At 59.6% G+C, this 42869-nt stretch carries 29 protein-coding genes and 3 rRNA genes (1 of these 32 running past the window's edge); 28 read left to right on the top strand and 4 right to left on the bottom strand.

Features of this window, described 5'->3' with window-relative positions; all coding sequences use genetic code 11:
• Positions 1-281 precede the first annotated feature (281 nt).
• The 6 genes from DW171_RS00710 (at position 282) to uvrB (ending at position 9119) form a co-directional block, all read left to right on the top strand.
• A 16S ribosomal RNA gene (locus DW171_RS00710) occupies positions 282-1788 on the top strand.
• Between the two features lie 395 nt (positions 1789-2183).
• Positions 2184-5156, top strand: a 23S ribosomal RNA gene (locus DW171_RS00705).
• A 145-nt stretch (positions 5157-5301) separates the two neighbouring features.
• Positions 5302-5417 (top strand): 5S ribosomal RNA (gene rrf, locus DW171_RS00700).
• The 16S, 23S and 5S rRNA genes sit together here, the layout of an rRNA operon.
• A gap of 194 nt (positions 5418-5611) precedes the next feature.
• Positions 5612-6253, top strand: coding sequence for a dephospho-CoA kinase (coaE, locus tag DW171_RS00695; RefSeq protein ID WP_117635947.1), 642 nt, complete (start codon positions 5612-5614; stop codon positions 6251-6253).
• Positions 6246-6827, top strand: a complete 582-nt coding sequence (locus tag DW171_RS00690; protein WP_117759573.1) for a lytic transglycosylase domain-containing protein — start codon at positions 6246-6248, stop codon at positions 6825-6827. Before coaE ends, DW171_RS00690 begins: the two co-directional genes overlap by 8 nt.
• A gap of 51 nt (positions 6828-6878) precedes the next feature.
• Positions 6879-9119 carry an excinuclease ABC subunit UvrB gene (gene uvrB / locus DW171_RS00685; protein WP_118270166.1) on the top strand — a complete coding sequence of 747 codons (2241 nt, stop codon included), beginning with the start codon at positions 6879-6881 and terminating at the stop codon, positions 9117-9119.
• A gap of 65 nt (positions 9120-9184) precedes the next feature.
• Here the strand turns inward: uvrB and DW171_RS00680 are convergent, their stop codons facing one another.
• From DW171_RS00680 to DW171_RS00665, 4 genes are all read right to left on the bottom strand, one after another.
• A complete protein-coding gene (locus DW171_RS00680) occupies positions 9185-10825 on the bottom strand; it encodes an NAD(P)/FAD-dependent oxidoreductase (protein ID WP_118270165.1) in 1641 nt (546 codons plus the stop codon).
• Between the two features lie 80 nt (positions 10826-10905).
• Positions 10906-12177, bottom strand: coding sequence for an NAD(P)/FAD-dependent oxidoreductase (locus DW171_RS00675; protein WP_118270164.1), 1272 nt, complete (start codon positions 12175-12177; stop codon positions 10906-10908).
• Positions 12178-13008, bottom strand: coding sequence for an Mrp/NBP35 family ATP-binding protein (locus DW171_RS00670; protein WP_118270163.1), 831 nt, complete (start codon positions 13006-13008; stop codon positions 12178-12180).
• A gap of 145 nt (positions 13009-13153) precedes the next feature.
• Positions 13154-15307 (bottom strand): LTA synthase family protein, encoded by a 2154-nt coding sequence (locus DW171_RS00665; protein ID WP_158570985.1) that lies wholly within the window; start codon positions 15305-15307, stop codon positions 13154-13156.
• A gap of 193 nt (positions 15308-15500) precedes the next feature.
• On the opposite strand from DW171_RS00665, the gene uvrA reads away from it, so the two are divergent.
• From uvrA to DW171_RS00555, 22 genes are all read left to right on the top strand, one after another.
• On the top strand, positions 15501-18380 hold the full coding sequence (gene uvrA, locus DW171_RS00660) for an excinuclease ABC subunit UvrA (RefSeq protein ID WP_118270161.1): 2880 nt from the start codon (positions 15501-15503) through the stop codon (positions 18378-18380).
• A gap of 132 nt (positions 18381-18512) precedes the next feature.
• Complete coding sequence (ybaK, locus tag DW171_RS00655) at positions 18513-19013, top strand: Cys-tRNA(Pro) deacylase (RefSeq protein ID WP_118256781.1); 501 nt, start codon at positions 18513-18515, stop codon at positions 19011-19013.
• Between the two features lie 105 nt (positions 19014-19118).
• A complete protein-coding gene (gene murJ / locus DW171_RS00650; protein WP_117564878.1) occupies positions 19119-20699 on the top strand; it encodes a murein biosynthesis integral membrane protein MurJ in 1581 nt (526 codons plus the stop codon).
• A 6-nt stretch (positions 20700-20705) separates the two neighbouring features.
• The gene (gene uvrC, locus DW171_RS00645; protein ID WP_324249369.1) at positions 20706-22646 is read left to right on the top strand and encodes an excinuclease ABC subunit UvrC; all 1941 of its coding nucleotides are present in this window, start codon (positions 20706-20708) and stop codon (positions 22644-22646) included.
• Between the two features lie 365 nt (positions 22647-23011).
• Complete coding sequence (locus tag DW171_RS00640) at positions 23012-24625, top strand: ABC transporter substrate-binding protein (protein ID WP_117638004.1); 1614 nt, start codon at positions 23012-23014, stop codon at positions 24623-24625.
• 157 nt (positions 24626-24782) lie between these two features.
• The gene (locus tag DW171_RS00635) at positions 24783-25739 is read left to right on the top strand and encodes an ABC transporter permease (RefSeq protein ID WP_055251823.1); all 957 of its coding nucleotides are present in this window, start codon (positions 24783-24785) and stop codon (positions 25737-25739) included.
• A gap of 3 nt (positions 25740-25742) precedes the next feature.
• Positions 25743-27758, top strand: coding sequence for a dipeptide/oligopeptide/nickel ABC transporter permease/ATP-binding protein (locus DW171_RS00630; RefSeq protein ID WP_118270160.1), 2016 nt, complete (start codon positions 25743-25745; stop codon positions 27756-27758).
• Positions 27759-28586, top strand: coding sequence for an ABC transporter ATP-binding protein (locus DW171_RS00625; RefSeq protein ID WP_089573612.1), 828 nt, complete (start codon positions 27759-27761; stop codon positions 28584-28586).
• Between the two features lie 80 nt (positions 28587-28666).
• Positions 28667-29644, top strand: a complete 978-nt coding sequence (locus DW171_RS00620) for an acetylxylan esterase (protein WP_118270159.1) — start codon at positions 28667-28669, stop codon at positions 29642-29644.
• Entirely contained in the window at positions 29637-30488 is an 852-nt protein-coding gene (locus DW171_RS00615; RefSeq protein ID WP_117786311.1) for an acetylxylan esterase, read from the top strand. The genes DW171_RS00620 and DW171_RS00615 overlap by 8 nt, the downstream gene beginning before the upstream one ends.
• Positions 30489-30556: 68 nt before the next feature.
• Positions 30557-31477 carry a dihydrodipicolinate synthase family protein gene (locus DW171_RS00610; protein ID WP_089573615.1) on the top strand — a complete coding sequence of 307 codons (921 nt, stop codon included), beginning with the start codon at positions 30557-30559 and terminating at the stop codon, positions 31475-31477.
• 171 nt (positions 31478-31648) lie between these two features.
• Complete coding sequence (locus tag DW171_RS00605; RefSeq protein WP_117757878.1) at positions 31649-32614, top strand: ROK family protein; 966 nt, start codon at positions 31649-31651, stop codon at positions 32612-32614.
• 70 nt (positions 32615-32684) lie between these two features.
• Complete coding sequence (locus tag DW171_RS00600) at positions 32685-33371, top strand: N-acetylmannosamine-6-phosphate 2-epimerase (protein ID WP_022094877.1); 687 nt, start codon at positions 32685-32687, stop codon at positions 33369-33371.
• A gap of 101 nt (positions 33372-33472) precedes the next feature.
• The gene (rapZ, locus tag DW171_RS00595) at positions 33473-34393 is read left to right on the top strand and encodes an RNase adapter RapZ (protein ID WP_022094878.1); all 921 of its coding nucleotides are present in this window, start codon (positions 33473-33475) and stop codon (positions 34391-34393) included.
• 6 nt (positions 34394-34399) lie between these two features.
• The gene (gene whiA, locus DW171_RS00590) at positions 34400-35329 is read left to right on the top strand and encodes a DNA-binding protein WhiA (RefSeq protein WP_099431435.1); all 930 of its coding nucleotides are present in this window, start codon (positions 34400-34402) and stop codon (positions 35327-35329) included.
• 193 nt (positions 35330-35522) lie between these two features.
• On the top strand, positions 35523-36548 hold the full coding sequence (gene gap, locus DW171_RS00585) for a type I glyceraldehyde-3-phosphate dehydrogenase (protein ID WP_118270158.1): 1026 nt from the start codon (positions 35523-35525) through the stop codon (positions 36546-36548).
• 140 nt (positions 36549-36688) lie between these two features.
• Entirely contained in the window at positions 36689-37879 is a 1191-nt protein-coding gene (gene pgk / locus DW171_RS00580) for a phosphoglycerate kinase (protein WP_022094881.1), read from the top strand.
• Positions 37872-38639, top strand: a complete 768-nt coding sequence (gene tpiA / locus DW171_RS00575) for a triose-phosphate isomerase (protein ID WP_022094882.1) — start codon at positions 37872-37874, stop codon at positions 38637-38639. Before pgk ends, tpiA begins: the two co-directional genes overlap by 8 nt.
• Positions 38640-38644: 5 nt before the next feature.
• Positions 38645-40198: a 2,3-bisphosphoglycerate-independent phosphoglycerate mutase gene (gene gpmI, locus DW171_RS00570; protein WP_118270157.1), complete on the top strand. Its 1554-nt coding sequence runs from the start codon at positions 38645-38647 to the stop codon at positions 40196-40198.
• A 164-nt stretch (positions 40199-40362) separates the two neighbouring features.
• Positions 40363-40617, top strand: coding sequence for a preprotein translocase subunit SecG (gene secG / locus DW171_RS00565; protein ID WP_117776111.1), 255 nt, complete (start codon positions 40363-40365; stop codon positions 40615-40617).
• Positions 40618-40907: 290 nt separating this feature from the next.
• Positions 40908-42584, top strand: coding sequence for an ABC transporter substrate-binding protein (locus DW171_RS00560; protein WP_118270156.1), 1677 nt, complete (start codon positions 40908-40910; stop codon positions 42582-42584).
• 157 nt (positions 42585-42741) lie between these two features.
• Positions 42742-42869, top strand: the start of a protein-coding gene (locus DW171_RS00555; protein WP_118270155.1) for an ABC transporter permease. 910 nt of this gene lie beyond the right edge of the window; the window shows 128 of its 1038 coding nt (coding positions 1-128); it begins with the start codon at positions 42742-42744; the stop codon falls past the right edge of the window.

Below are 42869 nucleotides of genomic sequence, written 5' to 3'. Positions count from 1 at the left end.
CGGTCTGGCAATATATCTCCTTGCCGCGCGGCCCGGTCGGACCGGACCAGCCGCCGAGCGTGCACCTTGAGAACCGGATACTGCGAGGATGGACACACTCAGTGTCGCATCCGGGCAGACATCGAACCATTTGAAATGGTCTAACTTGGATTTGTTTTTCGCAAGGCCGCCGAGAGGCGGCCCCGAGAAATTCCTTTTCCTATACTAAAACCATATGAATCGAACGGAACCGATCAGCGTAACAGTTGTGAGGACCGGACGGGCTCGAAGCCCAACATATTTGGACGGAGAGTTCGATCCTGGCTCAGGATGAACGCTGGCGGCGCGCCTAACACATGCAAGTCGAACGGCACCCCTCTCCGGAGGGAAGCGAGTGGCGAACGGCTGAGTAACACGTGGAGAACCTGCCCCCTCCCCCGGGATAGCCGCCCGAAAGGACGGGTAATACCGGATACCCCGGGGTGCCGCATGGCACCCCGGCTAAAGCCCCGACGGGAGGGGATGGCTCCGCGGCCCATCAGGTAGACGGCGGGGTGACGGCCCACCGTGCCGACAACGGGTAGCCGGGTTGAGAGACCGACCGGCCAGATTGGGACTGAGACACGGCCCAGACTCCTACGGGAGGCAGCAGTGGGGAATCTTGCGCAATGGGGGGAACCCTGACGCAGCGACGCCGCGTGCGGGACGGAGGCCTTCGGGTCGTAAACCGCTTTCAGCAGGGAAGAGTCAAGACTGTACCTGCAGAAGAAGCCCCGGCTAACTACGTGCCAGCAGCCGCGGTAATACGTAGGGGGCGAGCGTTATCCGGATTCATTGGGCGTAAAGCGCGCGTAGGCGGCCCGGCAGGCCGGGGGTCGAAGCGGGGGGCTCAACCCCCCGAAGCCCCCGGAACCTCCGCGGCTTGGGTCCGGTAGGGGAGGGTGGAACACCCGGTGTAGCGGTGGAATGCGCAGATATCGGGTGGAACACCGGTGGCGAAGGCGGCCCTCTGGGCCGAGACCGACGCTGAGGCGCGAAAGCTGGGGGAGCGAACAGGATTAGATACCCTGGTAGTCCCAGCCGTAAACGATGGACGCTAGGTGTGGGGGGACGATCCCCCCGTGCCGCAGCCAACGCATTAAGCGTCCCGCCTGGGGAGTACGGCCGCAAGGCTAAAACTCAAAGGAATTGACGGGGGCCCGCACAAGCAGCGGAGCATGTGGCTTAATTCGAAGCAACGCGAAGAACCTTACCAGGGCTTGACATATGGGTGAAGCGGGGGAGACCCCGTGGCCGAGAGGAGCCCATACAGGTGGTGCATGGCTGTCGTCAGCTCGTGTCGTGAGATGTTGGGTTAAGTCCCGCAACGAGCGCAACCCCCGCCGCGTGTTGCCATCGGGTGATGCCGGGAACCCACGCGGGACCGCCGCCGTCAAGGCGGAGGAGGGCGGGGACGACGTCAAGTCATCATGCCCCTTATGCCCTGGGCTGCACACGTGCTACAATGGCCGGTACAGAGGGATGCCACCCCGCGAGGGGGAGCGGATCCCGGAAAGCCGGCCCCAGTTCGGATTGGGGGCTGCAACCCGCCCCCATGAAGTCGGAGTTGCTAGTAATCGCGGATCAGCATGCCGCGGTGAATGCGTTCCCGGGCCTTGTACACACCGCCCGTCACACCACCCGAGTCGTCTGCACCCGAAGTCGCCGGCCCAACCGTCAAGGGGGGAGGCGCCGAAGGTGTGGAGGGTGAGGGGGGTGAAGTCGTAACAAGGTAGCCGTACCGGAAGGTGCGGCTGGATCACCTCCTTTCTAGGGAGATACATTCTTAGAGAGAAAACACTTTAACTCGAATAGAGGGCAGGAGCCCGTCCGGTGGATGTCGCCAGGATGATTCCCCGCAGCACCCGGTCCCCGGGGTCGCACCCGCGTACCTTGAGAGCCGCATAGCGATAGGAGAGAGATGGAAGATCATTCTTCCAGACTCGATTCTTTTCTGCGATTTAAAGACAGAATGATAGCAATCATTCATCCGATCCAAACAAGAAGAATTCACTTATTAATGAGTGAGGAGCATCTGATCGCGAGCACAGTCAACTACTGTGCCGCGGTATGAGATACCCGAATTGCGACATACGAGCGCTATTCATGATATCGATTAATTAACTTTAGCGACACGTGGATATCCCGCGGGCCCGAGAGCGGTCCCGCAAGATACCACGGGCGCACGGCGGATGCCTTGGCACAGGGAGCCGATGAAGGACGCGGCAAGCTGCGATAATCCCCGGCGAGGAGCACACATCCTTCGACCCGGGGGTCTCCGAATGGGCGAACCCATCCACAGAGGTGTGGATATCCCGGCCCCGAACACATAGGGGCCGGGAGGACAACCCGGGGAACTGAAACATCTAAGTACCCGGAGGAGAGGAAATCAATCTCGAGACTCCCCGAGTAGCGGCGAGCGAAAGGGGACCGATGGCCAAACCGTCGAGCGGGCATACCCGGCAGGGGTTCCGCCGACGGGGTTGCAGGGCCGCGCATCCGGGGGCTGCCGCCCCCGGGCGCAGGTCCGGCTGGGGAGCGGAACGGCATGGGAGGGCCGGCCGCAGCGGGTGACAGCCCCGTACGCGAACCCAGACCGGACGGCGCGACGCGGTCCCTGAGTAGGGCCGGGCACGTGAAACCCGGTCCGAACCTGGGTGGACCACCATCCAAGCCTGAGTACTACCCTGTGACCGATAGCGCACCAGTACCGTGAGGGAAAGGTGAAAAGCACCCCGGGAGGGGAGTGAAACAGTACCTGAAACCGTGCGCCCACGAGCAGTCGGAGCACCCTTGTGGTGTGACGGCGTGCCTTTTGTAGAATGAGCCAGCGAGTCGCTGGCGCGGGGCGAGGTTAACCGAAAGGGAGCCGGAGCGAAAGCGAGCCTTAACAGGGCGACTTGAGTCCCGCGCCGCGGACGCGAAGCCGGGTGAGCTATCCGTGGGCAGGCTGAAGCGGGGGTAAGACCCCGTGGAGGGCCGAACGCACGTCGGTTGAAAACGGCGGCGATGACCTGCGGATAGGGGTGAAAGGCCAATCAAACCCGGAGATATCTCGTTCTCCCCGAAATAGCTTTAGGGCTAGCGTCGCGCGTTCACCGCCGGAGGTAGAGCACCGGATGGACGAGGGGGCTTCGCCGCCTACCGAATCCAACCGAACTCCGAATGCCGGCGGCCCAGAGCGCGGCAGTCAGAGCATGTGGGCTAAGCTGTGTGCTCGAGAGGGAAACAGCCCGGACCGCCCGCTAAGGTCCCCAAGTTCCAGCCGAGTGGCAAAGGATGTGCGTCCGCCCAGACAACCAGGATGTTGGCTTAGAAGCAGCCATCCATTCAAAGAGTGCGTAACAGCTCACTGGTCGAGTGGACATGCGCCGACAATACACGGGGCTAAGCTGGACACCGAAGCGGCGGGATTTTGATTTTCAGAATCGGTAGGGGAGCTTCCCATGGGCGGCGAAGCCGCCGGGCGACCGGCGGTGGAGCGCATGGGAGTGAGAATGCTGGCATGAGTAGCGAGAGACGAGAGAGTAACTCGTCCGCCGTGAACCCGAGGTTTCCTGGGCAAGGCTAATCCTCCCAGGGTCAGTCGGGGGCTAAGGCGAGGCCGGGAGGCGTAGCCGACGCGCAGCAGGCAGACATTCCTGCACCGCGCACGCGGCGCTACGACCGACGGGGCGACGGATGGGGGTGGCTCGGCGGGGTTCTGGACGTCCCCGTGATGGAGCGCGGCCCGCGGACCAGGGAAATCCGGTCCGCACGAGGGCGAGGCTCCGGACGAAGCGATCAAGCGAAGCGAGTGAGCCCGAGGTCCCTAGAAAAACCCCTAGGCAGGCGCGTGCGCGCCCGTACCGCAAACCGACACAGGTGGGTGGGTAGAACATACCGAGGCGATCGGGTCAACCATGGTCAAGGAACTCGGCACAATGGCCCCGTAACTTCGGGAGAAGGGGTGCCCGCGCGTACGTGAACCGGCTTGCCCGGGGAGCGGAGGCGGGCCGCAGTGGAGAGGCCCAAGCGACTGTTTACCAAAAACACAGGACTCTGCAGAAGCCGCAAGGCGACGTATAGGGTCTGACGCCTGCCCGGTGCCGGAAGGTCACGCGGAGGAGTTAGCCGCAAGGCGAAGCCCCGAAGCCAAGCCCCGGTAAACGGCGGCCGTAACTATAACGGTCCTAAGGTAGCGAAATTCCTTGTCGGGTAAGTTCCGACCTGCACGAAAGGCGCAACGACTTGGGCGCTGTCTCGACCATGGACCCGGTGAAATTGCACTGGTCGTGAAGATGCGACTTACCCGCGGAAGGACGGAAAGACCCCGTGAACCTTCACTGCAGCTTGGCATTGGCCGCTGGTCCCGCGTGTAGAGGATAGGCAGGAGGCACAGATCCGGAGGCGCCAGCCCCCGGGGAGCCGCCCTTGGAATACTGCCCTCGCGCGACCGGCGTCCTAACCCGAGGCCGTCAACCGGCTCGGGGACCGTGCCAGGCGGGCAGTTTGACTGGGGCGGTCGCCTCCTAAAGGGTAACGGAGGCGCGCGAAGGTCCGCTCGGGACGGTCGGCAACCGTCCTTTTGAATGCAAGAGTACAAGCGGGCTTGACTGCGAGGCCCACAAGCCGAGCAGGTGCGAAAGCAGGCTCTAGTGATCCGGCGGCCCCGAGTGGGTGGGCCGTCGCTCAACGGATAAAAGGTACTCCGGGGATAACAGGCTGATCTTGCCCAAGAGTCCACATCGACGGCAAGGTTTGGCACCTCGATGTCGGCTCATCGCATCCTGGGGCTGGAGCAGGTCCCAAGGGTACGGCTGTTCGCCGTTTAAAGCGGTACGCGAGCTGGGTTCAGAACGTCGTGAGACAGTTCGGTCCCTATCCTCCGTGGGCGCAGGAGAATCGATGGAGGCTGCCCCCAGTACGAGAGGACCGGGGTGGACGCACCTCCGGTGAACCGGTTGTCGACCAACGGCACGGCCGGGTAGCCGCGTGCGGCGCGGATAACCGCTGAAGGCATCTAAGCGGGAAGCCGTTCCAGGGATTAGTTCTCCTTCCGGTAAGGGCCCAGGTAGACTACCTGGTCGATAGACGGCAGGTGCAAGGACGGCGACGTCCTCAGCCGAGCCGCACTAATCGCCCGAGCTCTTCCGGAACCGCACCTCGCGGCCCGCGGGACATGCGCTCGAAAGCGCGGTCCGGGCACGAGGATGCCCCCGAGTCACCTCCCCTATGCGCCATGCGGCCCCCAGGGCACGTAGATGAGACCCAGGACACCGTAACGGTGGGCGCCGCCCACCGGTCAGCGGCCAGAGCATGGGGGGCACGCCCGGTCCCGTTCCGAACCCGGAAGCTAAGCCCCATCGCGCCGAGAGTACTGCGGGGCCAGCCCGTGGGAGGCCAGGGCGCCGCTGACCGGTGGACGGCACCGAGCCGTACGCTTGAACTGCAGAAGGGGGAGGCCTCGCGGCCTCCCCCTTTTTTGCGTTTTATAGAGAGCTGTAATACAAGAACTCGCCTTCTTTTAGCTTGTCTTACTGTTTGGCTGTATTTTGAGTCCTTCTTTTGTATTTGCGCGATAATAACTCCCATTGGCGTTAGGGAGGACTTGATGTTTACCGTTTTTGTCTTGGGCAATATTGCTTCGGGTAAGTCGACTGCCTGCCGCTATCTCGAATCTCATGGCGCCATGCTCATCGATCTGGACGAACTTGCCAAATCGCTGTATGTGCCAGGCTCCGATATCGTCAATGCCCTCGCGGAAGAATTTGGCTGGGATATTTTGGACGAGGAGGGCGGCGTTCGCCGTAACATACTCGCTTCTCGAGCTTTTGTTTCTCCTGATGCGGTCGCGAGGCTCAATAGCATTGTGCACCCCGTTCTCATTGAGCAGCTGTCACTGAGGATTCTTGATCCGGTTTGCTGCACGGTTTCTTCCCCCCGTTATCCCTTTGCGGTGGTCGAGGTTTCTGCTCCGACTGGTTTTGAGGATGCATTTGGCTTGGCTGATGAAATTCTGGTCATCAGCGCCCCTTTGTCAGTTCGTCGCGAGCGTGCTATTCAGCGTGGCATGGAGCCATCTGATTTCGATGCCCGTTCTGCTTGCCAGCCCGATGAGTCTGCGCTGTGCAATCTCGCTACAACGGTGATTGATAATGCCGCAGGCGATAATTCGCTCTTTGAGCAGCTTGACTCATGGCTTGCATGCCATGGGTTTATAGACACTGCGAATAAGGAGGATGCCGATGCCTAAGACACGTTTCTTTGCGTGGTATCGCCTTATACCGCTGGCTGCCGTTTTTGCCTTCGGCCTTATTTCGCTCGTCTACTCGTATGCTCCTGCCGCCTTCTTTAAGCCTTTGTATCCAATTGACTACGAGGCGTATGTAAAGCAATCGAGTATTTCGCATAATCTGGATCCGTATCTGGTGTGCGCTGTCATTAAGTCGGAATCGAATTGGGATCCCGAGGCTGAGTCGAATCAGGGTGCTCAGGGATTGATGCAGCTGATGCCCGAGACTGCCCAGGATATGATCGCCAAGGGTCTTGTCGACGGTGGGGAGTATTCGGCCGACAACCTTAACGATCCGGCTACGAATATCGAGTTTGGCTGTGCGTACCTCTCGTATCTCTTAACGTATTTCAACGGGTCGACGGATAGCGCTATTGCCGCCTATAACGCCGGCATGGGCAATGTCGACGGATGGGCGCAGCAAAGTACGTCGCTGCACAATGCAATCACCTTTCCCGAGACGCAGGCGTATCTGATTCGCGTCAATAATGCCTGGGTTCGCTACAAGACCCTCTATCCCGATCGGTTCGTATAGGACTATGCCTGCCGCCTGCGTATACTGCAGATATATGAGTTAGGAGTATCCATGGCGGAATTTGAAGTTGAGCGTGTTGGAGGAGAACTCAAACGTTTTGGCGTTGAGGGCTCTGAGGTGCCGTTTAAGGTTGTATCTCCTTATGAGCCTGCAGGTTCTCAGCCTAAGGCCATTGAGTCGCTTGTGCAGGGCGTGAGGGATGGAGATCGCTATCAGGTTTTGCTGGGCGTGACTGGTTCGGGCAAGACCTTTACGATGGCTAAAACCATCGAGGCCCTGGGGAAGCCGACGCTTGTCATGGCTCCCAATAAAACGCTCGCCGCTCAGCTTGCGAGCGAGCTCAAAGAGTTCTTTCCCAATAACGCTGTGGTCTACTTTGTCTCGTACTACGACTACTATCAGCCCGAGGCGTATGTGCCGCAAAGCGATACATATATCGAGAAAGACTCCTCGATTAACGAAGAGGTCGAGATGCTGCGACATCAGGCGACCGCATCGCTGCTCTCTCGACGCGATGTGATCGTCGTCGCATCGGTCTCGTGTATCTATGGCATTGGCTCTCCTGAGGACTATGCGGGTCTGGCTCCAAACGTCGACAAGAAGGTGCCGCTCGAGCGCGATGACTTTATCCATGCACTTATCGACATTCAATATGATCGCAATGACTATGACCTGGCGCGCGGCACGTTCCGCGTGCGCGGCGATGTTGTCGACGTGTATCCGCCTTATGCCGAGCATCCGTTGCGGTTTGAGTTCTTTGGCGACGAGGTCGAGCTGATTGCCGAGATCGATGAGGTCACCGGAGAGATGGTTCGTGAGTACGAGGCCATCCCCGTATGGCCGGCATCGCACTACGTGACCGAGAAGCCGAAGGTCAAGGCAGCTCTGAAATCGATCAGCGAAGAGTGCGAGAAGCGCGTGGCGGAGCTCAAGGCGACCGACAAGTTGCTCGAGGCACAGCGCCTGCAGCAACGTACCGATTATGATCTCGAAATGCTCGAGACGATGGGCTTTTGCAACGGCATCGAGAACTACTCGCGTCATCTGGATGGACGTAAGCCGGGCGAGCCGCCGTTTACCCTGATCGACTACTTTCCCAAGGACATGCTCTGCATCATCGACGAGAGCCATGTGACGGTGCCGCAGATTCGCGGCATGCACGAAGGTGACCGTTCGCGCAAAGTTACGCTTGTTGAGCATGGTTTTCGTCTTCCGTCGGCACTCGATAATCGCCCGCTTCGTTTCGATGAGTTTGAGGCAAGGATACCCCAGTTTATCTATGTTTCGGCCACACCGGGCGACTACGAGCTGCGGGTGAGCCAAAACGACGTGGAGCAGATCATTCGTCCGACCGGTCTGCTCGACCCCAAGATCGATGTGCGTCCGGTTCGTGGGCAGATTGACGATCTTGAGGACGAGATTCGCGAGCGCGTTGCCCGCAAGGAGCGCGTGCTGGTGACCACGCTCACCAAGCGCATGGCCGAGGACCTGACCGACCATCTGCTTGATGCCGGCATTAAGGTCAATTACATGCACTCCGATACAGCGACGATGGACCGTGTCGAGATCCTGCGAACGCTGCGCGAGGGCAAGATCGATGTTCTCGTTGGCATCAACCTGCTTCGCGAGGGCCTAGACCTTCCCGAGGTCTCACTGGTGGCAATTCTCGATGCCGATAAGGAAGGCTTCTTGCGCAACCGCCGCTCGCTGATTCAGACGATTGGCCGCGCGGCCCGTAACGCCGATGGCGAAGTCATCATGTATGCAGACGTTGTGACCGATTCGATGAAAGAGGCCATCGAGGAGACGCAGCGCCGTCGCGAGATTCAGATGGCATATAACGAAGAGCATGGCATTGTGCCCAAGACGGTGCGCAAGGCCATCAACGACATCTCAAGTTTTATTGCCGAGGCCGAAAAAACCGTGGGTTCCAAGGGGCGCTCGAAGGGCGACTCTCTTGGACATGGCGCATTCTATACGCCCGATGAGTCGGGCGAGGGTGGCGTGCCGGAAACGGTGGCGCCCGAGCAGACACTTGCGGAGCAGTTGGAAGAACTGCCGCATGACGAGCTTGTGCGGATCGTCGAAACCATGGAAGAGGATATGCGTAACGCTTCTGCCGCCATGGACTTTGAGGAGGCGGCGCGCCTGCGCGATGCCGTCGTTCAGATTCGGGCGATGCTCGAGGGTGCGTCTGAGGACGAGACGATTGAGCGCTTACGTTCGCAGGCCCGCAAGGGTTCCACGTTCGCATCGGGCAGAAAACGCCAGGGTGCACGGTTTAAGAAATAGTGAACAGGCCCCAAGTTCCCTGTGGAGCTCGGGGCCTGTGTCTTTTGCGCGCTGGAATTCGTGCGTTAGAGGTCTGCGATCAGGGCTTCGGCACAACGGATGCCGTCGGTGGCCGCGCTCATGATGCCGCCGGCATATCCAGCTCCCTCACCACAAGGATAGAGGCCCGGGGTCGACATGGCATGGCACGTTCGGTCTCGGGTGACAGTGACCGGTGAGCTCGAACGAGTCTCCACGCCGGTAAGAACGGCGTCGGGGCGGTCGTAGCCGCGTAGCTTTTTCCCGAGTAGGGGAAGTCCTAGGCGGAGCGACTCGACGATATGCTGCGGCAGGGCTTCGTCAATTGCCGTCCAGGTCACACCGAGCGGATAGGTGGGCTTTACCTTTCCGGGCGCCTTGCTGGCACGTCCTGCGAGGAAATCTCCGACGAGCTGTGCCGGTGCGTTCCAGTTGGAACCGCCCAGGCGATAGGCGGCCGCCTCGCAGGCACGCTGGAGCTCGATGCCGGCGAGCGGGTCATCGTTGGGAAGGTCCTCGGGTGTGACGTTAACGAGCAGGGCGGCATTTGCGTTGCGTCCGTCGCGGGCATTGAGACTGGCGCCGTTGACGCACAGGTGGCCCTGCTCGGAAGAGGCGGCGACAACCTGCCCGCCGGGGCACATGCAAAACGAGAACACGCTGCGGCCGTTGGGAAGATGGGCGACGAGCTTGTAAGGGGCTGCTCCGAGGGCAGGATGTCCCGCCGAGGCTCCGTATTGGACTCGGTCGATGTCGCGCTGCGGATGCTCGATGCGAACGCCCATGGCAAAGGTCTTTTGTGCGAGGGCCACGTTGTGGCCCTTAAGGAGCTCAAAAATATCGCGAGCGGAATGCCCACAGGCGAGGATGAGGTGCTTTGTCTCGATTGGCTCGCAAGCGGCGTCTTGGGACGATTGGACATCAATACCGGTGATGGCGCCAGACGCGTCGATGCGAATGTCGACGAGCTTCGTTCGATAGCGGACGACACCTCCGAGCTGCTCGATGCGCTGGGATATAGTGGTGACGACCGCGGGAAGGATGTCGGAGCCAATGTGCGGCTTGGCATCCCACAGAATATCGCGGGGCGCACCCGCCTCGACGAAGGTTTCGAGGATAAGGCGATGGGCGGGATTTTTGGTTCCCGTATTGAGCTTGCCGTCCGAGAAGGTCCCCGCGCCGCCCAGGCCAAACTGGATATTGCTCTCGGGGTCGAGGATGCGCTCCTTTAGAAAGAGGTCGATCGCCTGCGAGCGGCGAAATGCCGGGTCGCCGCGCTCGATGAGCAAGGGCTTAAGACCTGCTTCGGCGAGCGTAAGCGCAGCGAAAAGGCCGGCGCATCCGGCGCCGACAACGACAGGGCGTTCTTGAGGCGCGTCGGAGGCGGGGGAGGGGAATGAAGGCTCATCGTCTTCTATCGCGCGTACGCGCGAGCGGTCACGCTCGGCAACGCTGTCGACCGCTTCTCGCTCGAGGTGGGGACTAGTCAGCTCAACACGAAAGCTCAGGATAAAATGGACGTCTCGTTTTTTGCGAGCGTCGATTGATTTGCGGTGGAGCTCGATGGACTTGATCTCGGAGTCCTTGCAACGTAGGACGCGCTTGGCGACTCGCTTGCCAACAATGAGACAGGCATTTTCATCGCCGGCTTCATCGAGCGACGCGTTGACTTGGGTGATTTCGATCATCGAGGTCTCCTTAGAGGCAAGAAAGAGGCCGTCCGGTATTCCAGACGGCCCGAATGCGTTTTTGATTATAGACTGCGCGGCTACAGGCTGCTTGCAGCGCGAATGCCCGAGATCCAGGCCCACGCAAGGTTAAAGCCTCCGCAATCGGCGTCGATGTCGAGCGCTTCACCGCAGACGTAAAGCGGGGCGTCGACAACGCTGCACGCGCGTAGGCTGGGTGTTGAGATGCTCTCGACAGATATGCCACCACGCGTGACCTGCGCTGAGCGCTCCTCGGCTGTTCCCTCGACGAGCAACTTAAAGTGTTTGAGGATCGAGACCAGGTGGATGACATCGTTGGAGCCTGGATGGCACTGCTCGAACGCTGTGCAGACGACTCGGGAGAGTTGCGGGGCGAGCATGCCGTCGAGCCAACGGGGATCGCGGGGCGAAAAGCCGCCGAGCAGCTCAACGCGCCGGTTGAGCATATCGAGCAACTCGTCTTTGGAGAGGTCGGGGAAAACGTCGAGCAGGATCGTATCGCCGTGCTGGATACGACGAGAGAGGTTGAAGACAGCGACGCCCGAGATACCGAAGGTTCGAAACAGCACTTCACCGTCTTCGTGCCAGAGCTCATTATGATTGTGGGCGAGCGTCAAGCGGGCACGGACGCGCAGGCCATCCAACGTCTTGAGTGCCGCCCGATCGCCAACGACCGTTGCCGATACGGGGCAGAGGATGGGGCGCAGCGAAGTGAGGGGGAGGCGAAACGTATCGGCGATACCTGTGGGGTTGCCGCCCGTAGCGATAATTACGGCATGTGCCTGCAGGGCCTCGTTCTTGCGAGGGACATCGGCGAGCGCTTTCCGAAGCGAGCGGAGCTCCGATTTTCGGTCATCGTGCTTTTTTGCCTTGAGCGCCCGCGCTGGACGGTCTATTTGGAGTGCCCAGCCTTCGGAAGCTTTGTGCGCCGAGGCAACGTTGGCTCCGCAGATTAAGGTGATACCTAGGCGGTCGCAAACGTTGAGAAGCGCGTCGCGCACCGATTCGGCGCGAAGGGAGCGCGGGTACAGCCGGCCTTCCTCGGAGGTTGTCATGATACCCAGCGAGGAGAAGAAACCCATAAGCTCTTGTTCGGGCTGGGGGCCCATGACGGATTCGACGAATGCGGGGTGGTTATACCGCTGAGGATCAATCGATTCGTTGGAGAGGTTGCAGCGGCCGTTACCGGTCGCAAGGAGCTTGAGGCCGCAGGCGACATCGCGCTCAACGATGCAGACGCTTTTGCCAGCGCGTGCGGCCGTAATGGCGGCGGCGAGGCCTGAAGCCCCGCCGCCGATTACCAAGACGTCATAGAGGGCGCTCGCGTTCACTTAGGCCTCGTCGGTCTCGTGCGGGGTAATAGCCTCGACGGCAGAGACTGCCTTGGGCAACATGCCATCGGGCAGCGCGGTCTCGACCTCGCCCTTATCGCAGGCCTCGGCGAGTGCCGGATTAATGGGAAGCTGGCCCAAGATGTCGAGGTTATAGTGCTTTGCGACCTCGGGGAGCTTGCTCTTGCCAAAGACCTCGATCTTCTTGCCGCAGTCGGGGCACTCAATATAGCTCATGTTCTCGACAATGCCCAGAATGGGGACGTTCATCTTCTCGGCCATGTTGACCGCCTTGGCGACGATCATCGAGACCAGATCCTGCGGGCTCGTGACGATGACGATGCCGTCGACCGGCAGCGACTGGAAGACGGTGAGCGCGACGTCGCCTGTTCCCGGAGGCATGTCGACCAGTAGGTAGTCGATGGGGCCCCACGAGGTCTCGCTCCAGAACTGCCTAATGGCGCCTGCGATGACCGGACCGCGCCAAAGGACGGGGTCGGTCTCGTTTTGGAGCAGCAGGTTGGAGCTCATGACCTTGACGCCGTGCTCGGAGATTTCGGGCAGCATAAGGTTGCCAAGGGCATGGACGTGGCGTCCACTCATACCGAACATCTTGGGGATAGAGGGACCGGTGATGTCGGCATCGAGGACGCCGACCTTGCGGCCGTGACGGGCAAGCTCGGTGGCGATGGCACCGGTGACAAATGACTTGCCGACACCGCCCTTGCCGGAAAGCACGGCGATGACGCGCTTGACCTCGGACAGCGTGTTCTCCTCAAATTGCGACGGCGACGTTTGTCCGCCGGCGGCCTGTGCGTGTTCGCAACCCATGTATGACTCCTTTGTATATGCTGGGGCCGGGGCCCCGCGATGTGACACGAGCGTCATTGTACCCTCGTTTGCGAGCGGGAGTCATTTGCGATGCGTTTGGGCCGAGCGTGCTTGCAATACGATGGGCCCAAGCGAATGGGCGGGCTTACTGAACTTTGCTGGCGAACTCGAGGTATTGCATGCGCTGCAGCTTGTCGATCGTCGAGGCGTAGGGGCTGTCTTCCGATTCCAAGTCGTAGCGCAGCCCGTCGGCACCGAGATAGCCGGCGACATTGATGGTGGGCACATCTGACCTTGTCGCAAGCAGGGCCTTTTGGTAATTGGTGAGCGGGGCGCCGATCTTATTAAGGGTAATGGCTGCAATCTCGTTTGCCCCGACGGTGTCGTAGACGTTGAGCTCGGTATTGCCGGCGATCTCATAGTTAGCCCAGACGAGATATGTCGACTGATAGATACGGAAAGCGTGGCTTGCCGTATCTTCCTGAGGGTACAGCTCGTCGTTGAGAGTCGTTGCGGCGCTCGGCTGATGGTCGCCAAAAAAGACAAGAACAACCGGTCTGCCGATGTTGCGGAGCTCGTTGATAAAGTACTCGAGGTCCCGGTCGGATGCGTTGATGCAGGTGAGATAGGTGTTGAGCGCGCTGTTGGCGCCTTCGCTGGCTCCCTCGACCCAATAGTTTGTCAGCTCTTCGGCGGGAACGGTGCCATAGTCGTAGCCGCCGTGATTTTGCATCGTGACGTCAAAGATGAACTGCGGCGCTTCGTCGGTTCTAAGCAGGTCGAGTATCTTGTCGTAGGTGGCGTAGTCGCATACGCCGGCATGGTAATAGGGCGCACCTTCGAAATCGCCGATTGAAAGAAAGTCTCCAAAGCCCAGCTGCTGATAGATTTTATCTCGATGGTAGTTGACGGGGTTTTGCGGGTGCATAGCGGTGGCGGTATACCCAAGCTCTTTAAGGTTCTTTGCCAGGCTGTTGACGCCATTCATCTGATACAGCTGATAGGGGATCTTGCCTAATCCGACAAAGGCCGTTGTCGCTCCAGTCAAAAATTCGAATTCGGAGTTCGCCGTTCCGCCACCGGCGACCGAAGCGAGCATGGTGCCGCGAACAAGTGTGTCGGGAAGCGAGTTGTAGAATGCGGGGCCGGTGTACCCGGCCGCCTGGAGCTGCTCAAAGCACGAAAGGTCGCTAAAACTCTCATTCATGACGGCAACAATCGTCGGCTTGATTTCATTGAACTGGGCAACGGCCGCCGCGCGCTGCTCGCTCGAGCCATATGTGCTGTCGTAGGCGGCGGCGAGCTCCTGCTCGATGCTCTGCGCCTCATCGGGCGTATAGTCTTCGGGCTTCTCAATGGGCAACTCGTTGACCATTTCGGTGAACGAAGTGATAAAACCCTGAGACGCATACGTGGTGATGGGCTGCCAACGGTCAAATCCAAAATCCAGCGCCTGCTCCAAGTCGATGTTGGAAAAGCCTGAGAGCCCCACAACGGTCACTAGCAGAAAAGCACAGAGGTTAGTGGCGATAGCGGGGAAGACATGGGTGGGCGTACGGAGCTTTCGCGGTCGGATGAGCGAAAGAAGCCCCAGGGAAATCTCCAGCAGGGCGAGAGAGGTTACGATTCCGGCGGTAAAGGTAAACTCGTATCCCTCGCTCACTTCCATTGCGGTGCCAAGGGCCAAGATATCGCTTGGCAGGATGGCTTCGCCTTTAAACGTTATGACGAAGTGCTCGGCAATGCCAAGGATGCAGCAGACGACGGGCACGAGAGCCATGACGCCTCCATGACGCTGTCCCAGCAAATAAAGGGAGAGCAGAACCGTCGCGAGCAGCCCGACGGAAAACCCGAATGAGTTGGCGGGAATGCGATAGAACGTTTCGTTGCAGGCAATTTCGAGTGAAACGAACGAGAGCGCTGAAACAGCGGCGATGACAAGGATGTCACGGCAAATACAGGCAACCGTTCCCGTCGCAAGGTCGGTTTGGTCGATAAGTCCCGAAACCAAGGGCTCGACAAGAAGCATGACGGCGGCAGCACCGAGCGCCGAATAAGAAAGGACCCATAGGGAGCTGCCCTCATTTACGAGCAATTGATTCGTAACCCATGCAGCTACCACGCCGAGCGGGATGAGGAGCGTCGCGCACCAAAAGACGCGGGCAATGGGTGGCTTTTCGTTGCGTTTGATTGAAAAATACACGCGCACGACGACGGCGGCCACGATAAGGACGGCGATGAATATGGGCAGATTGGCCATGTCGCTCGAAGTGATTTCAAGGGGGATATCTTCGGTCATGGACGTTCCTCTGGTACAGCAAATTAAGTTCAGTATTAGATTACTGTAACCTTTCCACGGCATTTCGAGAAACAAAGCGCCCGATACGCAAAGCTAAAGGTCTGCGAATCTTGTATTACGAACATCTGTGCGCGTCGAGTGCGCTAAACTCATCGGCAGTATGATTCGATGCAATAGGAGGCAAGGAGCTTCCATGTCTGATTCTTCTATCGTTATTCGCGGCGCTCGTGAGCACAACCTCCGTGATATCGATGTTTCCATTCCGCGTGACCAACTCGTGGTCATTACCGGTCTTTCTGGCTCGGGCAAGAGTTCGCTGGCATTCGACACTATCTATGCCGAGGGCCAGCGTCGATACGTCGAGAGCCTTTCGAGTTATGCGCGCCAGTTCTTGGGCCAGATGGACAAACCCGACTTGGATTCAATCGACGGCCTTTCGCCGGCGGTGTCGATCGACCAAAAGACGACGTCTAAAAACCCTCGCTCGACGGTTGGCACCGTAACCGAGATTTATGACTATCTGCGCCTGCTGTTCGCCCGTGTGGGCACCCCGCACTGTCCCGAATGCGGCCGTGTCATTGAGCGCCAGACGACCGACCAGGTTGCCGACAAGGTCTTGACGGCGGGGGAGGGCCGCCGCGCGTTTGTGCTGGCACCGGTGGTGCGCGGTCGAAAAGGCGAGTACACCAAACTGTTTGAGGATCTTCGCGCCGAGGGCTTTAGCCGCGTGCGTGTCGACGGTGAAGTGCGCTCGCTCGACGATCCGATCGATCTGGACAAGAAGTTCAAGCACGATATCGAGGTCGTGGTCGATCGCATCGTGATCCGTGAGAAGTCTCTGGGCCGTATCGCCGAGTCTGTTGAGCAGGCGACCGCGCTGGCGCACGGCAATGTGAACGTATACTTGCTGCCCGACCGCGACGCTCCCGAGGGGACCGAAGGCGAGTTGCTGGAGTATTCGCTGGCGTTAGCGTGCCCGGAGCATGGGCACTCCATCGATGACCTGCAGCCGCGTGATTTCTCGTTCAACGCGCCCTATGGCGCGTGCCCAGAGTGCGACGGCCTGGGCTTTAAGAAGACGGTCGATGCCGAGGCCCTAATCGAAGACCCCTCGAAGTCGATCGCCGACGGGGTCTTTGGCAGCCTGTTTGGCAACTCTAACTACTATCCGCAGATTTTCGCTGCGGTCTGCAAACACTTTAAGGTGAGCGTCGATACGCCGTGGGAGGATCTGCCTCCGCGGGTGCGTCGCGCGTTTTTAGACGGCATGGGCGACCAGAAGATTTCGGTCGACTATCAAAAGCTCGATGGGCGCCGCAGCCAGTGGGACACCAAGTTCTCGGGCGTGCGCAATATCCTGTACGAGCGCTATGCCGAGACGACGAATGAGAACACCAAGGCGCGCTTGGAGAAGTACATCCGCGAGGAGCCGTGCTCGAGTTGCCATGGTGCTCGTCTGCGCCCCGAGATGCTCGCCGTTACCGTAGGCGGTAAGTCCATTTACGAGGTCTGCTGCCTATCGTGCCGCGAGTCGCTCGAGTTTTTTGAGGACTTGGAGCTTACCGAGCGCCAACAATTTATCGGCGGGCGCATCGTTAAGGAAATCCTGGAGCGCCTACGCTTTCTGGTCGATGTCGGACTCGACTATCTGACCCTCGACCGTGCCTCGGCGACGCTTTCCGGAGGCGAGGCCCAGCGCATTCGCCTGGCAACGCAGATCGGCGCCGGCCTCATGGGTGTCCTGTACATTTTGGACGAGCCATCGATCGGCCTCCATCAGCGCGATAACGAGCGCCTGATCAAGACGCTTGAGCGCCTACGCGATATCGGCAATACCGTCATCGTCGTCGAGCATGATGAGGATACGATTCGTGCTGCCGACTATGTGATCGACATGGGCCCCGGCGCGGGCGTGAACGGCGGACACGTGGTCGCCGCGGGAACGCCTGCCGATATCATGGCGTGCCCCGATTCGATGACGGGTGCCTACCTGACCGGCAAGCGAATGATTCGGGTTCCCGATGAACGTCGCAAGCCCGGTCGCGGCTGCCTTAAGATCACGGGCGCCCGCGCCAACAACCTCAAAAACGTTACCGCCAAGATCGAGTTTGGTACGCTTACGGTTGTTACCGGCGTGTCGGGATCGGGTAAGAGCTCCCTGGTTACCGATACCATCGCACCTGCCCTTACGAATGCCATTCATCGTTCGACGCGTCCTGTGGGCCCGTATAAGAAAATCGAGGGCATCGAGTGCATCGATAAGGTTATCGATATCGACCAGTCGCCGATTGGCCGCACGCCGCGTTCCAACCCTGCTACGTACATTGGCCTGTGGGATGATCTGCGCGCGCTGTTTGCGAGTACGCCGGAGTCGAAGGCGCGCGGCTACTCGCCGGGTCGTTTCTCCTTTAATGTGAGTGGCGGGCGCTGTGAGGCGTGCAAGGGCGACGGACAGATCAAGATCGAGATGCACTTCCTTCCCGATATCTATGTCCCCTGTGAGGTCTGCGGCGGTAAACGCTACAACCGCGAGACGCTTGAGGTCACCTACCGTGGCAAGACCATCTCGGACGTGCTCGACATGAGCGTCACCGAGGCGCTGGCCTTCTTTGGGAATATCCCGCAGATTAAGCGCAAGCTCCAGACGCTGTACGATGTAGGCTTGGGCTACGTGAGCCTGGGCCAGCCCGCCACGACGCTCTCGGGCGGCGAGGCGCAGCGTGTGAAGCTCGCCAAGGAGCTTCATCGACGCCAGACGGGCAAGACGTTCTATATTTTGGACGAGCCGACGACCGGCCTTCATTTTGAGGACGTCCGCCAGCTGCTCGATGTGCTGCAGCGCTTGGTCGATGCGGGCAACACGGTGCTGGTGATTGAACACAACCTTGATGTCATCAAGGTTGCCGACCGCCTAATCGATATGGGCCCCGAGGGCGGTAACGGCGGCGGAACCGTCGTGGTTTCGGGCACACCGGAGCAGGTTGCGGACTGTCCGCAGAGTTATACGGGCAAGTTTTTGGCGCCGTTGCTCAGGCGTGACCGGGAGCGTCAGGCTCAACTTGATGCTCAATAAATAGGCGATTCAGTTTATGGGCGCCATCGACTCCTTGTGATTCGATGGCGCTTGCTGTGTCGAAGTGACGTATGCAGCCGAATTGGACATATACTTAATCCTCGCGTCCGAATGCGAGGGAAAGGATATGTCATGGCAAGGGCTGTAAAGACGCCAAAAACCAATGCGATGCGCGAGCTGGAAAGCGCCGACATTTCCTATGTTCTACATACGTACGAAGACGATGGTGATGAGTCGGCGGGCCTGGGGGTCGCGATTTCGGAGCAGCTTGGCGAGGAGCCCGGTCAAGGATTTAAGACCTTGGTCTGCGTGACGCCGTCCAACGACCACGTCGTGTGCTGCATCCCTGTTGCCGACGAGCTCGATCTAAAGTCCGCTGCGCGTGCCGCGGGGGAGAAGTCCTTGGCCATGATGCATGTGAAGGATTTGCTTGCGGCGACTGGCTACGTTCGCGGCGGCTGCAGTCCGGTCGGTATGAAAAAACGTTACCGGACGCTCATTGATGAGACATGTGTCCTTTGGGATACCATTTTTATTTCGGGAGGCAAGCGTGGTTATCAGCTCGAGCTTGCACCTGATGATTTAATTGCATTTTGCGGGGCGACGGTCGCCCCAATTACGAGAGAGGACTGAGCGATGCCGCAGGAAGAATTGAAGTGCGGAGCTCATTTTGCAAAAGAATCTGCGCCTCAGACACCCTCATCCGAAACTTCTTCGTCGCGAGACGACACTGACGACATGGGCTCGTCGGACTACTCCACGGTTGGTCGTTCCGCCGGGCTTATGACCATCCTGACCATCGTGTCTCGCGTCACCGGTTTTATCCGCACGTGGGCAATGGCGGCCGCTATCGGCATGTCGCTGCTCTCGTCTTCCTATCAGGTCGCCAACAACCTGCCCAATATGCTCTACGAACTCGTGATGGGCGGCATGCTCGTGACGGCGTTTTTGCCCGTGTACATGGGCGTGAGGCGTGAGCAGGGTCGCGAGGCCTCTAACGAGTACGTGGGCAACCTGCTCGGTATTCTGCTATTGGTGCTGGGTGGCATTTCGTTGCTGGGGACCGTGTTCGCCCCGGGCTTTATCTGGACGCAATCGTTCCTTTCGGGTGACGGCGGCAGCATGGATACCGCTGCGTTCATGTTCCGTTTCTTTGCCATCCAGATTCTGTTTTATGGCTTGGGCTCGGTGTTTTCGGGCGTCCTCAACGCACACCGCGACTACTTCTGGTCGACGTTTGCCCCGGTCCTCAACAATGTGATCGTCATTGCGAGCTTTATGGGCTTTGCGCCCGTGTCCGCACAGTTTGGCGAACGTGCCGGCATCATCTTGATTGCGGCCGGTACGACCCTCGGTGTCTTTGTTCAGATGGCATGTCAGATCCCCGCGCTTGGCAAGCACGGCGTGCATCCCCATATCCATATCGACTTTAAGGACCCCGCACTGCGCCAGACGATTGCGCTCGGTATCCCGACGCTGCTCGCCACGGTGTGCATGTTTGTCTCGACTTCTATCACCAACGCTGCTGCGCTGGTGGTCCAGCCCGAGACTGGTCCTTCCGTCATCGCCTATGCGCGCCTGTGGTACACGCTGCCCTACGCGCTGATTGCCGCCTCGCTTTCGACGGCGCTCTATACCGAGCTCTCTCACGACGCACAGGAGAAGGATTACGACAGCGTCCGCACGGGCATTTCGCGTGGCGTCGCCCAGATGCTGTTCTTCCTGATTCCATTCGCGCTGTACCTGATTGTCTTCGCGCGTCCGCTCAACATGATCTACTGCGCTGGCAAGTTCGATGAGTCCGGTGTGGCGCTGGTGTCGGAGTTCCTTATCTACCTGGCACTTTCCCTGCCGCTCTACGGCGTGGTCGTGCTGATGCAGAAGAGCTTCTCTGCCTTGCTCGACATGAAGCCCTATAGCCGCTATTGTCTGTATTCCGCCATCGGCCAGGCCGGCTCGGTTCTGCTGTTTGGCGTTGTGCTGGGCTTCGGTATGCCGGCAATCGCGCTTTCGTATGTCGTCGACTACGTGATCTTGGTCGGTTGCTCGCTGTGGTGGCTGCGTCGTCGTCTGCGTGGTCTTCAGGTTAAATCTATCCTGCATGGCGGTTTCTTTGGCCTTTTGCTCGGTGGCCTGGGTGCTGCCGCAGGCGCCGGCGTCATGTGGGCGCTTGAGCACTTTGTCGGGGCACTTGGCGGCTCGATTCTGATTACTCTTGGCTACGTTTGCGTTGCGGGTGTCGTCTCGCTTGCTGTTACCTTTGGCCTTGCCGTCGTCCTTAAGATGCCCGAGGTCTCGGCGCTGATTCGTCGCAAGTAGGTGCGCGTGGCCGGTCACGACAACATTCCAACGCTTGCCGAGCAGGTTTCGCGCGTTCCCACGCAGCCCGGCTGCTACCTTTGGAAAGACGCCAAGGGCGATGTCATCTACGTGGGCAAGGCGAAAAACCTGCGCGCCCGTATGCGTCAGTACGTGACGCTGCAGGACGAGCGCCAGAAGATCCCGCTGATGATGCAGCTGGTGGCGAGCTTTGACTATATCGTGGTGGAGACCGAGCACGAGGCGTTGGTGCTCGAGCGCAATTTGATTGGTCAGTACCATCCGTACTTTAACGTCGACCTCAAGGATGACAAGAGCTACCCCTTTATCGCCATTACAAAGGGCGACCTGTATCCCGCTATCAAATACACGCGTGAGCGTCATAAGCCGGGAACGCGCTATTTTGGACCTTATACCGATAGCCGCGCGGCACGTGAGACGATAGATACGCTGCGCAAGGTTATCCCCATCTGCTCCGCATCCTGTGCGGAGTGGCGTCGTTGTCGCCGTATCGTCGAGTCCCACAAGGGCGAGGAAGACATCGTCAATATGATTTGCGCGCAAAACGGGCGCCCCTGCTTTGACTACCATGTCGGGCGCGGCCCGGGTGCGTGTGTCGGCGCGATTTCCCCGGCAGACTATGCCAAGAACGTCAAGCGTGTCGAGCGCTTTTTGTCGGGCCATCGCAAGGATGTCGTCGATGAGCTGACCTCCGAGATGACGGATGCCGCTGAGGCGCTCGACTTTGAGCGCGCGGCACGCGTCAAACGTCGTTTGGAGGTCATCAGGGGTCTGGACGATCGTCAGCAAGTCGTTTTTCCCTCCAGTGTCGATATAGATGTCATCGGTTTCTATCGCGAGGAGACCATCTCCGCCGCTTGCGTCTTCGTCGTTCGCGAGGGCCGAACAGTTCGCACCTGCGAGTTCATTCTCGACAAGGGTCTTGATGTTGACGAGGAAGAGCTCCAGTCGGGCTTTCTTAAGCGCTATTACGACGAGACGGCTGATATTCCAGCTGAGGTCAACCTTTCCGTCGAGCTTGAGGATGCGGAGGCGCTGGGGGAGTGGCTTGCGGGCAAGCGTGAGCGTTCCTGCCATCTCCATAGGCCGCAGCGTGGCGAAAAGCACCGTCTGCTCGATATGGCATCCAAAAATGCGCGCCATGCTCTCATGCGCTACATGATGCGAACGGGGTACGCTGACGACCGCACCAATCAAGCGCTCCTGGAGCTCGAAAGTGCGTTGGCGCTGCCATCGCCGCCGTTGCGTATCGAGTGCTTCGATATCTCTACACTGCATGGCACCTTCACGGTCGCCTCGATGGTGGTGTTTACCAACGGGCGCGCCGACAAGAGTCAGTATCGTCGTTTTAAAATTCAGGCCGAATTGGACGAGGCAAACGACTTCGTGTCGATGTCCGAGGTTTTGGGACGACGTTATGCTCCCGAGCGTATGGCCGACGAGCGCTTTGGCTCGCGCCCCGATTTGCTCGTTGTCGATGGCGGTAAGCCGCAATTGACCGCTGCGATCAAGCAACTTGAGGCTCTTGGGCTCGATATACCAGTTTGTGGCTTGGCAAAGGCCGATGAGGAGGTTTTCGTGCCTTGGGACGAGACTCCAGTCGTGCTGCCGACCGGGTCCGCGTCGCTCTATCTAATTAAACAGGTGCGCGATGAATCGCACCGTTTTGCCATCACGTTCCATCGCGAATTGCGCGATAAAGCCATGACGGTTTCGGTACTCGATGACGTTCCAGGCGTGGGACCCACCAGAAAACGTGCCCTTATGCGCCATTTTGGCTCGATGAAGCGTTTGCGCGCGGCGAGCGAGCAAGAGATCGCGGAAGTTCGAGGCATTCCTGCCGATGTCGCCAAAGCGGTTCACGAGGCGCTCGTTGCATGGAATGCCGAGCGCGCCGAGGCGGCGGCAAAGCAATCCGAAAACTAAACACGCCTCTAAACAACTGATATACATGATTGCGTGATTTTCAATCATTTATTTCACGGCGATTACCAGCCGATTTCGGGTTTAACTAACGCTAAAACGTTTGACTAGCCATGGTGAACAACCCTGCTATCCTGCGGGTTGACGAAGACTGATATCTCACCTCGTCGATACATACTGTCTGGCGAATCGTTTGTCAATGAATTCGGTGAACGGTAGTAAATACCGTTCAAGCGTATGTATGTATCGGTCGCCGAGCGCGGCACCTCAGTTGGGTTCGTCGGTAGGTAAGGTATATATCGTCCGCAAGTTGCGCGGGGGCACGTCTAGGTGCTCCCGGGTAAGATTCTCTATTGATAGGAGAAGACATGGCCATCATCAACAAGGGTATGTCCAGGCGTTCGTTCCTCGGCCTCACCGGCAGCGTCGCTGCTGTCGCAGGGCTTGGTCTCACCGGCTGCGGTGGCAGCTCCAACGACGAGGGTTCCGCTTCCGGTTCCACCGATTCCGCCAACCGTGGCGGCGGCGTGATCACCGCTGGTTCCGCTTACGCTCCGTCCAGCTTCGATCCCGCCAGCACCGGCTCCGCTGTGGGCCTGGGTGCTAACTGGCACGTCGTCGAGGGCCTCTACGGCATCGATTACCACGACTACAGCACCTTCAACGAGCTCGCCACCGACGATCCCAAGTCTGTGGACGACACCACTTTCGAGGTCACCATCCGCAAGGGCGCCAAGTTTTCCGATGGCACCGAGGTCACCGCTGACGATGTCGTTGCCTCCTACACCGCTTGCGCCGCTTCCGCTACCTATGCTCCGTTCTTCCAGCCCTTCGAGTCCATCGAGGCCAAGGACGCCAGCACCGTGACGGTCAAGACCAAGGTCCCCAACTTCTCCCTGCTCAAGGATCGTCTGGCCATCGTCCGCGTTACCCCGGCCACCCAGACCGAGGAGGATCGCGCCAAGCAGCCGATCGGCTCCGGCCCCTGGATGTACGACTCTATCTCCGATACCGAGATCACCCTGGTTCCCAACCCCGAGTACAACGGTGAGTATGCTGCCGAGGATAAGAAGATCCAGTACAGCATCCTGACCGACCCCACCGCTCGCGTTACCGCTCAGCAGGAGGGCTCCACGCTCGTTATGGAGCTCGTTACCGCTGACGCCGTCGACCAGCTCGAGAGCGCCGGCTGCAAGATCGATAACGTTCAGGGTTTCGGCACCCGCTTCATCATGTTCAACGTCGCCAAGGAGCCTTGGAACAACGTCAAGGTCCGTCAGGCTGTCATGTATGCGCTCGACACCGAGAAGATGGTCAGCAACACCTTCGCCGGCCTTGCCACCGCTGCCAGCTGCTACCTGCCCAAGAGCTTCACCAACTATCATGAGGCTTCCACGGTGTACAAGACCGACGCCAAGAAGGCTAAGAAGCTCATCGAGGAGTCTGGCATCACCCCGGGTGCCATCACCCTGCGCACCACCGACAACGAGCAGATTAAGGGCATGGCCGCCCAGGTCAAGAACGACCTCGACGCCCTCGGCTTCGATGTGACCATCCAGACCGATACCTCGCCGGCCACCTACGCTGCCATCGACGGCGGCGAGGCCTACGATATCCTCCTTGCCCCTGGCGATCCTTCCTGCTTCGGTGCCGACCCCGACCTGCTGCTCAACTGGTGGTACGGCGACAACGTCTGGATGCAGACCCGTTGCCCGTGGAAGGAGTCCGCTGAGTGGCAGAAGCTCCACGGTCTCATGGACGAGGCTCTTGCCGCCGAGGGCGACGAGCAGCAGAAGAAGTGGAACGAGTGCTTCGACATCATTGCCGACAATGCCGTTCTGTACCCCGTTGTCCACGTCAAGACCGTCTCCGCTTCCTGGGACGATCCGTCCACTGCGCCCAACGGAGAGGCCCTCGATGGCTTCAAGGGCATCGGTACGACGAGCATGTCCTTCAGGGGCGTTGCGACCGTCAAGGCGTAAGACTCGCTTGAGTCTGTATGCAGGATGTCGGTCGTTGGGACCGTATCCTCATAGTTGAAACAAAGACCCGGGCGGCAACGATGTCGCTCGGGTCTTGTAATGAGTATCCGTACTCATATACCAGTTGGTCCTACCGACAAAAGAAAGGGGAGAGAACGTGAACAACTTGCTACGTTTGATTGGAAGGCGTCTTGTGGCGCTGCCGATTATGGCATTGGGCGTCACCGTCCTGGTGTTCTTCCTTATGTCGTTCTCCAAGACCGACCCCGCCTACACGGCGTTGGGTGACGGTGCCTCGCCCGAGGCGGTTGCCGAGTACCATGAGAAGTATGGTCTGGACGACCCCTGGCCCGTGCGCTACGTGCGCTATATGGGCGATTTGATCCATGGCGACATGGGCACCTATGGTGCTGCTCGCAACTCCGTTGCCAAGCGCATCTCCACGGCCCTGCCCGTCACGATGCAGCTGACCTTCATCGGCCTTGCCATCGGTGCGGTCGTTTCGTTTTTACTCGGCGTCATCGCGGCACTGTATCGCGACAAATGGCCGGACCAAGTGATCCGCGTCTTTTCCATCGCCGGCTTGGCAACCCCGTCGTTCTGGCTTGCCGTTCTGTTGATCCTGCTGTTCTCTTCCTACCTTAAGGTGCTCCCGGCATCGGGTGCTCTGCCTCACTTCACCACGAATCCGGCTGGTTATCTGGGCCGCATGATTATGCCCGCCATCGCCTTGGCATTTCCGCTGACGGGCCAGATGACTCGTATCGTGCGTACCGCCATGGTCGAGGAGCTCGACAAGGACTATGTCCGTATGGCTCGCGGTGCCGGCGTTCCCGAGAAGGTCGTCGTCGGTATCAATGTTCTTCGCAATGCGCTGATCACCCCGGTCACCACCCTCGGTCTTAAGATCGGTTACCTCATGGGCGGCGCCGTCGTCATCGAGGTTATCTTCAACCTCCCCGGCATGGGCACCGCGATTCTGCAGGGCGTTCAGGGCAACGAGGCGAACCTGGTTCAGGGCGTCGTTATCGTCGTTGCTCTTGCCTTCATCATCATCAACATCGTGGTTGACATGCTCTACCTGCTCATCAACCCGCGCATCAGGACGGTGTAGATTATGGTAAAGATTCGAGAGAAGCAAACCGAGCAGCTCGAGAAGGCTGCCTCCAAGGGGCTCAAGCTCGGTGGCTGGAAGAAGATGACGCTGTCTTCTAAGATTGCCGCCGTCGTGCTGGTGCTGGTCGCCCTGACTGCGATTCTGGCGCCCCTTCTTGCCCCCTATAGCCCGGTCGAGATCTTTACGGCTCGCCAGGCTCCCGGTAACGGATTTATCTTCGGTACCGACGATAAGGGTCGCGATATTCTGTCGCGTATGCTCTACGGTGGTCGTTACTCGCTGATTATCGGCTTTGGCGCCACTGCCATGGCTCTGGTCTGCGGCTCGGTCGTGGGCGCCCTTGCAGCGGTTTCGCGCAAGGCCATCTCCGAGACGATCATGCGTATCTTGGACATCATCATGTCCATCCCGGGCATCGCCCTCGCGGCCGTCTTCGTCTCCATCCTGGGCAACTCCGTGCCGTCGATCATCTTCGCCATCGGCTTTATGTACACTCCGCAGATTGCCCGTATCGTGCGCGCCAACATCGTGTCCGAGTACGGCGAGGACTATGTCCGCGCGGTCATCGTTTCCGGCGCCAAGGCTCCGTGGATTTTAATCAAGCATGTTCTGCGTAACTGCATCGCCCCGATCATGGTCTTCACCGTTACCCTAGTCGCCGACGCCATCATCTTCGAGGCTTCGCTGACCTTCATCGGCGCTGGTATCCAGGAGCCCACCGCTACCTGGGGCAACATCCTCGCCGACGCCCGCGGCGGCGTGCTCGCCGGCCGTTGGTGGCAGGCGTTGTTCCCGGGCCTGGCCATCATGATCACCTGCCTGGCGCTCAACATCCTCTCCGAGGGCATTACCGACGCAATGGCCGCTGCTCCCTCCGCCGCCCTGGATCCGACCGATTCCTCCAAGCGTCGCGAGGCCGACCTGCTGGTCTCCGACCCCGTTCGCGCCTACAAGGAGCAGGCCCAGTCCCTCTCCGCTCGCCTTGGCGCCCTGCGCGATGTCGAGCTCAAGCGTGACGATCGCCATGTGCCCGACGAGTCTGTCGAACCGATTCTCTCGGTCCGTGACTTCTGCATTCAGTTTGAGCATCACGGTGATATCAACGTCGTCGACCATGTCAACTTTGACGTCCGTCCTGGTCAGACCATGGGCCTGGTGGGCGAGTCCGGTTGCGGTAAGTCCATCACCACGCTGGCCATCATGGGCCTGACCGACGACGATGAGCACCTTTCCGGCGAGGTTCTCTGGGAGGGCCGTGACCTGCTCAAGATGAGCAAGAAGGAGTGGTTCGGCCTGCGCGGTACCGATATCGCCATGGTCTATCAGGACGCCCTGTCCTCGCTCAACCCCTCGATGCTCATCTCCGCTCAGATGAAGCAGCTCACCAAGCGCGGCGGCACCCGCAGCGCCGAGGAGCTCCTGGAGCTCGTCGGCCTCGATCCCAAGCGTACGCTCGAGAGCTATCCGCACGAGCTTTCCGGCGGCCAGCGTCAGCGCGTCCTGATCGCTATGGCCCTTACCCGCGACCCCAAGCTGGTTATCTGCGACGAGCCCACGACCGCTCTGGACGTTACCGTCCAGAAGCAGGTCATTAAGCTGCTCAACGATCTTCAGGCCAAGCTCGGCTTTGCCATGATCTTCGTCTCGCATGACCTGGCTCTGGTCGCCGAGGTCGCCCATAACATCACGGTGATGTACGCCGGTCAGGTTATCGAGCAGGCGCCCACCAAGGAGCTGCTCACCAACCCGATCCACGAGTACACCCGCGGTCTTCTGGGTTCCGTCCTGTCCATCGAGAGCGGTTCGGGCCGCCTGCACCAGGTGCCCGGCGCCGTTCCGAGCCCGCGCGATTTCCCCAAGGGCGATCGCTTCGCGCCCCGCTCGAGCCATCCGCGTATTGGCCTGGACACCCGTCCGGTCTTCAAGCGCGTGCCCGGCACCGAGCACTTCTATTCCGAGCTCCCCGACGAGGTGCTCAAGGCAAATGGTTTGACCCCTCACGCGGAGGTGATGTAGATGAGCGAGACCGCAGTCAACGGCGTCGAGCCGATCATCTTCCTTGATGACGTCCACGTCACCTTTAGGACCCGTACCGGCTCGATTCTGCACCCTAACCTGGTTCACGCCGTCCAGGGTGTAACGATTAGGCTCATGCCCGGTCAGACGATCGGCATCGTCGGCGAGTCCGGTTGCGGTAAGTCCACCACCGCCAACGTCATGTGCGGCCTGCAGGCCCCCACGAGCGGCAAGGTCTACTTTAAGGGCAAGGACGTTACCAAACGTACCGCCGAGGACCGTCGCCACATGGGTCGCGTCATCTCGGTCGTGTTCCAGAACCCGGCCACGGCACTCAACCCCCGCATGGTCGTTCGCGAGCAACTGCTCGATCCCATGCGCGTCCACAACCTGGGTACTGAGGCCGAGCAGGAGAAGCGCGTCAAGGAGCTCTTGGAGCTCACCGGTCTGCCCAGCTCCGCCGCCGAGGTTCTTCCCGGCCAGCTTTCGGGCGGCCAGCGCCAGCGCGTCGCAATTGCCCGTGCCCTGTCGCTGAACCCCGATGCCATCATTGCCGACGAGCCCACCTCGGCTCTGGACGTTTCGGTCCGCGCGCAGATTCTGAACCTGCTGACCGACCTTAAGAAGGAGCTCGGCCTGGCCATGGTGTTCATCAGCCATGACATCCAGACGGTCCGCTATATCTCTGACGACATCATCGTTATGAATGGCGGCAAGATCGTCGAGCAGGGCGAGGCCAAGCAGGTCTTCCAGCACCCTCAGGACCCCTACACCAAGATGCTGCTCGGTGCTGCGCCGTCGCTGCTGCATCCCAAGCTCGGCGAGTAGCCTCGCTTTCCCTCCCGTGCGCCCGGTTCCCTTGCCGGGCGCACCTCCGTTGCGATTTCGAAAGGTTGGGTTCACGAGCCATGCCAAGTGCTCAGGAGCTACAACAGCAATTTGGTGGGTATCGGGGCGCCATGCCCCGTCCATCAGATTTCGATCTCTTTTGGAAGGACCGCATGGCCGAGGCCGACGCCGTCGGGCTTGACTATGCGATCGAGACGGCATCGGTCACCGATGCCGTGACCTGCCAGCTTTTCGACCTCTGGTATACCGGCATGTGTGGCGCTCGCCTGCATGCCAAGTACCTTAAACCCGTCTCGGACGAGCCCGTGCCATTGGTACTTCAGTTCCATGGGTATCCGGGTGCAAGCCGCAGCTGGTTTGAGCAGGCGTCGTTTGCGGGCATGGGCATGGCACTCATCGCCCTCGACTGCCCCGGCCAAGGAGGTCCCTCCGAGGACATTGGTGGATTTGAGGGCACAACGGTCGCGGGCCATATCGTCGCCGGTATCGACGGCGATCCGGCCAACCTCTACTATGTCCGCTTGCACCAAGATATTCGCATCCTGTGCCGCATCGTTCGCGAGCTCGAGGGCATCGATCTTACCCGTGTGTTTGTGAACGGCGCGTCGCAGGGCGGCGGTTTGGGCATTGCGACCTGTGCACTTAACAGCGAGCTTATCAATCGCGCCGCCATCCTCTATCCCTTCCTGTCGGATTTCCGCCTGGTCTGGGATTTGGATGCCGATGACATTGCCTACGAGGGCCTGCGCTATTGGTCTCGCTGGTTTGACGAGGACTCGACTCGTATCGACGAAGCCTATGCCAAGCTGGCGTACTTCGATTCCAAGAACTTTGCCCCTATGGTCAAATGCCCCGTGCTGTTTGGCACCGGCACAGCCGATTCCGTCTGTCCGCCAGCGACGCAGTTTGCGGTCTATAACAACCTGACCTGTGAAAAGCGTCATGAGTTCTTTGAAGGCTTTGGCCACGAGGAGATTCAGGATTTTGACGATCTGATCATTCCGTTTTTCTGCAAGGGAGGGGAGGCTCATGTCTAAGTGCGAGAGCAATGTCAATGAGCTGATTGTCTCCGACCTTGTGGGGATTCCCGGAACGGTCTCGTCAAGGCTCGCTGATTTCCGGGATTGGCGCGGTGATGCTTCTGCGGATGTTTCCGAATTAGAGATAGCCGCTTCGGACCTTGAGGTTTGCGGGCCGAGTATTACGGCGATCGATTTCGCCAATCCGTATGCCCGCTACTCCGAGGTTTCCTTTGAGCTTGGTGGCGATGTGGTCCACGCACGTTTGATCGAGCCTGCCGGTCGCGCCCGAGCATCCGAGCTTGTGCCGCTATGTCTGATGTTTCACGACATCGACCGACCCGTGCGGGGATGGCATCACATGACGAGGTTTGCGGCCATGGGATATGCCGTGCTTGCGCTGGACGATGAGGCGATTGGATCCAGCGAGCTGCAGCAGGGGATTGCCTCTCCTGCTTTTGTCAAGCGCGTCCGTTGGGGTTGCGCGATGGCGAAGGTGGCGCGCAATCTTGATGGCGTGGACCCCGACCGCATCTTTGCATGGGGCGAGGGCCTTGGCGGCGGAGTCGCGCTGGCGGTTTCTGCTCTGGACGAGCGGGGCCTCGCCTGCACGGCGGTTGCCAATCCAATTCCCGGTGGCCTCGAGGCGTTGTCGTCTCGGGTGCGTGGATCGGTGCTCATGGGCACATCGCTCATGGATGCCGTGAGTGATCCCAAGGGCCAGTTTGCCGTATTCAACGGTCTTGAGTGTGACCGGAGGCATATCATCTATGCCAAATACGCTCATGAGCGCATCAACGCGTTCGAAAACGAAGTCATCGACTTTTTTAACCAAACGTTCTACCCGTGTTCTTTGGCCTAGACGGCCTGGACACTGCCAACAAGAGTGGGTGGCATAGGGCCGCCCGCCAGACAACTAAGGAGATTCTTGTGGCAACTCAGAAATTCACCGGCGTTATCCCTCCCGTCGTTGTTCCCGATACCGAAGACCACCAGCTCGACGTTGCCTCCTTTGAGCGCAGCATCAACCGCATGATCGATGCCGGCGTCGATGGCCTGTTCTTCCTGGGCTCTTCGGGCGAGGTCGTTTTCTCCACCGATGAGCGTCGTCGCCAGATCATCGCCGAGGCCGTTCGTATCGTCGACCACCGCGTGCCCGTCCTGGTCGGCATCATCGATACCGAGACCGAGCGCATGATCGAGCACGGTAAGGTCGCTCAGGAGCTGGGCGCCGATGCGCTTGTCGCCACCTGCCCGTTCTATGCCCTGCAGGGCATGACCGAGGTCGAGGAGCACTTCCGCATCCTGCACGAGGAGCTCGACCTGCCCATCTTTGCCTATGACATTCCCGTCTGCGTTCACACCAAGCTCCCCTGGAAGCTCCTTGCCAAGCTCGGCGCCGAGGGCGTCCTTGCTGGCGTCAAGGATTCCTCGGGTGATGACATCTCGTTCCGCTATCTCGTTCAGGAGAACGAGAAGAACGGCCATCCGATGAGCATCCTCACCGGTCACGAGGTTGTTGTCGACGGCGCTTACCTCGGTGGCGCCGACGGTTCTGTCCCGGGCCTTGCCAACGTTGAGCCCGAGGGCTACGTGCGCCAGTGGAAGGCCGCTCAGGCCGGCGACTGGGCTACCGTCAAGGCCGAGCAGGATCGCCTCAATGAGATTTCGCACATCTGGGACGTCACCTCGGGCGTCCAGGGCTATGCCGGTGGCGTCGGCGCCTTCAAGACCGCTATGAACCTCATGGGCATCTTCGACAGCCCGACCATGCCGCGCCCGGTGAAGGCCATGACCGGCGAGAACGTCGAGGCGATTAGGAAGGTCCTTCAGGACAACGGTCTCCTGTAAAGCTTCCCAGGCACCCGACCTCGCCGTTCAACCGTGTGGCCATGAGCCATTAGGTCAATGGCCACACGGTTTCTCGGCGATCTCGGACACCTGGAAAACCTTTACTGCGCTGTGACGGCTAGCCTGACGGCGCATTTCCTGTAGTTGTTTTTATCTCCGAAGGAGAACGACATGGAGAACAAGTACGTCTGCTCTGTCGATATCGGCGGAACTAAAATTGCGACTGCCATCATGGAGTACCCGGCTGACGGTAGTGTGCCCCATCCCGTTTTTGAGGCCGAGGTTCCTACCGAGGCCCAGGAGGGCGGCGAGGCCGTCTTCCAGCGTATCGAGGCGTCTATCAAGGCCGCTCTTGAGGCGAATCCCGATGTCGAGGTTCTCGGTGTCGGTATCGGTGCCGCAGGCGTCGTCGATCCCAAGACGGGCACCATTGCTTATGCCAATGAGATCATGCCCGGCTGGTCCGGCGTTCAGTTGGGGCCGCGTCTGCGCGAGGACCTTGGTCTTCCCGTTGCCGTTGTGGGCGACGTGCAGGCTCATGCTCTGGGCGAGGCCCACTGGGGCGTCGGCAAGGGCAAGTTCTCCGTCTTGTGCCTGGGAATCGGTACGGGCATCGGTGGCGCATATGTCGAGAACGGCCGCGTGATGCAGGGCTTCCATGGTGCTGCCGGTCATATGGGCCACATCGAGTGCTCGGCTGCCGCCGGCATTCCCTGCGCCTGCGGGCGTTCCGGCCATCTTGAGTCTGTTGCTTCGGGCACCTCGATTGGCCGTATGTACGACGAACGCTTCGGTCGAGTTGACCCCAGCCGTCCTTCGGTCGGTCGCGACGTGAACGACCTGTGTCGTGCTGGCGACGCAAAGGCGACCGAGGTCATCCATGACGCCGGCTTTGCGCTGGGCGCCAGCTTGGGCTCGCTTGCCAATATTCTGGATCCAGAGGTCATCGTGCTTTCGGGCGGCGTAATTCATCAGGGTCCCGATTGGCGTTCGCAGACGTGGAAGGATTCGGTGCACGAGGGCTATGCCAGCCAGGCGCTCGATCCGCTTCAGGACACGCCGATTCTCATCGGGTCTCTGGAGGGCGATGCTCCGCTCATCGGTGCCGCCGAGCATCTTCTCGCTTCGTTAAAGTAAACGTATCTGCTGTAGGAGCCTCCCGAGACAACACGCCTCGGGAGGCTGTTCTGAGAAAGGTTGCAGCCTTATGACCGTCGATCCTTTGATTCAATCCCTGAAGGGTAAGCTCGTCGTGAGCGTTCAGGCGTATATGGGCGAGCCGCTTCGTACGCCCGAGACCATGGCTCAAATGTCTCGCGCTTGCGAACTCGGCGGCGCCGCCGCCATTCGCTGCCAGGGCCTTGCCGACATTGCCGCCATTAAGGGTCGCTGTGAGGTTCCTGTTATTGGCCTATGGAAGGATGGACACGAGGGCGTTTACATCACGCCGACGCTGCGTCACGCCCGCGCCTGCGTTGCTGCTGGTGCCGATATCGTGGCGATCGACGCCACCGATCGTCCGCGCCCCGATGGCAAGACGGTCGAGGATACCTTCCGTCCGCTGCACGAGGAGGGTGTGCTCCTGATGGCGGATTGTGCCACCATCGAGGACATTCGCCGTGCGGTTGATATGGGCTTCGACCTGGTATCTACCACGCTCTCTCACGGTGTCGCCGCCATCGACTGCACCATGGCCGATGGCCCCGACCTGCCGCTCCTGCGTCAGGCGACCGAGGAATTCCCCGGCCTTCCCATCATTTGCGAGGGTCGCGTGCATACGCCCGAGGAGGCTCGCGCCGCGATCGATGCTGGCGCCTGGGCCGTTGTCGTCGGCACCGCCATCACGCACCCCACGAGTATTACAAGTTGGTTCAAGGCTGCGCTTGAGGCGTAAGACAGGCCTCGTATCCGCTCGGGGCGGTATACTCAATAAAGGCAATTGACCGCGCGGGATCCGGGTTGCTGGGTCCCGCGCTTGTTTTCGGGAGGCAGCACATGCAAAAGGGAGATGCCATGGATGCGGCGGAGCGCTCGGAGCGCATCCCCGATATCGTCATCATCACCGGAATGTCCGGATCGGGCCGCACACAGGCCATGCACGTGTTCGAGGACATGGGCTATTTTTGCATTGATAACCTACCTCCGCGTCTCATCGCCCAGCTTGCCGAGCTCGTCGGCATCAATACGGGCGTGGGCAGGCATCTCGCCGTCACCTGCGATTTGCGTAGCCAGGGACTGTTTGACGAGTTGCTCGATGCGGTCGCCGCGCTCGAAGAGCGCGAGATGAGCTGCGACATCGTGTTCCTGGAGGCTTCTGACGAGGTGCTGATTCGTCGCTACAGCGAAAATCGCCGCCGTCATCCCATTGCCAAGCCGGGGGAGACTACGGCCGATGCCATTCAGCGCGAGCGCCTTCAGCTGCAGGGCGTGCGCGATCGAGCCGATATGATTATCGACACGAGCCGCCTGCGCACCTCTGCCCTGCGCAACAAATTGCGCATGGCGTTCTCCGAGTTGTCCGACCAGCAGCTCATGGACGTTCACGTGTTCTCGTTTGGCTTTAAGCACGGTATGCCCGTCGAGGCGGACATTATGATCGACGTTCGCTTCCTGCCCAATCCGTTTTACGATCCCGAGATGCGTACCATGACCGGTCTCGATAAGAAAGTCTCCGACTTTGTTCTGGACCATCCCAAGACGCAGGAGTTCTGGAAGGCCTGGACGCAGCTGCTCGATACGGTCATGCCCGGTTATATCGCAGAGGGCAAGCCGCAGCTTTCTATTGCCATCGGTTGCACGGGCGGTCAGCACCGCAGCGTTGCCATTGCCGAGGCCACGGCACGTTATTTGGAAGGCGCCCAGTATCACGTGAGCATTTCCCATCGCGACTTGTCGCGCGCCAACACGAAAGCATAGGCCTGCATGTCGTTTACCGCCGAGGTGCGTGACGAGCTTGCGCGCTGCGAACCCGAATGTGAATACTGCGATTTGTCGACGCTTGCCGCCCTGACGCGTGTGAGCGGTACGCTTTCGTTGGCCGGCTCCGGGCGGTATCGTTTGACGGTCGCGACCGAGACGGGAGCCGTCGCGCGCACGATGATCACGCTGACGCATCGCATTCTTAAGCTCAAAACGGAATTCACCGTTCGTAAATCGGTCTTGCATAAGGTCCGTAACTATCTCATTACCCTGCCCGATCAACCCGACCTGGACAAGGCTCTGGTGCTGCTGGGCATTCTAGACCGCAGGGGAGGGCTCGTTGCTGGTGTTCCCCGACACATCGTTGCCCGTCCCTGCTGCAGGCTTGCCTACATCCGCGGCGCGCTCATCGCGGGCGGCTTCGTGGCCGATCCACGCGGCGATTTTCATTTGGAGATCGCGGTGCAGGGCGAGCAATATGCTAAGGGGCTTTGCGACCTGTTGGGGCAGATTGGGGTCCATGCTCGTGTTAATGCACGGCGGGGGTCATATGCCGTGTACATTAAGAGCGCCGAGGAAATCGAGCATCTATTAAAGCTGATTGGTGCCAAGCGCAGCGTTGCCGAGATTGAGGAGGCGCGCGCGGTCAAGTTGGTTAAGAACGATGTGAACCGTCGCGTGAACGCCGAGCTCGCCAACCAGACCAGAAGCGCCGGTGCTGCCCAACATCAGCTTGCGCTTATCGATGAGCTCGAGCAGCGCGGCCTTCGCGATGCGCTTCCGGATGCCTTGGCGGTCTTTTGCGACCTGCGCGAGCGCTATCCCGATCTGTCGCTGCGTGATTTAGGGGAGATGGCTGACCCTCCCTTGTCGAAGTCGGCCCTCTACCATCGAGTTTTGAGGCTTGAAAAGCTCATTGAAGCAAACCGGTAGTTTAAAGTATCGACTTATATACGGATTTAGCTGCTATTTTATTCTTTAAAACGTTTTAACGTAAATTTGATTTTCAATTTCGACTATTCTCGTGAAATTCAAGTCAAAAAAAAGGTATATTAGGCGAGTGGTTAGTTTGTGGGCCTCAACGGCGGGCGCTGTAGCTTGCGGGGGCCTTACGAAAGGAGACACAATGGCAGTAAAGGTTGCTATTAACGGCTTCGGTCGCATCGGTCGTCTGGCTTTCCGTCAGATGTTCGGTCATGAGGGCTCCGAGATCGTCGCTATCAACGACCTCACCTCTCCCGATATGCTCGCTTACCTGCTGAAGTACGACTCCACGCAGGGCAACTACGCTCGCGATCACGAGGTCGTTGCTGGCGAGGATTCCATCACCGTTGACGGCAAGGAGATCAAGATCTACAAGGAGGCCGACGCCAACAACCTGCCTTGGGGCGACCTCGACGTCGACGTCGTTCTCGAGTGCACCGGCTTCTACACCAGCAAGGCTAAGGCTCAGGCCCACATCAACGCTGGCGCCAAGAAGGTCGTCATCTCCGCTCCGGCCGGCAGCGATCTGCCCACCATCGTGTACAACGTCAACCACGAGACGCTGACCGCTGAGGACAACATCATCTCCGCTGCTTCCTGCACCACCAACTGCCTCGCCCCGATGGCCAAGGGTCTGAACGACTTCGCTCCCATCGTGTCCGGCATCATGACCACCATTCACGCCTGGACCGGCGACCAGATGCCGCTCGACGGCCCGCAGCGCAAGGGCAACAAGCGTCGTAGCCGCGCCTGCGCCGTTAACATCGTCCCCAACACCACCGGTGCCGCCAAGGCTATCGGCCTGGTTCTCCCCGAGCTCAACGGCAAGCTCATCGGTGCCGCCCAGCGCGTCCCGACGCCGACCGGCTCCATCACCAACCTCTACGCTGTCGTTGACAAGAAGGTCACCGTCGAAGAGGTCAACGCTGCTATGAAGGCCTACGCTGCCACCATCTCCGAGACCTTCGGTTACAACGAGGACGACATCGTCTCCACCGACATCATCGGCGAGACCCACGGCTCCATCTTCGACGCCACTCAGACCATGTGCTCTGACCTCGGCAACGGCCAGACCCTCGTTCAGGTCACCTCTTGGTACGACAACGAGAACTCTTACACCTCTCAGATGGTCCGCACCATCAAGTACTTCGAGAAGTTCGTTGCTTAATTTAGCTTTTAGCGAATAGCTCGTTGAGCGTCTAAAGAAGGGCGCGGCCTTATAGGGCTTACACCCTAGGGTCGCGCCCTTTTTATAGGAAATCGTCTGCCGTAATGGGAGGCAGACACGTACGAAAGGTAGAAGCAAACATGGCCTTTACCAAGAAGACCGTCCGCGACATCGATGTCGACGGCAAGCGCGTTCTCGTCCGCGTTGACTTCAACGTGCCTATCAAGGATGGCGTCGTTGGCGACACCACCCGTATCAAGGCTGCCCTGCCCACCATCAACTATCTCGTTGAGCACAACGCTCGCGTCATCCTCATGAGCCACCTCGGCCGTCCCGATGGCACCGGCTTCCAGCCCGAGCTGTCCCTCGAGCCCGTCGCTAAGAAGCTCGCCGAGCTCTCTGGTCTCGACGTTGCCTTTGTCGCCGACACCTACGGCGAGAAGGCTGCCGAGGCTGTCGCTGCCGTCGAGCCGGGCAAGGTTCTCGTTCTCGAGAACGTCCGCTTCGACAAGCGTGAGAAGAAGAACGATCCCGAGATCGCCAAGAAGCTCGCTTCCTATGGTGACGTCTTCGTCCTCGATGCCTTCGGCACCGCTCACCGCGCCCAGGGTTCCGTCGTGGGCCCCGCCGCTTACCTGCCCGCAGTCGCTGGCTTCCTGCTCGAGAAGGAGGTCGACACGCTGACCGGCATCTTCGCCGAGCCCGAGCGCCCCTTCGTCGCCATCGTCGGCGGTTCCAAGGTTTCCTCCAAGATCGGCGTTCTCGATCATCTCATCGACTCCGCTGACACCCTGATCATCGGTGGCGGCATGGCCTACACCTTCTTCCTGGCTCAGGGCCTGTCCGTTGGTCAGTCCCTCAAGGAAGAGGACTGGGTCGAGCGCGCCGGCGAGATGCTCAAGAAGGCCGAGGAGAAGGGCGTCAAGATCCTGCTCCCCATCGACAACCGCGTTGCCGATCACTTTGGCGAGGACGCTGTCCCCGAGGTTGTCGCTTCCGACGCTATCCCCGACGATCGTGAGGGCATGGACATCGGCCCCAAGACCGAGGAGCTTTACGCCGAGGCTGTCAAGGGCGCTAAGACCGTGTTCTGGAATGGCCCCATGGGCGTCTTCGAGTTCGACAACTTCGCTCACGGCACCCAGGCTATCGCCGAGGCTGTCGCCGAGGCCGACTGCACCTCGATCATCGGCGGTGGCGACTCCGTCGCAGCTGTCAACAAGTTCAACCTGGCCGACAAGATGAGCTGGATCTCCACCGGTGGTGGCGCTTCCATGGAGCTCGTCGAGGGTAAGGCCCTGCCCGGAGTGGAGGCGCTTCTCGATGCCTAATCGCACCCTTCTTATCGCTGGTAACTGGAAGATGAACAACGACGTCGCCGAGGCCGCCAAGCTCGCCGACGAGCTGGCTCAGGCTCTGCCCGAGGTTCCGGCTGGCGTCGAGGTGCTCGTCTGCCCTCCGACCATCGACATCACCACGGTTCATGACCGCATTCAGGCTGCCCCCATCGCCCTCGGTGCACAGAACGTGTACTGGGAGGCCAAGGGTGCCTTCACCGGTGAGTCCTCTTGCGACATGCTCAAGTCCGCTGGCTGCACCTACTGCATCATCGGTCACTCCGAGCGTCGTGATTACTTCCACGAGACCGACGAGGATCAGAACAAGAAGGCCAAGGCTCTCGTTGCCGCCGGTCTTGTTCCCGTCTTCTGCTGCGGCGAGTCCCTCGAGGTCCGCGAGGCTGGCACCTATGTCGAGCACGTCGTGAACCAGGTCAAGGCTGGCCTTGCTGGTCTTGAGATCACCTGCCCCAAGCAGGTCGTCGTCGCCTACGAGCCCATCTGGGCCATCGGCACCGGCAAGACCGCTACCGCCGAGGACGCTCAGGAGGTCTGCGGCGCTATCCGTGAGACCCTCAAGGAGATGTTCGGCGAGGAGCTCGCTAACGGCATCCGCGTTCTCTATGGTGGTTCTGCCAAGCCCGGCAACATCGCCGAGCTCGTCGCCAAGCCCGACGTTGACGGCGCCCTCGTGGGCGGCGCTTCCCTCAAGGCTGCCGACTTCGCCTCTATGGTCGTCAAGGCAGGCGAGTAGGACATATGGCACAGCGTCATCTTCCTGCACTCCTGATCATCATGGATGGCTGCGGCCTTGCTCCGGCCGATGGCGAGAACGCCGTCGCCGCTGCCAAGACGCCCTTCCTTGATAGCCTGTACGAGAAGTATCCTCACACCACGCTCGGTGCTTCGGGCGAGGACGTGGGCCTTCCCGACGGTCAGATGGGCAACTCCGAGGTGGGTCACCTCAACATCGGTGCCGGCCGCATCGTGTTCCAGGAGCTTTCGCGCATCAACAACGCCATCAAGGACGGCTCCATCGCCAAGAACGAGGTCTTCGTCAAGGCTATGGACGATGTCAAGGCTGACGGCAAGACTCTCCACCTCATGGGCCTTATGAGCCCTGGCGGTGTTCATTCTCATATGAACCACGTCGAGGCTCTGGTCAAGATGGCTGCCGAGCACGGCGTCAAGACCGTTCGCGTCCACGCCTTCATGGATGGCCGCGACGTTGACCCGCAGTCCGGCGCCGGCTACATGAGCGAGTTCTGCGCCTTCCTGGCTAAGATTTCCGAGGAGACCGGTTGCGACGCTCGCGTCGCCACCGTTTCGGGCCGCTATTGGGCCATGGACCGCGACAACCGTTGGGAGCGCATCCAGCGTGCCTACGACGTCATGGTCAATGCATCCGATGCCGATACCGACCCCGTTGCCGGTATCAAGGCCTACTACGAGAAGGATCCGCGCGGCGACGAGTTCGTCGAGCCCTTCGCTGCCCACAACGAGGGTATCCACGAGGGCGACGCGGCCATCTTCTTCAACTTCCGTCCCGACCGCGCCCGTCAGATGACCCGCGTGTTCACGGACAAGGAGTTCGACGGCTTTGAGCGCGAGCAGATCAAGCTCTCCCACTTTGTGACGATGACCGAGTACGATCCGACGTTTGACGTTGAGGTCGCCTTCCCCAAGACGTTCCCCGAGAACGTCCTGGCCGACGTTATCGCCGCCAACGGCCTGAAGCAGCTGCACACCGCCGAGACCGAGAAGTACGCCCACGTGACGTTCTTCCTCAACGGCGGCATCGAGGAGCCCAAGGAGGGCGAGGAGCGCGTGCTCGTCGCTTCCCCCAAGGTCGCTACCTACGATCTGCAGCCCGAGATGAGCGCTCCCGAGGTGACCGAGAAGCTCGTCGCCGCCATCAACGAGGGTCGCGCTGATTTCTACATTGTGAACTTCGCGAACTGCGACATGGTTGGTCACACCGGTGTCTTCGACGCCGCCGTTAAGGCCGTCGAGGCTGTTGACGATGCCCTGTCCAAGGTTGTCCCGGCGATTCTCGCTAAGGGCGGCTTTGCGCTGATTACCGCCGATCACGGCAACGCCGATCACATGTTTGACGTTGCTTCCGACGGTTCCAAGCATCCGTTTACGGCTCACACCACCAACCGTGTGCCGTTTATCATCGTTGATGAGAAGGCACAGCTCACCGGTATCGAGGACGGTCGTCTCTCCGATATCGCCCCGACTATGCTCACCATGGCTGGTCTGGAGCCTTCCGCCGAGATGACGGGCCGCGTGCTCGCAACCGAGGCCTAATAGAAAACAACTATCGTTTTCTAGTAAGGGGGTTGTCCACAACCGGACGACCCCCTTTTTGGTATTTCTGCCATTTCTAACCCGTCCCTAAATGGCAGGTGGGGGAGTGTTGGGGGTTGTGGTACAGTACTGGAGTTTGAATTGTTCTATTAAGGAGCTTATCTATGGGTCCGTTCCAGATTCTTCTGTTTGTCGTTTGGGCTATCTCTGCCGTTGCGCTGACGATTCTCGTCCTGATGCACTCCGGTAAGGGTACCGGCGTTTCGGATATGATCGCTAGCTCGCTGTATAACTCCAGCTCTGCCACGGGCGTCATGGAGCAGAACCTCGATCGCCTGACGGTAATTATGGCCGTCGTTTTTGCTGTGTGTGTCGTTCTGTGCATGTTCTTCTTCCCGCAGGGCATCGTCGGCTACTAAGCATCGGCGTATATACGTTTGTAAAGGGTCCCGCATGTGCGGGGCCCTTTTTGTTTACAGACTTGTAATAGAATCAAAATATCCCCACATACTTCGCCTAACTAAAGAAATTCTCGACCGTTAACCGGAATTAGCGCCAAATTGTGCATAAAATGCGCTACTGTATTGCAAAACGTTGGCCCGCATTGCATAACCAGCCATAACGGCGGACCGCGTTTGAATGGTTCGAATGGGCTGTCTCGACGTTGCCCGGCCGAATTCACTTTGTCCTATCTCATAAGGAGGATGGCATGGCTGATTCTATGTTCCACCAGCCCGTTATGGGTCGTCGCGCCTTTGTTGGCGGCACCCTCGCTGCGAGCTCCATGGCTTTTCTTGCCGCGTGCGGCAAGAAGGGCGGCGACGCTTCCGGATCTGACTCCGGTTCGACGCTGAACTTCTACATCAACAACCCGGTCTGCATCGACCCCTACAACGTCCAGGAGGATCAGGGCACTCAGGTCGAGTACCAGCTCTTCGACGCTCTGACGGAGTACGACCCCGAGAAGGGCGAGATCGTTCCGCTGGCTTGCGAGTCCTTTGAGGCTAACGACGACGCCACCGAGTTCACCTTCAAGATCAAGAAGGCCAAGTTCCACAACGGTGACGACGTTACTTCCAAGTCCTTCAAGCTCGGTTGGGAGCGCCTGGTCAACACCAAGTCGGCCATCGCTACCGAGTATGGTCCTTCCGAGGTCTCCTACCACCTTTCCATGGTCGAGGGCTATGACGATCTGCTTGCCGGCAACGCTACCGAGCTCAGCGGTGTTACTTGCCCCGACGATGAGACCCTCGTCGTCAAGCTGTCTTCCGCTTACGCCGACTTCCCCTTCGTCGCCTCTCATCCGGCTCTGTCCCCGGTTCCCGAGTGCGCCGAGTCCGATGTCAAGAGCTTCTACCTTGCCCCGGTCGGTAACGGCCCGTTCATGATGGACGGCAAGTGGGAGGATGGTCAGGAGATCAACCTCAAGAAGTTTGACGATTACTATGGCGACAAGGCCAAGATCGACGCCATCCACTTCCAGGTCATCAAGGACATGGAGACCGCTTACAAGGAGTTCCAGGCCGGTAACCTCGATGTCTGCGACGTTCCCGTTGCTCAGATCGACGCCGCAAAGAAGGACCGTGGCGAGTCCAAGGACGGCTACACCATGGGTGACGGCGAGCATATGCTGCTCGGTGCCGAGCCTTCCACGTACTATCTGACCTGCAACACCACGGCCGAGCCGTTCAATAACGCCGACCTGCGCAGGGGCATCTCCCTGGCCATCAACCGTGAGGCCATCTGCAAGACCATCTTCAAGGGTACCCGTACCCCCGCCGACGGTATTGTTCCTCCGGGAATCGCCGGCTACAAGGAGGGCGCATGGGAGTTCTGCGCCTATGACGTCGACAAGGCTAACGAGTACCTCGACAAGGTCGCTCCCGCTGGCGCTAACGGCGATCGTGGCATTAATGTGACCCTTTCCTACAACCAGGACGGTGGTCACAAGGAGATCATGGAGTCCATCATCGGCGACCTCGCCAAGGTTGGCGTTACCGCCGTCTCCGATACTCCCGAGTGGTCTGCCCTGCTCGAGCAGTATCAGAACTTCAACTATCAGTTTGGTCGTCTGGGCTGGATCGCCGATTACCCGATCATGGACAACTTCCTGTACCCGCTGTTCCACTCCGACTCCCTCGGTGGCGACAACCGCTCTGGTTACAACAACCCCGAGTTCGACGCCAAGGTCGACGAGGCTCGTACCACGGTTGACGACGACGAGCGCATCGCCAAGATGCGGGAGGCCGACGCAATGGTCGCTGCCGACTGCCCGGTTATCCCGGTGATGTTCTACACGCACACCATCGCTGGCTCTGACCGCGTCAAGTACCTCTATGTTGATCCGCAGAAGCACGCCGATCTGGGTACCGCCGAGCTCGCCTAAGGGTTTTGCAGCTTCCGTGAGGGTCAAGCATTTACGTAGACCTCATGGGAAACATACAGTTCTCCCTAACCTGGGGTAAACTGGCTGATGGTAATTTTGGGATGCCGGTCTGGCGATCGGCATCCCATTTAGGTTAATCCCTAGATAGGGGAGTGGTATGGGTAAGTACATCGTTAAACGTGTGCTTCAGTTCATCCCGGTATTTTTGGGCGTTACGCTGATTCTGTTCGCCCTCCAGAATATCGTGCCGGGAGACCCGATCAAGCTGATCGGTGGAGACAAGGC

The sequence above is a fragment of the Collinsella sp. AM15-2 genome (genome assembly GCF_003471985.1).
Lineage (GTDB): Bacteria > Actinomycetota > Coriobacteriia > Coriobacteriales > Coriobacteriaceae > Collinsella.
Note: the sequence above shows the minus strand (reverse complement) of the source record. Positions and strands in the feature narration are given on the sequence as shown.

Coding starts and splice junctions, on each gene's coding strand:
- coaE (WP_117635947.1), top strand. CDS start 5,612: ATGTTTACCGTTTTTGTCTTGGGCAATATTGCTTCGGGTAAGTCGACT.
- DW171_RS00690 (WP_117759573.1), top strand. CDS start 6,246: ATGCCTAAGACACGTTTCTTTGCGTGGTATCGCCTTATACCGCTGGCT.
- uvrB (WP_118270166.1), top strand. CDS start 6,879: ATGGCGGAATTTGAAGTTGAGCGTGTTGGAGGAGAACTCAAACGTTTT.
- DW171_RS00680 (WP_118270165.1), bottom strand. CDS start 10,825: ATGATCGAAATCACCCAAGTCAACGCGTCGCTCGATGAAGCCGGCGAT.
- DW171_RS00670 (WP_118270163.1), bottom strand. CDS start 13,008: ATGGGTTGCGAACACGCACAGGCCGCCGGCGGACAAACGTCGCCGTCG.
- DW171_RS00665 (WP_158570985.1), bottom strand. CDS start 15,307: ATGACCGAAGATATCCCCCTTGAAATCACTTCGAGCGACATGGCCAAT.
- uvrA (WP_118270161.1), top strand. CDS start 15,501: ATGTCTGATTCTTCTATCGTTATTCGCGGCGCTCGTGAGCACAACCTC.
- ybaK (WP_118256781.1), top strand. CDS start 18,513: ATGGCAAGGGCTGTAAAGACGCCAAAAACCAATGCGATGCGCGAGCTG.
- murJ (WP_117564878.1), top strand. CDS start 19,119: ATGGGCTCGTCGGACTACTCCACGGTTGGTCGTTCCGCCGGGCTTATG.
- DW171_RS00640 (WP_117638004.1), top strand. CDS start 23,012: ATGGCCATCATCAACAAGGGTATGTCCAGGCGTTCGTTCCTCGGCCTC.
- DW171_RS00630 (WP_118270160.1), top strand. CDS start 25,743: ATGGTAAAGATTCGAGAGAAGCAAACCGAGCAGCTCGAGAAGGCTGCC.
- DW171_RS00625 (WP_089573612.1), top strand. CDS start 27,759: ATGAGCGAGACCGCAGTCAACGGCGTCGAGCCGATCATCTTCCTTGAT.
- DW171_RS00620 (WP_118270159.1), top strand. CDS start 28,667: ATGCCAAGTGCTCAGGAGCTACAACAGCAATTTGGTGGGTATCGGGGC.
- DW171_RS00615 (WP_117786311.1), top strand. CDS start 29,637: ATGTCTAAGTGCGAGAGCAATGTCAATGAGCTGATTGTCTCCGACCTT.
- DW171_RS00605 (WP_117757878.1), top strand. CDS start 31,649: ATGGAGAACAAGTACGTCTGCTCTGTCGATATCGGCGGAACTAAAATT.
- DW171_RS00600 (WP_022094877.1), top strand. CDS start 32,685: ATGACCGTCGATCCTTTGATTCAATCCCTGAAGGGTAAGCTCGTCGTG.
- rapZ (WP_022094878.1), top strand. CDS start 33,473: ATGCAAAAGGGAGATGCCATGGATGCGGCGGAGCGCTCGGAGCGCATC.
- whiA (WP_099431435.1), top strand. CDS start 34,400: ATGTCGTTTACCGCCGAGGTGCGTGACGAGCTTGCGCGCTGCGAACCC.
- gap (WP_118270158.1), top strand. CDS start 35,523: ATGGCAGTAAAGGTTGCTATTAACGGCTTCGGTCGCATCGGTCGTCTG.
- pgk (WP_022094881.1), top strand. CDS start 36,689: ATGGCCTTTACCAAGAAGACCGTCCGCGACATCGATGTCGACGGCAAG.
- tpiA (WP_022094882.1), top strand. CDS start 37,872: ATGCCTAATCGCACCCTTCTTATCGCTGGTAACTGGAAGATGAACAAC.
- gpmI (WP_118270157.1), top strand. CDS start 38,645: ATGGCACAGCGTCATCTTCCTGCACTCCTGATCATCATGGATGGCTGC.
- secG (WP_117776111.1), top strand. CDS start 40,363: ATGGGTCCGTTCCAGATTCTTCTGTTTGTCGTTTGGGCTATCTCTGCC.
- DW171_RS00560 (WP_118270156.1), top strand. CDS start 40,908: ATGGCTGATTCTATGTTCCACCAGCCCGTTATGGGTCGTCGCGCCTTT.